Below are 55,731 nucleotides of genomic sequence, written 5' to 3'. Positions count from 1 at the left end.
ACTGGCTGCGGGAGCAACGTATCGAGCTGCCCGGCGAGCGCACCCTCACCGACCTGGTGCGATCGGTACGGGCGGAAGCCGATCAGGGAATGTGGCAGGCGCTCTTGACCCCGTACGCTGACCAGCTGTCCGAACTCGATCGGCTGGCGGCAGTCCCGGATGATGAACGAAAGTCGCCGCTGGCCGAGATGCAGCGAGGGCCCGGCAAGCCCTCCTGGACGAACCTCGCGCGCGCCATCGAGCGGAACAACGAGGTCCTCTCTCTAGAACTGCAGCCCGTCGACACCCGGGCCTTCTCCCCGCGACGCCTTTCGCATCTCGCCCGGTTCGCCGCAGACCACGAGACGCAGAGGATGAAGCGGCGCGCCGCGACCATCGCAGCAGTGGGCCGCCTTACCGAGACTGCTGCGGACGACGCGGTCGACATGCTGGTGCACCTGATCGCCAACGACCTCATCGGACGAGCGCGACGCAAGACCGAAAAGGAGCGTTCCGCGATCTTCCCCGACCTGGCCCATGCTGCCGCCGTCATGAGGGATGTAGGCAAAGACCTTCTCGACGCGAGGCACGAACAGGTTGACACTGCGACGGGAGAGATCATCCCCCCTGCGGCAGACACCTTGACGGTGCGCGATTTCCTCGACCAACTCGAGGATCTGCCCGAGTTCGAGGCAGCCGTCATGGTGGCCGGCGAGCTGGCCCCCGCGGCGGGATCGGACTCAGAGGAGGCGCGCCGCGCCAAAATGATCAAACGGATCGATCTCCTGAAGACCTACCTGCCACACATCGTCGGAGGGCTGCCGTACCGGTCCGGCACACAGGAAGCCAGACATGTGCTGGACGCCCTGTGGTCTTTGACCGACCTGATCGACCGACCCGCGATCAGCCGCGCCGAGGCCGATGAGCGCTTGTTGACCGGGTCCTGGAAAGAGCTGGCGCTCTACGCGCCGCACCTGGCGCCCGATACGGTCGACACCGCCGCCTACGCGTTTTGCGTGGTGGAGAGGTTCTACTCTCGCCTCCTGCGGCGCGAAATCTTCGTCGAGGGGGCATCGAAGTGGGGTAACCCGGAAGCGGGCCTGCCGTCGTCGGCGGAGTGGACGGCGTTGCGGGTCTCAGTGGCCAAGAGCTTGGGGCTTCCCTTGGATGCGGTCGCCCACTTGAAGCGACTGGGCCAAGAGCTCCACACCAAGACCCATGCGATCGCAGAGCGCCTGCCGAAAGACCGACAGGTCGAAGTCGGTGACGGCGGTCGGCTCGTTCTGTCCACGGCACCTCTTTCCCCAGACCCCAGGCTGCGCAAGGTGACCGCGGAACTCGCGGGCTGGTTGCCCAAGGGTGACCTTCCCCAACTCATCCTGGAAGTCCTCACGTGGACCAAGGGCACCGAGGTGTTCACGACACCAGGCGGATCGACCCCACGCCAACGCGACTTTGACATCACCCTGTCTGCCGCACTGGTCGCGCTCGGCTGCAACGTCGGTGTCGAGGCCGTCGCCGGCAACTTCCCCGCCCTGGACCGAAGGCACATTGCCTACGTCATCGACAACTTCCTGCGACCGGACCGTCTGGAAGCACTGAACCACCGCCTGCTGGCGCGGCAGTCACAGCTTTCTGTTGCCGCATCATGGAACGGCGGCCACATGGCATCCGTAGAGGGCCAGCGTATGGTCGCACCCCCGACCGCCATCAAGGCGCGCCTGTCTGCCCACGGCACCGCCCACGTCACCCACCTCACCCTTCTGTCGGACCAGGCCATGGGACTCACGGACAAGGTCGTCGCCGGATCCGTCCACACCTGCCTGCACGTGCTCGACGTCCTCAACGACCGACGCACCAGCGCCCTCAAAGCCACCAGCACCCAGAATGAGAACCGCCAACAGAAGATCATCGCCGAGGCCGGGCCACACCAAGAGATCATCTTCGGCCTGCTCGCGCTCTCCGGCTACTCCTACACCCCCACAGCCGCCGACGTCACCGACATGACCCTCGCTCGCATGGACACCTCATCTGGCGAGGACTATGGCCCCCTGCAGCATGCCACCCGCAACAAGATCGACTCCGCTCTCATCGAACGAAACTGGGACGACATGCTCCGTCTCGTCGGAGCTGTCCACCTCGGCCGTGTGCGATCCGCGGACGCGATCCGCATGGTGGTCCGCAACGGCAGCCTCACGCCCTTGGGTAAGGCGCTCGCCCACTACGGGAAGATCTTCAAGACCGCACACATCCTGGATCTCATGGACAACCCTGACTACCGCCGTCAGATCGAAACACAGAGCCTCCGCCACGCCCAACGCCACGAGCTGGCCGCGAAGATCTATCACGGCACCGAAGACCGCATCCACCGCTACCAGACCGGCATGGAGGAACAACTCAGCGCACTCGGACTGATCGTCAACATGGTGGTGCTCTTCAACACCGCCTACATCGACCTGTTCCTCCAGAAGAAGGCCAGCCACCTGCGGCCCGTTCCCGACGAAGTCGTCCGGAGCCTGTCCCCCTTCCTCTATCGGCACATCCACATGAAGGGCCGATACGCCTTCGAGATGCCCGAACTCTCCGACAGCTCCATGCGGGCCGTCGAAGACCTGGACGAAGGCCCTTACGACGTGACGTACGACAACCTTGGCGCCAACTGACCTGCGGCGGGTCCGCATGTCTCCCGCAACACGGCGTCACCACTCCACGAACGACACGGCGGAGGAGCGGCGAATGCGTCACCTTTCGTCCGCTCCGCACTATCTCTTCTTTGCGCGTTCGACCACGGCAACCAGGGATCCCCTCTGATCTGCACCGATGGGGGCTATCACACGGTTCAGCAATCTTCGGCGTCGCAGGGCTGCACCAGACCATCGTGCCCGGAACTCGCGGTCAACGCAGCCGGAGGCGTCGCAGGACCCGGGAGTATCCGGCAGGTCGACCGCGAAGACATCAACACTGCTGCAAGTCTGCCTACGGCGCTTCATACTCCGTGGGCATGCGGATTACCTGAATGGTCGCCGGGTCCCGCGGTACCGGAACGGCCTGGGTGCTGATGACCTGGGTGCCTGTGGCCTGAGCTGCGTTTCCCAGATCTCGCAGGACGTCGTCGACCACGGTGTTGCCGATGCCCTGCTGGTATGGGTTGTCCAGGAGGAGCAGGCCGGGGAAAGCGGCTTCTTCGTCGAGGTCAGATGCCAGGAAGAGAGTGGCGTAGCTGTAGGCCAAGAAGAAGAGCACCTTTGTCTCTGCCCCAAGGGCTTGATCCCAGGGGCGGGTGCCGACGTAAAAGGTGAGGTCACTGTCATTGATGGTGATGGCGCCCTTGACCCAGCCACGTTCACGGTAGCGATGAAGAAATTCGTTCATGCGCTCGGCGAACACGGCGCATCGTTCGACAGAGGTGAGCGAAGCCGTGGCAACGGCGGCTGGCTCTTGGTCGAGCGCGTCGACGGCTTGTTGTGCAGCGGTGACGGCCTGACTGGCTACCAAGCGGCGTTGGAGGATTTCTTCGATAGCGGGAAAGGCTGTCATCTTCTGTTCGAGCTGGGCGATCTGGCCGGCCAGGTTCTCGAGAGTGGCCATGAAAGGAGCCAGCTGCGCGGCGCGTTGTTCATTGATGCGGTGCGCGAGCCGTGTCTGTTCCTCTTGAAGCTCCGTTCGGCGGGTGCGGGCTGTGTGCAGATCGACGGCGGTGCGGGCGGTGACGTCTTCGAGGTCGGCGAGTTCCGACTTGAGCGACCGGATTTCCACTTGTGCCCGCCGGCGACGCTGGTCGTCGTTGACCGGTTGGAAGCACAGGTAGCAGGCGCTCTCGTCGTGTTCTCGGTGTGGGTCGACCCGTTGCTCGCACGCCGGGCAGAGCCGTACGGGGAGGGCGTCGAAGATCTCCACGGAGGCGATGAGGCGTTCCATGCGGGTTACCTCGGAGGTGACCGTCTGGGCGGAGTAGGCGTGTTCGCTGCCGAGTTGTTCGAGCGCGACGACTTCGTCCACCGCGAGTTGCAGCCGCCTGGATATGTCTTCGTACAAGCTCGTCAGGGACGAGTCGTATCCGGCTGCCGTCTCGGTAGTAGAAGTTCCCTGCAAGAGGCTGTTGATCTCCTGCGTCAGTTCGTGACGTCGTTGGCAAACCCCGTCGAGTTGGGAAGTGACCTTTTCCCGTGCGGCCGCTACTTGGTCGAGGGTGCGGGCGATGGGGATGCCGAGCCGTTCAGAGATGGCGGTGACGGCCTGCAAGGTGCTGTCCTGCACGTCGCGCTCCACTGCCTGGGCTACGGCAAGGCGCCGCTTGGCCTGGGCGACGGCGAAGTCCTTGGTGTCGTAGCGGGAGGGGGCGAAGCCGAGGAGCATGCTGACGACGCCGCGCCGGATGAATTCCTGTTCCTTGTTGGCGAAGGTCGTCCAGGATTCCTCGTTGCGGTAGAAGTGGCGCAGCAGGTTCCGGAAGGACAGGGGCGTCAGTTCACTGGCTGTGGCCGGGTGGAGGCCCTTGGGTATGCGCAGGTTGGGCCAGCCCAGTTCGCGCAGGATCCAGTCGGAGAAGTCGGCGTCGGTCAGCTCGTCTCCGTCGACGTACACCTTGTTCATGCGCCCGTGCTGGAGGAGACGGGTCAGGACGCGAGGGTGGCCGTTGAGCCGTATCGCGGTGGAGACCTCGATGTACTCGTCGGATACGGCGGCACCGAGAGCATCGATCATCCCGCCACGGTCGCCGAAGCAGTAGTCGATGACCTTCAGCGTGGTGGTCTTGGAGCTGTTGCGTGGCCCGCTGAGGATGTTCAGCCCGCCGGTTCCGAAGGCGTACTCGTCGATCTCTGCGGTGTTGTGGACGAGCTTGACGGAGTCGATCCTGATCCCGCGGTCGGGGTGGGCGGTCACGGGCTTTGTCATGGCCGGATCTCCTGCCGGAAGGGCGCGTTGCCGACCTCGTCTGGGAACAGCTCGTATATCAGGTCTTTCAGGTCAGTACCCGACATCGCAGCCAGATTTCCTCGCATGGCCTGACAGCGCCGCACCAGCGGCTGGAACTGGGCGGCCTCGGTGAGGCGTTGTGCGGTCCTCTTGCCGGCGGCTTTGAGTTTCACTCGTTCAACCCGGTGGCTTGTGATGGTCACGAGGTCCCTGGCAACGAGGAAGGCGAGGAACTGCCGGTAGCGCTGGTCCCAGGGCCCGTAGCGGTAGCGGATCATCGGTGCCTCGACCTCGGACGAGTCGGGGGCGAGAAACGCGGTTTCAGTATCGACGGCTTCCGGCATCGCGGTGTGGGCCCGCTGCAGGAATCCTGGGTAGCGCACGAAGAAATCAAGCTTGGCGAACTTCGTCCGTCCCTCGATGTAGGGACCGGGCTCCTCACCACAGAGGTAGATGAGCAGCAGGAGCCGTGTTGCGTGAAAGTCGGGGGAGTCGTCCGGGTCCCAGGCGCGATACAGCGGGGGCACCACGCTGCTGCCGATCTTATGAGGCATCGGCGTACCTGTTCTGGCAGCGTGCCGTGATGTCGGAAAGCACTGCGTGGGCCTCAGCGAGGGTGAACTGCCGGCTGGTCACCTCGGGCAGCTCGCTCACCGCCACGAGCGTCTCGAAGTGCGCCGCCGAGCCGGCGTCGAGACGTCCGGCGCGTCGTTTCGCCATCGTGAGCGTGCAGATGGCGTTGATCTGATCGGCCAAATCGTCGTACGCGCGGCGACGGGTACCGACACTGGCGCGGTAGGTCCGGCGGTAGGCGAGCATGGCATCGTGCTGGGCTTCCGCCTCGGGCTCAGGTATTTCGGCAGCCCGCAGCTTGAACTTGAGTTTCATCAACAGTTCGGTGGAACCGTCTCGCCGTCGCCCAGTTGCTCTGCGCACGCTGTCGTCCAGGGCGCGGCCGAAGTCGTCCGCAGTGAAGGTTCTCGGTCGCAGCTCAAGTGCGCTGCGGGCTATGTACCGGGAGATCAGCCAGATCATGACCTCCTCGACTTCCTCGTACAGCGGTTTCTCGCCCAGGCGTGCTTCCACCAGTGGCGCCAGTCTCGTCATGGCCTCGGCCTCGACCTGGTCGATGGTGCGCGCCTCCACCAAAACGTCCAGACGGTCGACACACCATCCGATGTCCCTGCTGTCCGGCAGTTGTACCGCTCCGAGTCTCCTGACGATGTCCGCGCGGGCGTCCGCGCTTACAGGGCCGCGAGGACGATCACGTTCCGCGACAAACTCATAAAGGTCCCGCTGAGGCGTCTCGTTGACGATGAAGGTGAACCGAGTGCCGTCCGGCAGCGGTTTGCCCAGAAACAGCTTGCCCAGGTAGCTGCTGTCTGCGGCCTTCTTCTCCTCCGGTCGGCAAACGTTGGCGATACTGTGGCGCGTCCCGGCTTCCTCGATCGTCTTGACCTGCCGGTATACAGGTGCGCCGTCTCGATGACACAGGATGTCCTCCAGGTCCTCCCACGAGACCGCCGTCCACTGCCCTTCAAGCATGTCCAGGCAGTCCAGCAACGTGACGGCATCCTGATATGCGAACCCCCGCCTGCTCCGGCGACCGCCGTCAGCAGGCGCGAGAGTCACGGCCGCCTCGTGTGCACTGACGCACGGCACTGGACCTTCGATTCACGGCAAAATGGCCTGCACGCACAGTTCCCCCAAAAGCCACTTCGGAGCATGCAGTAGATCACCGCGTCACCCAGAACAGCAACGGTCGTGCAGAACATCAGCCTCGCTCCGCGCCGTGCCGCTACAGACGCAGCTCGGCAGGAGAAGTGAAGGTGGCTGGCTCAGTCGCGGCCATGGACGCTGCAACGGAGCTGTCGGAGACGCGCGCTGGACTTCAGCTCGGAGGCATGCCGATTCCCTCGACGGCGAGGCGTTTGACTGCTGAGGCAGGGCTAAGGCGTAGTTCCGCTCAGGGTGATAAAGCAGGTGTTTAGAAGGCACGTGCTCTATCCACTGAGCTACGGGGGCTGACCTGCGTAAACGCAGCTTCCGGGCGCTGTCCCCCAGGTCGCGGGGGACGCATGGGGGAATCGCGGATTCCCGGTGCCGGGGGACGCGAGCGCTCCCTGATCGGGCCGTACGTAGGGTCTCACATTATCTTCACGCCCCCGAAGTCTCTCGCGGAAACAATCCCGCACCTCATCGGCGTTGGTGGTCTTCGAGCCGAGGAGGGGAAGGTGTTGGGCCTGAAGCTGTTCCGCACGGACACGACGAATAGCGGCATGACGGAGGTCATGCCGCGTCTTGCTGAGATCGAGGCCGATGTGCAGAGTCTCGTCGAGGCGCACATGGAGACGCTGCTGGGCGTCCGGTTCCTGGTGAGCGAGTACAGCACTGGGCCCGTCCACGGGGGCCGGATCGATTCGCTCGGGCTGGACGAGAACGGATCGCCGGTCATCGTGGAGTACAAGCACGGCACGGACGCCGGCGTCATCAACCAGGGTCTGTTCTATCTCTCGTGGCTGATGGACCACCGGGCGGAGTTCGAGCACCTGGTCCGCGACCGGCTCGGGGTGACGGCCGCGTCCCAGGTCCTGTGGAGCGGACCGCGCCTGATCTGCATCGCCGGCGACTTCACCCGCTACGACGTGCATGCCGTGCGCGAGCACCGGAGGTCGATCGACCTGGTCCGCTACCGACTCTTCGGCAGCGACCTGCTCGGGCTTGAGACCGTGGCCTCCGTGAGCGGCGGCATGCAGGTGGCCCGCCGGGCACGGCGCGGGGCGGTTGCCCGGGCGGCGGCTGATGTCCAGGGCGCGTCGATGCGCGAGTTGGCGGGTGCGGTCGACGAGGTCCTGCTTGGGCTCGGGGACGGCGTGAACCGGGTGGAGCGCAAGACCTACCGGGCGTATCAGCGGCTGCGGAACTTCGCCTGCCTGTGCCCGCCGCAGCGCAGCAAGCTGCTGGTGTACCTGAAGGTCGACCCGAGGGACGTCGACCTTGTTCCGGGCTTCACCCGGGACGTGTCCGGTCTCGGTCACCACGGGACGGGTGATCTGGAGGTGCAGCTGCGTACGCCGAGGGACGTGGAACGGGCGCAGGAACTGTTCCGGGCAAGCTACGCGGCGGCGTGATCGCCTGCCGCTGCCGGCCTTGTGGCGGGCTGCGCTACGTGTCGTGTCTGCGGTCGTGGGAGGAGCCTCTCGACGTGCGGGCAGGGCGTGGCGGTGGACTATCTATGGTGCGCGGGATCGCCGGTTTGGCCAACCGGCGATCCCGCGCTATGTTGCCCCGCTCGTGCGGGCCGATGATCAGCGTGAACGACTGGCGGGCCGGCCGGCCGTGACCGCCGGAGCCGCCGACACGCTGGTGGCTAGGCGGGTCCTGTGTTCACGGCCCGGCTGCGTCTGGCGCGTGCCGGTCTCGTGGGCGAGAGTTTCGGAGAGGTCGGCCAGCAGCGGACTCGGGGTGTGGGGGGACGCGGTGATGGCCCAGGTGGGGCGGTCCGGGTCGGGCCCGGCCCAGATGGTCCAGGTGGCCAGGTTCTGACTCGCGTGTTGTGCGGCGAAGGCGTCGAACTGGACGCCCGCGTCCCCGCCGGGGGAGGTCCAGCGGATCCATCGCCCGTCCACGGTGTGCTTCCATCCGGCGTCGAAGAGCGGCTGGGTGGCCGCGGTGACCATCTTCTCGTCCACCGGGGCGCCAATGGCCGTGTCCCAGCCGTCGCCGTCGGCCAGGTGGATCAGCAGACTCTGCAGCACCGGGGCGGGAGTGGCGCCGGTCGCGGTGAGGACCCACATGCGGTCGGAGACCGGTGTCTCGTAGGCGGCCACGGTCCAGGCCGTCTCATGGGCGGGGGTTTCGTGGACGCGCTCGATACGCATGGTCTGCGACTCGTGGATGGCGTGCGTCGTGTCATCCGACCAGGTCCGCCACTTCTCGAACTCGCCGTGCGCGTCGAGGAAGGTGTCGAGGAGCGCGTCGTGGTCGCCGGCATCGGCCAGGTAGACGGGGACGGTCTCCGGCTCCGGACGGGGTTCGGGCTTGGCCGTGGTGACGTCGAAGACGGAGCGTGCTTCGATGGCGGCGCGTTCGGTATCGGTCAGGGGCGCCGGCCCAGGGCGCATCCCGTCCGCGTGAGCCTTCTCGAAGGCGAGCAGGGCGCTTGCGGGTGAGTCGAAGGTGTCGGCGACCTGGCGCAGGTGGTCCTCGCCGTGCAGGTAGACGGACTTGCCGCCCGGGTGGAGGTATGTGCCGACCGCGACGGTGGTGTGGCCGTCGTGGGCGTGGGCGTGGATGAGGAGTTGGCCGTGGCGGATGTCGTCGTGGATCTTCTGCGCCTGGTTGGAGACCTCGCGGATTTCGCTGCGGGTGCACCAGGGCATCGGGTAGTTCGCCCAGGTCCATTCCTCGTCGATGGCCTCCTGGAGCCGAGGGGTGATCTCGACGGTGATGCCTTCGGCGATCAGGTGCTTGGCGGCGTCGGCGGCCCAGTAGGGCTCCTCGTGATCGATGCGGGCCAGGACCAGGACGTTGGTGGCGGCAACGCTCCAGTCGGCAGCCTCCAGAGCCGTGAGAGCGACGTGGGCCTGGCTGCCGGTGAGGTGGGCCTGCACGGCGCTCGGGTGGGTGGGGTGGGTGTCGAGGCGGACATGGGCGTCGATGGCGGGAGTCACAGGGGGTCTCGTCTCTTGCACCGGTGGCCGGGCCTTGGGCGCCGGCCACCGGTGTACGTGCGGGGTTATCGGGTTGCTCGTGTGGACCGGGCGGCGTGTGCGGCCGTGGTGGTCGGCGGCCCGGCGCGGGTGGCGGGCGCCGGTCGCCGCTGCTGTGGCGGGGTGGTTCCGGTGGCGTGCTGCCAGCGGGTGCGGACGGCGGCGATGTCGGCGAGGGCTCTGCGGGCGCCGACGACGAGCTGGAAGGGGGTGTTCGCCGGGTCGTCGGCGTATGCCTCGATGCGTCGGCCGGTGTGCTCGGCCGTGGCCAGGAGGGAGCGCTGCAGGGCGCGTTCGCCCCAGTGCTCGACGGATCCGGCCGGTTCGGCCAGCATGCGCAGGACCTCGCCTGGTTCACTGCCGTTGTCCAGCAGGCCGCGCTGCTGGGCTTCCCACAGGACGGTGACGGGGTCGACGGGCTCGTTGCGGTGGGCGAGGGTGGTCAGGCACTGCCACAGGCCGGCGTGCAGCGGCAGGGTGAGGTCGTCGGGGACCAGCCACCGGACCGCTTCGATGTCGTCAGGGCGGGCGGTGGCGGTGGCGAGCAGGAGTTGCTCCTCCTCGACCGCCTCGGTGTGGTCGGGGGCGAGAGCGGGGGGCGGTGCCGAGGTGCGGGGGAGGACGCCGGAGCGCGGGGGGAAGCAGTTCGCGATGTCGTCCACGACCGCGGCGAGCGCGTCGGCCTCGGCGAGCACCGTCTGGACGGGGTGCGGGAGGGAGGCGTCGTGGGCGGTGTGGACGAGGCGTTCGGCGGCCGTCAGCAGGCGGCGGCGGGCGTGCTCGGCCTCGACCATCCGGGCGTAGGCGGGGGCGTGGCTGGGCCAGGGGCAGACTTGGGCGAGGGCGTGCAGGTAGGGGGCGGTCAGCCCGCGCGCCTGCTCCCGGCTGGTGGCGAGCACGCGGTCGAGCCACTTGGTGTTCTTCGCGTGCTCGGCGGGGTCGGGCCGCGGCAGGGTGGTGATCGCGGTGTACAGGGCGGCGTGCGCGGCGGTGGAGAACGAGTCGGCGGCGATGCCGCTCACGTCGTCCAGGCGGTGCGGTTCGAGGAGGAGGGCCCCCAGGAGGGCCTGCTCGACGTGGAACACCGGCTGGGGCGGTGGGACGGCGTCGAGGTCATCTTCGTCGGGGGCGGGAGCGGGGGTGTGGGGCATCAGGCGGCGAGGGTGAAGTCGTCGGGGTTGAGGGGGACGCCGAGGTGTGGAGCGAGGAGGTGGCCGGCGAGCAGCGGGGGAACGGCGTTGCCGATCTGGGAGAACTGCTGGCCTTTGTTGCCGGCCCAGGGGTAGTCGGCGGGGAAGGTCTGCAGGAGGCCGGCCTCGCGGGCGGTGATCCGGATCGGCTCGGGGACGGCCGGTGCACCGGCTTCTTCGGCTGGCGGTGTGGCGGGTTCGGCGACCCAGGTGCACTCGTTGGCGCGGTGCCCGAAGAACAGCGTGCCGGCCGGCTCGGACAGCGGACGGACGGTGGCGTTGGCCTGGTTGTTGCTGCGCAGGGACCAGGACCAGCGGTGGGTCTCGGCGGTGAACGTGGGCGCCGGAGCGTCGGCGGCACGGGTGTCTCGGGTGCCGTGCCGGGCCGCCCACCCCGTGCCTTCGCGGCGGGACTGCAGGACCACTCCGTCCGGCCGGGGCATCCAGGTGCCGCGCTCCCGGGCGTCGGACAGCGTCTTGCGGGAGCCCGACGGGAACGGTTCGGGGCCGCCTCCGGGCCCGCCGCCTGCGCAGACGGTGGGGACGGGCCGGTCGGTCGCGCCCCACCCCAGAGCTTCGGCCATGCTGACCCAGCGGGCACGGCCCGGACCGAACAGCGATTCCGGCTCGTCGAGTTGAGCATGTGTGGGCGTGGGCGGCTGTGCCGTACGGACGCGGGAGGCCAGGAGGATCGCTCGCTTCCTGGTCTGCGGGACGCCGAAGTCAGCGGCGTTGAGGATCCCGCACCAGACGGAAAACCCCCACCCGCGCAGGACGGCCGCGTACTGCTTCCACAAGGGCAGCACGTCCGGTACTTCTTCCATGGCGACCCAGTCGGGCTCGCCGACTGTATTCAGGGCGTACAGGTAGCGCATCGGCTCGGCGGCGAGCAGGGAGCGCTCGTCGCGGCAGGCGGCGAGGAGGCGTTCGCGGGTGTCGCGCCCGGCGGCCAGATCCTCGACGGCCGCGTGCACCAGCGGCTGGTCGACCAGGCCGAGGCGCTTGCCGGCCATGCTCCACGCCTGACACGGCGGCGAGGCGATCACACCGCGGGTGCGGCCGATGAACGGCCAGGTCGGATACATCGCCACGTCGCACCGGATGGTCAACTGCCCAGCCGCAGCACGGGTCTTGCACGCCCACTGATCCCATTCCAGCCCGACGTCGCGCACGCCCAGGACGTGCAGTGCCCTGCTCCAGCCGCCCGGCCCCGCGAAGAGGTCGAGGATCACGTGGCCAGCCCGAAGTCGTCCTGCGTCAGCGCGTCGGCGTCGCCGCGGCACGCCCAGGGCGAGCAGCCGTCCTCGACACCGTTCTCCAGCACGTCGGCGTCGCCCAGCTCGGGCTGCAGGGCGGCCCGCTCGGCGGCGGTGACGTGGTCGATGGGGGCTTCGCTGAGCGGGACGCGGGAGCGGTGCAGGAACGCCTCGCCGAGCAGTCTGTTGCCGGTGGCGTTGGCGCGGGCATTGCCCTGCCGGATGGCCGCGTCGAATTCGACGACGTCCGCCCACTCGGACGGAGAGGTGTCCCTGATATTCCGCCACTGCGCATTTCCGTGGAACGGGCATCCCAGGCAGCTCGACTTCGGGGTATCGGCGAGACCGAGCGAGGTCAGGTAGCGCATGCAGTCGGCCCTGCTCCAGGACATGTCCAGAAGGGGATGCCGGTTACGCATGTACTTGACGTCCGCGTCCTTTGCGCGGTGGAATTCGTCCGTGGAGATTCCTACCCACTGCTCGACGAAAACGCCCTTCGGGATGCGGGCCGGGTAGGGGCAGCCGAGTAGTTCGCGAACCTTCTGCTTGATCGGCTTTACCTTATATTCGCCGGTGCACTGCCGCCGGGTCATTCCAGGTCGCCCGTCCTGATTGAGGATGTGGAGCGGCATGGATGCGAACCGGTGATCCGGGTTCAGCGCGTCGTCGCGGATATTTCCGGCCGACACGCGGAGTACGGGTATCCCGGCGGGCGCGGCTATCTCTTCTTCCAGGCGGTCAAGGTGTGCATAAACTGCTTCGGGTTCCCATCCGGTGTCGGCGAAAATCGCGTAGTCGACCCTGGGGAGAATGCCATCGGCTGACAGGGCGAGAAGCGTGCTGGATTGAACTCCCGCGCCGAGGGAGAGGGCGCGGAATCGGGGCTTATCTGAAATGGTCTGTCCTGGGTGTAGGGAAAGGGGAGGTCGCGCTCGCATCGCGGCTGTCGCGTTACTGGCAGGGGGATTCCGGCCGGTCGCGGGATATGGCGTCGCAGAGGGCGGGGATGCGGTCGAGGAGGTCGGCGGCCGACTCGATGAACTGCGGCGGTGTAGGCCCGATCAGGACGACCCGCCGTGATGTGGCGGCGGCCTGGCGGCGCTGGTTCTCCACGGCGCGGGCAAGAGCAGCCGTCAGTTCGGCGGCGGCGTCCTGGGCGGCCTTGGCGATCTGCGCGACTTGGTGAAGGAGCAACAGGTCCGTAGGGGAGGGCCGCGACGCCTGGCGGCTGAGGGTGAGAAACAGCCGCAAGGCGGTGCCGGCGAGGTCCTGGGCGTCAGTGATGCGCGCGGCCAGTGTGGATGCGCCACGTTCGGCGGGCAGGGCACGCAGAGCCTGGTGCAGACAGGACGCGTCGGACGAGATGCGGGCCAGGACCGGGGCCGGGTTGGTGGGATCAGGCACGGGTCTCCGTGGTGGCGTACGGGTTCAGGGCTTGGGCGAACGCGGCGGTCGAAGCGGGGACGCGCTCGGGGGCGGTCATCAGGGCGCGGACAACGGGGGTGCCGATGACGACGGCGTCCACCAGTGGCGCGACGCGTTCCGCGAGGGCCGGGGTGGAGATCCCCACGCCCGATACGACGGGCAGGGGGCTCGCGGCGCGAAGGCGTGTCGTGAAGTCGGCGAGTGCGGGCACGTCGAGCGGGCCGCGGTAGCCGGTGAGGGCGGTGCTGGCGGGGGCGTAGAGCCATCCCGACGCGCCGGCGGCCACGGCGGCGAGGCCGGTGTCAGCGACGTGGCGCTGGACGAGGCGTGGGGTGGAGAGGTTCGCGTCCTGCGCTGCGGCCTGCCAGCGCTCTGCCTGGTCGTCGGGCAGGTCGACGACCATGGCGCCGACGGCACCCGCGTCAGCGAGCAGCCGGGCCAGGTGTTCGGGGCCGTGCCGGCTGACGGGATCCCAGTAGGTCATGACGACGGTCGGCCGAAGGCCAGCGGCGTGCTCGACCGCGCGCAGGGCGCGGGCGAGGACGTTTCCGCGGCTCAGGGCGCGGCGGTAGGCCGCTTGGATGACGGGGCGTCGAGGCCGGCGTCATGGTGGGCGAGGCCGATCTCGAACAGATCGGCGCCGGCCCGTGCGATCTGGTCGAGCTGATGGCGCTCGGCGCGGGCCGGATGCAGTCCGGCGGGAACGAACACGCCGAGCGCGCATCGGGGTCGGGCGAGGAGGGCCTGGAGGGAGTCGGTGGTGGCCAGGAGATGCCTTTCTCGGAGGGGTGGGCTGTCGCGGCAGGTCAGCGGTGGCGTGGGGCCGGTGAAGGCGGGGAGGCCACGGGGGTGGTGGCGCTCCGGCCGTGGACGGCCTGGGCACGGGGCGTGGTGTCCGTGGTGGGCTGGTGGCTGAAGGCGGGGGCCACGCGGTCGAGGGCCTGGGCGATCTGCTGGGCCTGGTCGTGAGCGTCAGCGAGCTGCTCGGCGACATCGGCGGGGAACCGGTCCCACTGGGCTCGGTACTGGTAGCGCTGGATGATCTCGGCGGCGTTGCGTAGCTGCTCGGCGACCTGCCGCAGGACGGCGGTCTTCTGTTCCGGGGCGGTCGCGGTGTGCGTGGCCTGCAGAAGCGCGTCCAGCGCGGTAGGCAGCGACTCGTCGTGCGTGGGAAGGCCGTAGAGGGCGGCGTGCAGCGCCTGGGCGTAGACCGTCACGGGTCCGCCCCGACCGCGGCTGCGGTACTCGATGGGGGCTTGCCGGCGGGCGCCGAAGCTGACGGTCACGTCCCGCGGAGCGGCCCCGGGGTGGAGCTGGTCGGCGAGGGCCCGGGCGAGATCATGCACGGTGGGGGTGTCGGAGGACGTGGAAGCTCCTCGGATGACGGTGCCGGATGCGGCGGGCGCGGTCAGCGGGTGCGGCGACGGGCCGAGGGCGTGATCTGCGGACCGGGGGCGGCAGCTGAGCGGCGGCGGGCACTGGCGGGAATGTCGGCTGGTGTAGGGATGCCCAGGCGGACACGTGCGCTGAGACCGTGGGTGTACGCGTGTGCCTCGGCAGCGGTGACGGCGCCGAGCAGTCCGCGCTCGTCCAGCCCGTCCCGCGGGCGGTAGGACGCGCCGTCTGCTGTGGGGACGAAGCCGTGTTGCTCCAGCAGCAACCGGGCGGTGGTGGTCGAGGCGGTCACGGCAACCGTGCCGTCACCGAACTGGAAGCGCAGGTCTGGTCCGCATGCCGGTTGGTCGGGACTCCAGCGGGTGGTCCAGGAAAGGTCGACGAGGTCGTGGGTGTGGGCCAAGAGCCCGTACATCGCGACGCCGGCGCGCTCGTGTACGTCCTGCGCGGTACCCGGCGGCAGCAGGTAGAGCCTGCGGCCGTGGTGTTCACGTGGGCGGAAGCCGGCCTCGGTGAGCAGCCGGTTGGCGTTGCGGATGCGGCGGTTGAGGATGACGAAGGTGTGCCCGTCGTCGGTGGACCCGATGAATACGTCGGGGATGTCCAGAAGTGACACGGTGGTGGTCCAGGGAGTTCGGCGGTCTGCAGGCCGGCAGGAACGGCAGGGTGTGCTGCACGGCTGAAGTGAGCGGCATGGTCAACGGTGCGCTGTGCGTGCCGTCTTGGTATTCAGGTTGGTGACGGGCCGGGCAGAGGTGAGGGCGGGGGCCCGTGGCCGGCCGAAGGCGGCGGCCAGGCCGTGGCAGCCGTCGGCGGTGAGGTGCACGCGCTCGTCCTGGAGCCAGAGCAGGCAGGGTTCGCGTGCCACCAGGCCGCGGGACTCCAGGGACCGGATGGTGCTGACGGAGACGCGCAGGTCGTCGCGGCGGAGGTACGGCTTGTCGTCGCTGATCGTCACCTCGCCCTGGGCGACGGCGCGCAGCGCGGCGTCCTGCGTGGGAGACAGCGCGGGCGGCTGATGCACTGGGTGGACACCCCGGCGTCGTCGTTCGGTGACGAACAGCTCGGCGGTGGCTACGGCATCGGGGGCGCCGAGTGCCGTCAGGTCCCGTACGACGGTGAGGCGGCTGCCGGCCTCTCCCAGGGCTTGCTAGAGGTCAGGAGCGGCCCCGAGCCCTGGACGGGGATCCCGGCGCGGGTGTCGTCGAGGATGTCCACGGCGTCCAGGAGGTGGTCGGCCGCGTCGGTGGCCAGGTGGACGAGCTGCCGCACCCGGGCGTACACGGTGCGGATGGCGGGGCTGTGGTACATCCGCTGGGCGTTGAGGATGTCCACGATGTGCAGCGCCGCATTGGCGAGGTGCTGGGTGACTGCGGCCTGGTGGGTGAGTGCGGTGGCGGGGCTGGACCCGGTGAGTTGGAGCCGGGTCAGGGCGTCGGTGTGCCGGGTGAAGTCGCAGGCGAGGAGCAGGAGGTGCTCGGCTGGCGCGGTTGGGTTGTTCATCGGGGGTGACGGGTTTCGGTGGGGCTTGAGTCAGCGGCGGTGTACCGCGCGGCCGATCTGGGCGCCGGCGTGGTGGACGTGTGGATTCACGGCGGCTCGGTGCACGGGGGTGATGAGCGCGTCGTCCAGGTTCTGCACGAAATACGGGACATCGCGGAAGACACGCTCCACCGCGGTGCTCGTCGCGAGGTGGGTGAAGAACTGGGCCACCAGACGCTCGGGGACCTCCGGTGTGAACGTGGCGGTCCAGTGCGTGTCGAAGCCGTCGTACACCGAGTGCTCGAATCGCCACGGGTGCACGGGGTCCGTGCTGTGCTCCACGGTGCAGTGGCCGTCGGGAGAGGCCCACGCCATCCCCGATGCAGTCGATGACGCCTCCCAGCCGCTGGCCTTGGCGAGATGAGCGACGGACTCGGCCGCCAGGGGAATGCGGTCGGCGTGCCGGTGGTCACCGAGCAGCTGGGGCAGGGCCTGGGTCACGGATGCGATGGCCTCGCTCGGCGTCTGTCGGCTGAACTCGATCTGCCAGTAAGGCTCGTGGTGGGCGATGGTCCACCACACGCCGTCCGGGCGGTCGGGGGAGAAGTCGAGGAAGACGCTGCCGCAGGGGCTGTCGATGTCGATGCGTCCGGTACGCGGATTGTGCTCGTAGGGCCACGCGAACAGGTGGACCAGGGGACCGATGACGTCGTTGACCTTGTTCATTCCGCCGCCGGCCAGGTACCGCGGCGAGACGAGGACCAGATCGTTCGGGGCGAGAGTGCTCGCCGTGTTCACCGCTTCCTGCCGCCCGTGTGGCGGGGTGCCGGCGGCTTGGCCGGTGATGTCGCCTGGGCGCGGTGTGGCTGTTGGAAGTCCAGGGCGAGCTGGCCGGCGGCCGTGACCACGACGTCCTGGCTCACGGACCGGGAGGTCCGCGCCACACGGATCAGGCGCTCCTTCTCCAGCACACCGAAGGGCTTTGCGTGGATGGCCCGGCCGTCCCCGTCGGTGACGCGGACGGGCCGGTTGTGCGGAGCGTATCGACGGGTGCCGCCCTGGGCGATCCGTTCGAGCACCGCGTACTGGACGGGCGAAAGCTCGGGCAGGTCAGGCCGGTGTTCGGGGTGCTCTGTCAGGTCGCGGATGATGGCGGAAGCGGTGTACTGGCAGCAGGTCGCGCTCAGTTCGAGGTGCTGGGCAGCGGTGGCCAGGCTTTCCGCCAGGACCGGTGCGGCCTCGGCGTGCCGCGCCTGGCGCACGGACTCCTCGTCGACTGGCGGACCGCTGGCGAAGACCGCACCGTCGAGCGGGTTGTCGCCCACGGCTCGTGCCAGCTGCGAGGCGGCGATCGAAGCGGACGCGGTGACGCCGCTGAGCGTGTCCAGGGAGAACCGGCTGCCGGGCACGGCGGTGTACTGACTGCCGTCAAGGACGGACAGCCGGACCAGGGACCGGCTCACGAGGTCGTGGATGGCGAGGATCTGCGGGCCGACCTGGCGCAGCAGGTCACTGCCCGGCTCGGGGTCGAGCGCGGTGACCTTGGCGTGCAGGGCGGTGAAGTCGGCTCCCAGTTCGCGGAGAAGGTCGATCTGGAGCGGCAGGTCGATGTGGCGCAGGGTGATGATGGGCTCCGGTGAGTTGCGGATCAGCGCGACCTTGGAAGGGGCGGCGCTGGAGGATCGGTCAGCGGCTTCGGGCGGCCGTCTGCGCACTGGTAACGGAGGGCGGCGGTGTTGTTGCCAGCGGGCTCCTGGCGGCTGGAGGCAGGCAGATGGTGGAGGCCAGGGCGGTGGTTCCAGCCGAGGTGAGACGGACTCGGTCCTGCAGCGGCCCCCGACATAGGCGGAGGGTGCGGACTGCGGGACGCGTTCGACGAGGTCGTTGGCCTCCAGCGACCGCAGCGTGCCGATCAGCACGCGGGCGTCCCGGTAGTGGACGTACTGCCGTCCCAGAGAACTGGTGGCCACGACGTTCCCGCAGGTGATCTCCCACAGGGCGGTGCGCTGTGTGGAGTTCAGCTGGTGGACTGGAGCGTCGGTGGTACTCCAGCGTCGGCGTCGGATCTCGCCAGTGAGGCTGTCGGCGCAGCCCATGGTGGCTTCGGGAGCCAGGGCCGTCAGCATGCGGGCCGTGGGGAGCCGGTGCACCGTGGAAGCGTCGCTCAGGAAGGCGAGCTGCTGGAGGCGGATCACCGCGTCCGACAGCTCGTGACTCTCGAAGAGCCGCTCGTCAGCGATCGCCTTGATGGCGGTGTTCGTCGCGAAAGCCAGCCGCTGGGCGGAGGCGACGTGGGTGTCGGGCCCGGCCTGTGAACCGGACCGCAGGAGACGGTCGAGCATGTCGTTGTGCTGCACGTACTGGTTTGCGAGCAGCAGCAGGCGCTCAACCGGCGTCGGCGGGGCGGCCACGTCGAACAGGAGGCCCTCGGGCGGTGTCGTCATACGCGGCGCCGGGCAGCGGGCGCGGGCGACGTGGAGGGCGCCTTTTGTGGGCTGGGCCCTTGGGCCGCGGCGATGAGCTGCCGGTCCTCAGCGCGCGCCGAGAATGAGGCGAGGCGGCGGGAGAGCCCTCGCGCCACGGCGCGATAGGTGGTGGCCGCTCGCTGCATCTCGACACCGGCGCGGCGGAGTTGATCACGGCTGGTCGCGGGGGTGGAGTCGGCGTCCTCGTACAGCAGGATCTCGGTGCGGTGATGGATGGCGAGGTTGCACAGTGTGGCGGCGAGTGAGATCTGTGCGCAGGCGCCGGCGAGGTGCGCCAGGTTTTCGGCCCCGTCTTTCATCGCGGGGTACTGGCTGACCGACAGGTCGTGCACCTGCCGCGTGCACTTCATCGCCAGCTCGTGCACCCGCAGGCTGAGGGGTGCGATCTCTCGGACGGGCTTGGCGATCTCGCCGTCCCGGATTCGTGCCGCCGCCGCGGACAGTTCCTCCAGGGCGGGGGCCACCTCGCCGAGTAGGCGGGTGTGTTCGGTCAGGTCGACGGTGTGCAGGACAGCTCCGGGAGGATGTGGGCGGTACGGGGCAAGGTGAAGGTGGTTGGTCCGTTGCTGCGTAGGAACGGGCTCGGTCAGAGGGCTTCCCACAGCAGGCGGGTGACGTGGTCGTTGCCGTGGCCGGCTCGTGGGCGGGACGGGGTGTGCCATCCGGCCCGGGGTGGCCGGCTGGCGATGATGCGCCACCCGGCGCCGCGCAGTGATGCGCCGCTCTCGCCGTCTTGCGTGTAGGTGACCAGCCGTCGGTAGCCGAGGGCCTTCGCCGCCCGCCACGCGGCTCCATAGAGCAGTGAGTTGGCGTTGGGCGCGCCGTCGCTGGCGGTCCGGGTGACTTCGAGGGTGGAGCCGTCGTCCAGGTGGCGGGCCACCGGCCGGCCGACGATGGCCACGGCGCGCAGCGAGCCGGTCTCGTCGGCGGCGCCGACCGCGAAGATCTGTCCCGCGGGCGGCGGGTGGTGACGGTGCCCGGCGCGCACGAAGTCCTTCGCCTCATGGGAGCGGACCGGCACCAGGTGCAGCGGGGCGTCGCTCACGTGGCCTTCCCGAAGTCGGACTGTGTCGGCGCGTGCTTCGCCACGGCGCGGGCGGTGATTGCCTGCGACGCGCGGGCGGACGCCGCGGACAACTCCTCCGCTCCTGGCTCCCGATACCACGGCCGCAGGTCGAGCATCGCGGCCCGCATACCGGTGGCGAAGCACAGCGCGGTGCCCTTGGGCAGGGCGCGGATCGCGTCGGCAGGCAGGATCCGCTCCTGGCGCATGCTGACCGAGGTCGACTTCCCGGACTCCGAGTGCGAGGTGGACGTGGTCTCCACGTCGTGGTCGCCGATCAAGCGGCTGAGCTTGTCCGCGAAGTCGGGGTCGTCGATGCCGGAGCCGATGACCTTGACGGTCGAGGCGGACCACATGGCGTCCATGCCCGCGTCTCCCCAGACCTTCTGGCCCTGGCGGTAGGACTGCAGGATGGTGATCGGGATGATTCCGCGGCTGCCGAGGTGTGAGTACAGGTCCGGCAGGTCGCTGATCTTGCACACGTTGGCGGCCTCGTCGAGGATCGCCAGCATGGGCGGGTCCAGGCGTCCGCCGGCGCGTTCGGCTTGGGCGGTCGCCGCGCGCATCACGGAGTCCGCGCACGCGGCGATCAGCGCCGAGGCCCCGCCTCCGCCGTCCTTGCTCAGCAGGAACAGCGTGTCGGTGGAGGTGACGAACTCCGACGGGCGGAACTCGGGAACGTCCTTCTGCGGGGTGACCCAGGCGGCGATCTCGCTGTTCAGCAGTGCGGCGGCGTACTGGCGGGCGGTCTCGTAGATGCCGTCGCGGGTCTCCGGGGGGCCCTCGACGGTGCCCTTGAGCTGTGCTGCGACAGCGGCGAAGTCATGGTCGCGGAGAATGTCGAGCGGGGTGCGGTCGGCGGGGAAGGCGAGCCACTGCATGATGTCGGTGATCGGCCGCTCGTCGAGCGCTGCGGCCAGCAGCAGTTGGGACAGGATGTTACTGCCGGCCTTGGACCAGAAGTCGCCCTGCTGGGAGGCGTCCACCGAGGCAGCGAGGAAGTGTCCGGCGAGCCGGTTCGCCCCGTCCAGGGTTTTCGCGCTGGCGAGGGGGTTCCACCACATCTCGCGTGCGGCGTGCGCGATCTGCTGCGGGTCCATCGACCACACCTGCCCGACGCGGGAGCGGGCCTCGTATGTGGCGGTGAATGCGTCGCCTGCGGCCTTGTTCGAGGTCAGCAGGACGGGGCCGGGCGCGGCAAGCATCGAGGGGATGGCGAGCGAGGTGGTCTTGCCCGAGCGGGGCGCCATGATGGCGACGGCCACATCTTCGTAGCCCATGCGCACCTCGTGCCGGGTGTTCTGCAGGTTGCCCAGGAGTATGCCGGTGTCGCGGGCTTCGATGTGCTTGGCGTCTTTCAGGCTCGGGCGCAGCGAGCGGGCCTTGTCGGTGATCGCCTTGGCCATCAAGGGCTCGATGTCCCGGGCCTTGGCCATGCCGGTGATCTTCTTCCGGCCGCCGCCGCGGTTCTTGTGCCGGATCCACAGGGCAACCGCCGTCACCCCGAGAGCCAGGAGGAGCAGAACGGGAACGATGCGTGCCCCGATGAGCAGGGCGTTCTCCCCGGCCTCGGGCCAGACCTGCTCGGGGCGAAGCAAGGCGTTGGTCGGCTGGTAGGGGGCCCAGCTGCCTCCGGTGAGGTAGGCGGTGACGTTGCCGCACAGCCAGGCCAGGTGGGACAGGGGGACGACGACAGAGAGCACGCCGAGCAGGAGACGCAGGACGAGGTCGTATCCATCGGTGTTGCTGCTGGAGGAGGAAGAGGGCAAGGGCTAGGTGCTTCCAGGCGGAGACGGAGGGATCAGCGCAGGCGGTGGCGCTCGGCCTGCGGCCGTTGCGGAGGATGCGTACTCGTCGCCAGCGGGCCGGATCGGCGTGCGGCGAGGGAGCGGATGCGTTCTTCCATGGCGCCGGCGACCTGCGTGGCGGGTACTTCCCGGTGCGAGAGGGTGATGAGGTCCGGGTCGCGAGTCGGGAGGCTGGAGGGGCCTGCGGTGCGCGGCACCGGTCGGGGGTCGGTGAGCGCGGCGGTGAACGCGGTGATCAGGTGCGGTGGGGTGTGCTTGCTGAAGTGGGCTTGCCACAGGAGAGCCCGGAAGTCGCGGAGGGCAGTGTCGACCCACCAGGCCCCGGTTGTCTCGTCGGCCTCGACGCGGACGGTGCCGTCGGGTGAGGCCAGCCGGTGGTGGCTGTAGGCCGGAGACCAGCCCGCTTTCAGAAGCGGCTCCTGCGGATCCCAGTTGTCTGCTTGACCGGCAGTGGGATCGGTCAGCACATCGGTGAACGCAGCGATCATTTCGACGGGGGTGCGGGCATCGAAGCAGGCGAACCAGGCGGGCCGGTCCGGCGCGGGGGCGTGCTGCAGAGTCCACCACCGTCCGTCGGGGTCGGGCTCCAGCCGCAGGAGGGCCTTCTGGTCGGGGCTGGAAAGCAGGACGCGGGGCATCAGGGGGTCGTGACCGTAGCTCCAGCCGCAGGCACGGTGGAGGGGGACGGTGATCCAGGCGGGATCGCCGCCGCCGGCCAGGTGGCGCGGGGCGATGTAGTCGATGTCGACGTTGGCGGGGCCGTCGGGCATGGTCACCGTCCCCTCGCGCCGTGTCCGCTGCGCCGGGACGTCAGGGCGGGAAGCTGCGGGCGCTTCGGCCGGGACGGTGCTCGGCGTGCGGCGGCCTGGATGTCGAGGATGGCGCGGCCGTGGCAGGCCCAGTCGTCCAGATAGCTCCAGCACTCTGCGTGGTGCTCGTCCAGCGCGTCGACATACGCTTCGCTCCCCGGTCCGGAGCCCTCGGGGAGCTGGGCCCGGGTCTGGTGCCACTGCGCGTCCAGGGTGTCGAGGTGGCTCAGTGCCTCCTCCAGGATGGTCAGTTGCCCGGGCCAGCTGTCCCGCGTGAGGTGTGCGGGCAGGTGCTGGAGCTGGAGCCGGGCGGTGGCCAGCAATTGGCGGGCGCCAGGGCGGATGCTGGCGAACGCTGCGGCGGTGTCTGCGTCACGGACGGCGGCCCGGCGGCCGTAGGCGTCCTCGTCGAAGGGCCAGCCGTCCAGGTCAGTGTTGAACTCGGTGAAGGCGTCCCAGGACGCCAGGATCCGTTCACTGTGGCGCAGGTAGCGGTTGAGGCGCCGCAGTGAGGTGCGGCGGCCGTGGTTCGTGGTGCGGGAGATGAGAGCATCCTTTTAGGTCAGCGGCGGGCGGCCGGCTGGACGGCGGTGGCGGGCGCCGGGGGTGTCGCGGGGGCGGTCTGCTGACGGCGCACGGCGCGAGCCTGTGCTCGGATCGTCTTCACCCGGGCGGTGTGCGCGTCGACTACCTGCTGTGGGCGCAGCGAACTGGGCTCCCGAACGGCACGGTGGTGAGCGGTGCGGTCGAACATGCCGCGCTGCAGGGGGCGAAGGTCGGCCAGGGCACCGAGGAAGGCGCCGGCCAGGTGATCGGGAACGTGCTCGTCGAGGAAGGCATGCCAGATCCGCGGGCCCGGGAATGATTCGTCGCTGCTTGTCCTGACCTCGATGTGCCAGGACGGCCGTTCATGGAACTCACTCATGGGGCGGTGTTCGATGCGGCACAGTGAGTCCGGAGAGAGCGCTGTCCCGGCATCGTCGTGCTGCCAGCCTGCGCTGGTCACCGGCTGCCAGGGGTCCGGCTGGAGTGAGGGCGGTGTGATGAGGGCGCCGGTGAGGCCGGCGAGGACCTCGGCCGGCACGAGTTCACCGAACTCGGCGTACCAGCCATGTTCGTTGTCGCCGGGGGCGGCCCGCAGCCGCCACCAGGCGGAGGTGGCGGACTGCGGGTCGAACTGCAGGCGGTAGCGGTGATCGGGGCTGGCCATCACGATCTCGGCGCTGAGCGGGTCGGAGACCGTGGCCCATCCGGCCGCGGCCAGGCCGTGGGTGACGTGGCGGGCGTCGCCCGGACCGGCGAGGTGGCGAGGGCTGGTGTCGAAGGGGATCTGCCCGGCGTGCTTGTCGGCGAAGGCGTCGAGCTGGCGCTCCCTCAACGGCACCGGCTGCACCCCTGCTCGCTCTCGGCGTCGTCGTGCAGCGCGCGCAGCTCGTCCAGGACGTAGTGGAGGGTGTGCTGGTCGGTCTGCTCCCAGGCGGCGGAGCGCAGCTCGGCGATCAGGAGGTTGACGTGCGCTGTGCGTGGGATGGCCTGGTGTTCCTGGATGGTGCGGGCGAGGGCCCGCAGGGTGTCGGCGAGCTGGACGGGCAGGCCCGTGTACTCGTCGAGGAGCGGCTCGACGAGGGCGAGGGCTTCGGCGGGGTCGGGATTCTCGCGCAGGTACTCGGTGACGTCCGACAGCGTTTCGGTCAGGGTGCGCAGGGTTTCCGGGGTGGGGGCGGGCATCGGGCTCCTTGAGACGGGGATGGAGGTCAGCGGCGGGTCCGGGCACCGCCGGCCGGGTTGTAGGGGCGGGTGGTGGTGCGTGGCTGGGCGCTTCGGGCGCTGTTGCGGGCCCAGGTGGCGGCGCGGGCAGCGGTTATCCGGGCCTGTTGCCACGCACTGAGCTGCGAGGGCTTGACGGAGACCGACCAGGTACGGATCTGGGCGCTGTGCGGGACACGTCCGCGTGGGCGCATCACGGGGTCCGGGGCGGCGAGTTCGGCTGAGAAGGCTTGGACCAGGTGCATCGGCGTGTTCGGCGTGAAGTTGGCTGTCCAGCCGTTGCCCTGTTTGTCCTGCGCTCCGGTCCACCACATCGCCGAGCCATCGACGCCCTGGCGGTACTGCATCCACGCGGTGCCGTCGGGGCTGGTGGCCGTGTAGTCCTGGCCCTCGAACCGCGTGTGCCAGTTCTGCTCCTGCAGAGGTGCCCAGACGTTGGGGGCGTGTGCGGAGCGGGGGCGGGTGAGGGCGTCGGTCAGACCGGCGACGATCTCCACCGGAGTCTGCCGGCCCAAGTGCGCAGACCACTCGGCGTTCGCCCCGTCTGCCCGGCCGTGGATGGTCCATCCACCGGGCAGGACGTAGGGGTCGTAGGCGACACGGACGGTGCGGTCCGGGCTCTCCATGAGCAGCGGGCCGTCCTTCTTGGACTTGTCCCGCCAGCCCGAGGCGCGCAGGAACTCCGAGACGTGCCGGACGTCACCGCCGCCGGCCAGGGCACGGGGCTGGACGAGGTAGTGCTGCTCGGCTTGCTCGCCCGGCCCCCAGCCCTGCCACTGCTTCTTCTTCACCGGCGCCGCCGTACGACGAGCGGGGCAGGAGCCGGAGGCTTCGCGGCGCTGGTGGCCGGTCGAGTGCCGAGGTGCTGGAGGAGGTCTTGGTGCTCGTCCAGGTCCAGGCTGATGTCGTGCAGTTCGTTGGCGGCACGGCCCAAGGCGAGCCATACCTCCGCTGGCAGGGCGCCTCGTTCCGCCTCGCTCTTGGCGAAGTGGCTGCCGGTGATGACGAGGTGAGTGACGCCGCCGAGGACTCCGTTGTCCGGGTCGAGGACGCGGGCGATGACCTGCGCTGCCTGGGGCGGGGGAAGCTGAGAGAGGTGGTCGGAGAGCTGGCCGAGCTGGCGGGTGATCTCGTCGGCCAGTCTCACCGGGTAGGGGGCGGGGTGGGACATGCTCCTCCGGGTGCGTGGACGGTCAGTGGTGGTGGCGCTGCCCGACGCGTTGCGCCTCGGTGGGGACGGCTTCCGGGCGGGCGCCGGCCAGTGGGGAGGCGCGGTCGGGGCCGGCCGTGATGCAGGCGCGTAGATAGCGGCGGAACAGGGCGGTTGCGAGCCGGGGTTTGAGCCGATGGCTGATCGGTGCGGGTGTGCGTTCTGCTACGGGTTTCTCCGTGGAATCGGGCGGCGGGGAGGTGGGCGGCCCCGGCGTGGTGCCGGGGCCGCCCGGGTGTTTTACGGGGTGCGGCGGGCCGGTGCGGAGTGCGAGGGGGGACTGGCGGGCACCGGTTGCTGCGGGGCGGGGCGGGCCGCGCGCGCCCGGAGGCGGTGCACGGCCTGCTGGTAGAGGGCCTCGTCGAAGACCTCGGGGTCGCAGTTGACCGTGTATCCGGCCAGGAGCAGGGCGGGGATGGCGCGGTTCGCTAGGCGTTTCTGCTCCTCGGCACCGAGGTGATCGGGCACGGTGTGCCAGATGTAGAGCGGCTCGCCTGTGGGGTATTCGTGGCGTTCGAGGCCGAGCTGTTCCAGCAGGTCGTGGAGTCCAGCGGGGGCGCCGGTGGGGGTGTCGGCGTGGATGGTGGTCGTCAGGGCCTTGATGTAGATCTCGACGTCTGTGCCGTACTCGTCGGCCAGATTGGCCATACGCTTCTTCTCCGGGGTCAGCGGCGGCGGGAAACCGGGGACTGTGCACGGCCCGCTGCCGGTGCCGGTGCCGGGGCCGGTGCGGTCGCCGGCGGCTGCGTCCGGCGGGCGGCGTGGTTGCGGGCGTGCAGGACGACGCGGGCGGCTTCGCTCAGGGAGTTGGCCGTGCTACCGAGCCGTGCGATGGGCTCGGGTTCCTCGCCGGGCGCGGCGCCTTGGAGATCACTGGCGGTGATCCAGGCGCGGACGATCACTTCTCTGGTCAGGGGCAGCAGCCCGTGCACGGGCGCAGCGACCTCGGTCAGGACCTCGGCCACCGCGCTGCTGGTCTCGGCGGCCGAGACCCGCTCGGCGAGTTGGGTGAGGTAGCGCAGGGCTGCGTCACGGTCGCCGTCGGGTGTGGCCAGCATGTTCAGGGCGGGGTCGAGGTGGACGCTGTGGCCGGCGGCGAGCAGGGCGTGCGAGGCGCCGGTCGCCTTCAGGCGCTGCTGCTCGATGGGCAGGCCGTGCGGAAGACGGTGGTAGTCCCCGCGGGGCCCGGGAGCGGAGAGGAAGCCACCGGTCCGCTGGAGGATGTCCGCTGCCTGCTCGGTGCCCCCGATGGCCACGACCAGGCCGGTGCGGGCGTCCTTGGTGATGGTGACGTACTCCAGGACCCAGAAGTCGGGCTCCGTCTGGTTCATCGCGTCCTGGCGGTGGGTGTGCGGGCGCCGGTGGGGGCCGGCGGCATGGATGCCGAGGCTGCGGTGGGTGCGATCCGGGCTGCGGGGTGTTGGAGGGCGGTGCCGATACCGAGCGCGTCGAGCTGCGGGCCGATCTCGCGCAGGGCGCGGGCCTGGGCCTGGGTGTCGTTGCTTTCCAGGCGGTAGATGCCGCTATGCGGGTCCTGGACGAAGCCGTGGGCGGCGAGGATGGTGCCGGCCCGGTCGTCGGCGGGGGCGGTGGCGACACTGCCGTCCGGCTGCCAGGTCAGGACGACCCGGTCCGGCTGGGAGGGCTGGATGCCGTCCAGGGCGTTGTGCCGGACCTGGGCGAGCGCACGGTCGTAGCGGACGAGCAGATCATTTGCGACCTGCTCGGCGCCGAGGAACGGGTCGTCGGTCAGGGCGATGCCGTTGGGCTCGGGGACGGCGCGGTACGCCTCGTCCGGCAGGGCGTGCGGGGCGACGGCGGCGAGGAGGAAGCCGTCGCGTTCGTCGTGCCGGTCGATCAGGACGAGCTGGGCGCCGTCAGAGCGGCTGAGGACGGCTGCCTGCTGCAGGGGGTGTTCGGCCAGGGAGGCGGCGACCAGGTCCAGGTCCCAGATGCGGTCGGTGAGTTCGGCGAGGTCGTCCTTGTCGTCGGCCGTCAGGTGCGTGCTGGTCCAGGTGTCGGGGAGTTCGCCGGCGAGGACGTCGGCGTAGGAGGCGAGGCGCTCGGAGGCGCTGTGGTCGTGCATGGTGTCCTTGGGCAGTTGCAGGGGCTCAGCGGCGCAAGCGGGTGGCACCGACGGGTGGCGGTGCCGGGGCCGGCATGGCACGGGGCGGGGGCGGGCAGGCGCACACCGCGGAGCGTTCGGGCTCGTGGTCGGGAACCTGCTCGGTGCAGGAGCGGCGGCCGGGGTGAGGGGCGTGCCGGTCGGCCAGCTGTTCGCGGGTGTGCGCGAGGTCGGAGTGGATGACGCGGACGTATTCGTCGGCGAGGTAGCGCAGGCGCCGGGCGGTGTACGGATCGCTCGCGTCGCCGAGGCCGTCGAAGAACTCCGCCAGGGCGCCGAGGGTTTCCTCGAACCCGGCGAGGATGCCGTCGTGGGGCGCGGTGAGTTCGGTGAGTATGTCGGCTGCCTCAGTGGTGTCGGTGGCCTTGCGGAGGCGTTCGGCGAGGTGGGAGACCGAGGCGCCGAGCGTGGGATAGGCCGCGGGGCGGGCTTCGGTGTCGAAGCGCTCGTCGCAGTCGACGTGGTACCCGACGGCCCGCAGGCGCCCTACGGCATCGGTGGCGAGACGGGACTCGTCGTCCTCGGTCAGGCCGGCGGGGGCGCGGTGGTAGCTCTCGTGGAGGCGGACGACAGCGACGAATCCCGCGCGCTGGAGAATGCTGTGTGCCTCAACGTCGCCTCCGCAGGCGAGGAGTTCGCCGGAGTGCGGGTCACGGCGGATGTCCAGGAAGCGGCCGGTGGTGCGGGGCAAAGAGACGTTTCTCCTACGGAGATCGGTGGGCGGTGCGCTGGGCCGCGGCCGGTGCGGCGGCGACCCGGGGCTGGACCAGATGGGCCGCAGTGGCGTCCAGGTCCTGCTGAATCGCGTGGAGGCGGCGGGCGATCAGCTCCAGACGGTGCGCCGTGTCCGTGCCGGCAGCCCCCGGCTGGCGGGCGATCCGGTAAGCGGTGTGCTCGACCAGTCCGCGGACCGTGGCCAGCGGGCCAGCCTGTTCGTCGGCGAGCTGCGTGAGGACGCCGGCGAGCTGCGCCGATGCGGTCGGGACCGTACGGGCAGCGGACCACTGCGTGGTGCCGGCGCGGACGGGGATCAGGTTCAGGTCCTGCTCGATGCGGCGCGCTTCGTCCGCAAGCCGTCGCAGGATGTCGGCGGGAGGGGTGCGCCAGGTGCCGTCGAGGTGGATCAGGTTGGCGATCAGATCCAGACGTCCGGGCTGGCCCTGGACAGCGATCCACCGCCAACCGTGCTCTGCGGCGCCGGGCACCTCGATACCAGCGGCCCGCGCGAACCGGTGGGCAGTTTCGGACCACTCGGGACCTGTCAGCTCCCGGTCGTCCGGGTGGAGCCGGACGTCGAGATGGAGGATCGCGTGCCGGTCGTCGTCCGGGCTGGCAGCGAACGGATGCTCCAAGTAAGGATCTTCGAGGTGCTCGGCCCACTCAACGGACGTCCAGGTCCTCTGCTCGTCGTCCGGGGTGTAGTAGTCCAGGCCCGGCCAGTGGGCGACCACGGTGTACTCCGTCAGGCCCTCGTTCGGGGAAAGGGGCCGCCCGAGCGCCTCGGCCAGCGGTTCGCGCGGCGAGTGGGCCCTTGCGTGCAGGCGGGGGATCATGACGGCACCCCGCTCGACGTGCGGGTGGGTGACCGGTGCTGATGAAGGTCGCGGGCTGCACAGAGCAGCGAGCGCTCGCGGACCAGGTCGGCGTGAACCGAGATGTCTCCCGGCGGAAGACAGTCGATCGCCCTGTCGATGGCGCTCAGCCCCTCGTCGTACCGGCCCAGCCGGCGCAGGGCACCCGCCACGCGGAAGAGGACGATCGGGTCGGTGCCGGTGGCGAGGGCGGGCCGGGAGCTGAGGGCCAGGAGACGCTCCGCACCCTCGTCCAGGTCCTGGCCGAGCCACAGCCCGTGCAGCAGGACGTGCAGGGTCTTGGGGTGCTCCTCGGCCTCGGTGAGGACCTCGTCCATGACCGTCAGGCCCTCGGGGCGGGACTGGCCAAGCAGCGCGAAGGCGTACAGGGCGCGGGTGTAGCAGTCCAGCGGCTGACGCGCGGTCTCCGCGAGGTGCTCGACGAGACGTTGGAGGGTGGGACAGCGGAAGTCGAACCGAAGGGCGCTCAGGTACAGATGCGCCAAGGTGCGGGCGGTGATCGGATTACGGTCCGTTGCGAGGACATCCTCCGGGGACAGCAGGCCCAGGACGCTGCGGCCGACTGACCGTGCCGCCCAGGCAGCGTCCGCGCACACCTCGGCTGAGGTTTTCCAGTCGGCCCGGATGTCGCGGAGGTCTTCGGCCAGGTGCAGCGGCCAGGAAGGGTCGTCCGGAGTTGCGGTGGCTCGGGCCCTGGCCTTGTGGAGCGCAGCGGCACGGTCGGGGCGGTTCGTGGGAAGAGTCACCGGCCGCCCCTGGTGTCTGCGGTGTGCACGAGCTGGCCCAGGGCGGTGGTGGTGTACCAGCCGCAGTCGATCAGCTCGTCGCGGTCGGCGAACCGCGTAAGGAGGGCGTCTTCCATGGCCCGCAGGTAGATCAGGCAGTCCGGGCAGCGGCGCGAGAGGTGCACGAGGTAGCGGGGGTGAGCGGTGACGTAGGACTGGGCACCGCCGGTGGGATCACGCAGTCGCCATCCGTCCTCGTCGGTGGGGGTGTGCCAGGAGGGGGCGACGATGCGCATGGAGTCTCCCCACAGTTCCCCGCCGGCCACCCCCTTGAGGACGACGACGGTGTCCCCGGCCTGAAAGTGGGCGTGGGTGATATCGCGGGTGGGAGTGAGCGGGTCGGGGGTGAGGGCGGTGACGGGGGTGGGTTGATGGTCCCAGGACGGAGGGAGCACGCGGTTCCTTCCACGCGATTGCTGTCGAGGTGGGAGCATCAATAGTCCGGAGGAACGCCGGTTTGGCTAACCGGCGTTTCCCGGCTATGTTGCCCCGTCGTCAGCGGAACGGGTTCTCCGTCCCGCGGTCCGCCTCGGTGGCTGCGTCGAGGAGTTCGAGCAGGTCAGTGCCTTCGGAGTCGCGCTGGTCGATCCACCATCCAGCGCGGGTGATGGAGCGGGCCTTCTCCTCCAGTTCCGCCCAGTCCGCGTCGTCCCAACTGCCCTCCACAACCAGGGCGGTGTGCGCGGACGTCATCAGCTGATGGCGGGAGCGCTCGCCCCAGTCCAGGGCCTTCTCCGGGCCCTCCAGCTGCGGCATGTCGAACTGCTTGGCCCAGGTGGCGGCTGCCTCCTGCTCGACGGCGCGCTTCGCCGCGAGCCACTCTTCCTTGGACTCGGAGTCAGCGTCGCGCGTCGCCTTCCAGCAGTCGGTGCAGTCCTTCGACGCGAGCCAACGGGCGAAGCCCGCCCGCTTGTCGGCGGGGCGGTTGGACAGGTCATGATTTACACGGTGGGAGCAGGCGTGCTCCACGGTCCAGTGCGTACGCACGGCCATAGTTGGGTCTCCTTGAAGGGGTAGGAAGTGGTGGGGGCTAGCGGTGGCGGGCGGTCGCGCTGGCGCGGGGCGGCGGTGCGGGCGGTGTGGTGTCCACGGCCGGGCGCGGGCGGGTGCGCAGCACGGGGGTGCGGTGCGGGGGCAGGACGGCGACGGTCGCCCCGAGGTCTTCGGCTGCCTCTTCGACTTCGCGGGTGAGGAACTCGATCTGCCGGCCCAGCGCTGAGAGGCGGGCGGCGATCTGGCGGCCCTGCACGGTCTCCAGGGCGCTGGCGAACTGGCTGCTCGTCTTCAGAAGTTCCTGCAGGCGGACCATCGGGCCGGCGGCGTAGCCGCGCTGGACGGCTCCCAGGAGAGCGTTCGAGGCGTCACCGGCACTGTGGCCTTCGACGACGTCGCGGATGAGGTCTTGCAGGGACAGCTCCGGGGCTGGTGCCGGGCGGTTGAATCGGGAGATGTCCGAGCGCAGCACGCCGGGCGGGGCCGGAGCGGGCAGGGCCTTGCCCGCCTCGTACTCGTGGGCGAAGTGCCCGATCACCTGCCAGCCCGGTACGCCCGGGTCGCCGCGCAGCGCGACCACTGTTGAGTCGTCGTCCTCGACGAGGTAAGCGAGGGTGATCGGCTGTCCGTCGGCGGCGTACCACGACTCGGTCAGTTCCAGCTCGCCACGCGTCTGTGCGGCCTGGGCCCTGTCGGTCCACAGCTGCTGTTCCTCGTCGGTCAGCGGAGCCTTGTGGTGCTGGCCGTCGCGCTGGTCGGCGAGGTTGCTGGCGATCGGGCTGTGGTCCGCCCAGGCGGTGAGGTGCGGCCACAGGGCCGCGTGCTGAGCGCGCTCGGCGGGGGACCCGGGCGCGGCCGGCCGGTCGAGGGCCCGGCGGATTTCGGCGGCGGAGGATGCCAGGCCGTCCAGGACGGCCCGCCACCCGGTCAGGTGCCGGGCGGGCGGCAACTCGTCGAGCGCGAGTCGGGCGGCATCGAGGAGAGCCTCGGCGTGGGGGGCGAGGTGGGTGGTGTACGCCTCCACCGCCGCCTTGTCACGGTGGGCTCGTGCGGCTGCAGCGGCGTCTGCGTGGACGGTGCGGCCGTAGCGGTCGCGTGTCATGTCGAGGGCGGCATCGGTCTCGCAGTCGATGACTGCCATCCGCAGCCGGAAGTCGCGTGCCTTGCTGGCCAGTGCGGGTGCTGTCGGCAAGGGGCTGTCGGGGGCCGGACTGCTCGTGTGGGTCATCGGGACCGCCCGCCGACCGCGGCCGTCAGGTGGACGGTGGGAGCGTAGGTGGGCTTCGGCGGGATCGGCCGGGCCGACGAAGGGGAGGTGGTGGGCGGCGTGGAGCGCTGCGTCGTTCGGCCGGCGGCGGCCTGGGCGAGCCGGCTGCGGCGCTCCTGGAGTCCGTTGGGCCGGACGGGGCGCGGCGGGCCGGTGGAGAGGGCCGGGTTGAGGCGGATGTCGGCCTGCACGGTGTAGCCGTGGCGGCGAAGGTCGTGGACGGCCTGGCGGGTGCGTCGGACTCCGTCGCGCTCGGGCTCGCTGAGGCGGTACAGCCCCGGTTCACCGGGGACGGGCTCGAACTGTTCGCGCTCCAGGAACCAGTGGGCGAGGTGCTGGGGAATCGAGGAGGTGAAGGAGGCGACGAAGCCGTGTTCCTTGTGGTCGCCGAAGGAGAAGTGGGTGCCGGGTTGCAAAGGGGCGGGAGTCTCCAGACGTTGTCGGGGTGGAACGGTCAGTGGCTGCGGTACGCGGGCCGGGCCGCGGCGAGGGGGCGGGATGGCGCTGTGACGGGGAGCGCCGGGCGGCGGTGGGGTGCGCTCATGCGGGCCTGGCGCAAGAACGCTTCGCCGTCGGTGAGCCACGTCTCGATCGCCGGCCACGCGCGTGCTCGACGCTCCTGCTCCGGCACGGCACCACCGTGGACGATCTCGTCGACCAGGGCTTCGGCATTGTTCACGGCCTCGGCCAGACGGGAGAGGGCTGCGGCGTCGTCGGGCCACGGGCTGTTCGCGGGTCGGCACCGGTCGAGCAGCGTCGGGGCGTGGTCGACGACGGTCAGGAAACGGTGCCAGGCGTGGTCGAGGAACAGCTCCGTCGAGGCGCCGAGGGCGGCGGCGCTCAGAGGGGTGGCGTCGCTGTAGCGGCCGGAGGCGTTCATGGCCTGCCAGGTGTCGTGCTCGGAGCGGATGTCCCCGAGCACGGCGGCGATGGCCGCCGTCTGGCGGGCATGGACGGCCTGCTCGTAGGAGGGAAGGTACCGGTCGGTGAGGGCCTGGGCAGCCCGCCCGGGGAACTGCGGCAGGACGATGCTGCGCGGGGCGTGGGGATCGCCGTAGCCCCCTTCGAGCCCCTCCGGCGAGAAGGCGCCCACCAGGTAGTCGAGTTGACGGCCGGGCCGCTCGATGAACAACAGCGTGGTGCCCTGCCCCGCGTCGGTGAGGACCGCGGCGTAGGGGATCCGCTCGCTCTGGACGGCGCGGCCGAGTTCGCCGCTGTCCCAGATCCAGGGGACCAGGTCTTCCTGCCAGGCAGGGTGCGCATAGATCTCGACCGAGGCGTGCCACTGGCCGGGCAGCAGGCGCGCGAGGTCACGGGCGGTGTCGCCGATGAACCGGCGGCTGCTCGTGTGCACGCTGGCGCGATGCCGCTTCGCGCACGTGACCAGATCGACCACGGTGGTATGGGTGCCGTCCGCGGGCAGGTGCCAGACGCCGTCGTCGTCCCGCTGGAAGCCACTCTCCGCGAGGGCGGTGTGCGCCCACGGGTACTGCTCGCCAGAGGCGATGGCGACGATCCCGGACTCCCGGCTGTGCGACAGGACGATCTGCGCCTCAGACACGGACCAGGTCCTCGCCACCGCGCAGGACGGCACGCAGGCTGCGGCCGTACGCCCAGGCGTGCTCCCGGGCCGCCGCCTCCAGCTGGTCGTATCCGACCTGGGCCGTCATCTGCCCGGGGTGCTTGCGGTATCTGTACACGGGGACCGGCAGCAGGATTCCGGGCGCGAGCGTGGTGACGCCGAGGGCCGCGCAGTAGTCCTCGCCCTGGACGAGACCGCCCATCGGAGCGGCGCGCACGAGGTCGGTGCGGGCGAGGATCGTGGTCGGCCCGATGGGGATGGTGTCCGTCGGCGACTTCCAATAGGTCCACACGTCGCCGGCCTCGTGCCGGCCGGGCGGGGTGGGGCAGCGCCACAGGGTGGTCGAGCCGTCGGGGTGTTGGTCCTCGCTCCAGCCCGCGCACCAGCCGACCCCGGTGGATTTCAGGGTGTTCAGCCGTACGGACATGGCGTCATCGGTGAACTGGTCGTCATCGTCGGCCCAGTTGACGTAGGGGGTGCGCACGTGGGTGAGGGCCAGGTTCCTGGCGCAGGCTGCGCCGACCGGCCGGGGCAGCGTCAGTGTGCGGATGCGGGAGTCCTGCGCGAGCGGGGCCGGCAGGTGTTCGGGTGTGGTGCCGTCGAGCGCGATCACGGCCTCCCATGGCACGGACTGCCGGGTGAGGCTGGCATGCATGGCGGTCAGGTAGTCGAGGCGGTCGTCGCGCAGACGGGTGGCGATGACGACCGTAATCAGGGGAGCGGGCAGGGAAGTCTCCGGCAATGAGGGGCGGTGCGGGTCAGCGGCGGGCAGCCGTGCGGGGCCCGGTCGGCGCTGCACCGGCAGCGGGCAGCGGCGGGCGCGTGGCGCGCGAGGTGGTGGGCGCCCGGCGTGTGGTGATGGCGGGCCAGTGCGCCGGGTGGTCGCTGAAGGGGGTGCTGGGGTCGGTGTCCCAGGCCACGAGGGGGCCCGTGCCTGTGTGAGCCATGCTGATCACTTCGATGCCCTGCGGATGCAGGATGTAGCCCCACTGCATGCCCAGTTCACCGACGGTGGTGTCGGTGACCGTCATGCGCACCGGGGGCGAGCCGTCCGGAGTGATCAGGTGATCGAGGGTCCGGCTGGGCCAGTGTTCGCCGCCGGTCAGCGCGGCCACGAGCGTGGGCGGGGCGTCGTCGAGGAGATCGGTGCCGAGTTCGTCCCAGCCGACGGCGATGTCGTCGATGAGGTGCTGGGACATGGCCTCGACGTCGCGTCCGAACTTGTACTGGTAGGCGGCTAGGAGGAGTGGGAGGTGGTGGCTGGGCACGCCGTCGAGCTGGACGTGGATGCCGCTGTACCCCGTGCCGGCGGTGGGGCGGGCGATGAAGGAGTGTGTGGACAGGGAGTTCTCCGAAGCGAGCAGGGGGCGGGGATGTCCGGCGGCCGTCGAAGTGGCGGGCGGGTGCGGCTACGCGCGGTGCGACCAGGAGGCGACCGGGGGGCCGGATGCGTCGGTGCGGGCGCAGGTGTAGCCGATCAGGCGGGAGGGCTCGGCTTTCGCGGGGACGGTGGCGGCGTCGTTGCACACGAACGTGTACCGGATGGACATGCGGGGCACGTCGTGCAACCAGGCCCGGTCACCCTTGCCGGGGTTGATCTGCAGGCCGGAGTGCGCGACGGCGTCGGTCTGGGCGTGCGTGTGGGAGAAGAGGACCAGCGCGCCGCCGTCTGCCGTCTTGAGGGCGTAGGCGTCCGTGAAGCGGTTGTCGGCTCCGTCGAAGACGCTGGTTCCCTTGTCACCGAAACGGGTTGCGGCATCGCTGTGGACCTTGACCTGCCGCTTGCTGGCCTCGGTCGGCGCGAACACCTTGCTTCCGGTGTTCGTGCCTCCGGTGGCGAAGTTGTCCAGCACGGCAGTACGCAGAACGTCGGCGTCGGCGGCCAGGTGCTTGTTGTCGTTGGCGGCGACGGCCGTCGCGTATCCCTCACGGTCCAGGGCGACGTCGGGCAGCTTCTGGCTGTCCAGGTCGACGACGGAGACCATCTCCCAGCGCTCGTGCTGGGGCTGTTCGGCGAACACGGCCAGCCGTGAGGGGGCCTTGCCCTTCTCGCTGGAGAGGGCGGCAGCGAACCAGCCTTCCTGCCCAGCAGCCAGGCGGGGGATGTACAGCTTGGCGCCGGCGACGTCGTAGGACCACGCCTTGTAGGGCTTGCGGTCCTTGGCGGGAAGCCCTTCGGTCTCGGTGTAGTCCGAGACGGACATCGCGTACAGCGGTCCGTCCTCGACCGTGTCGAGCAGGCGCCGGTCGCGGTCGGCGTTGGCCTCGTTGTTGATCTTGGAATAGCGGGTGATGACGTCGCGGGCCTGGGCGGCGCTGAGAGCGGGCGCGAGCTTCGGGGCGGTGCTGGCGCTGGGCGTCTGCCGGGCCTGGGCGGGGCCGTCTTCGCCGGAGCAGCCGGTGAGGGCCAGGGTGAGACAGGCGGCGCCGATGATCAGCGGCAGGGTACGGCGGGCGGTGCGGATGGAGGCTCCAAGGGTTCACAGGGGAAGGAATCAGGGCGTGCGCCTGGCCGGTGGGGCGGCTTTCGGCGATGAAGGCGGGAGGACCCGTGGCGGAAGGGGCGACCCGTTGGCCGGGATAGAGGGCAGTCGCGGTGCCGGCGCGAGCGGAGTGAGGGCCCGCATGCGGTCCTCGGCCACGTGCAGGACCTCGGAGAGGTTGCGGATCTCGGCGGCTGCGTCGGCGAGGTCGTAGGACAAGTCGAAGCCGTCGTCCTCCTCGGCTTCCTTGGCCTTCTCCCCGGCTGCTTCGAAGAACTCGCCCAGCTGCGCCAGCAGGCCCTCGGTGGGTTCCAGGATCTGGTGCAGCAGGGCAGCGGCATCCGCAGGTGACTCGACTCCGTTGAGCCGGTCGGTCAGATCGCGTAGCGCGTCGCCGTAGACGTAGCGGGGGCCAGGATGCGGTGTGCCGGGGACAGCCCGGACCTCGTGCGGGGCTGACGGCTGGGCTGGGGGCACGTGTGAGCTTTCGTGGGGCAAGGCGGGGTGCAGTAGCAGCCCGAGCTGGGCGAGGCGGTGGTCGATCGCCTCGATCAGGGGTTGGGCGCTGCCGCCGTGGAGGGCTTCGGGCCGCTGGGGAGCACTGGGGTCGTCGGAGGGAGCCGAGTCGTAGATGACCTCGAACAGCGTCTGGTCGTCGGGGTGCTCGCGAGTGGTGATCCAGCCCTCCGGGTCTCCGGGTGGTCGCTCGGAGGGCGGGTCGTGCGGCGGACTGATGACCAGGTAGCTGTCGTCGGGGAGCCAGACGCGCACGATGTAGGTGCTGAGGCCGAATTCGATGTCGCACTGCAGTCCGCGTGCCCGCAGTGGAGTGATGACGTGTGCGTAGCGACGCCACAGCTCCTGCCACCACGGCGTGTGCACGTTGCGGTGGTCGGGAATCGGCGCGAGCGGTACCGGGCGGGGTTCCGGGGTGGTCGTCTCGTCAGCGGCCATGGCTCCTCCTGCGGCTGCCGCCGCTTGCGGCCCGGAGGTAGGCGTGCGGGTCGTCGGGGCGCGGGGGAGAGGTCAAAGGGTGTGATCCTTCCTGCCGGCAGGCAGAGCTGCGACGGCTGTGGCGTCGAGGTGATCCGGAGTGCAGTGGATCAGGGCGCGCACGGGCACGGCCGATGGAGAGCTAACGGCGAGGCGCGGGGCCGGTGGAGGGGGGAGCGGGCGGCAGGCCCGCGGTAGCTCCACGCGAGGCGTCGGCCGGCGTGGCGGGGGCGGGGGCCGGGTCATAGGCGGCGCGCAGCCTGTTCAGACCGGCTTCGTCGGCGAGAGCGAGGACGGACAGCGCCCGGCTGGCCGCTGTCATCAGCAGGTGTGAGGGGGATCCCTCAGCAGCGTCGCGGTTCTCGCGCCGCCACCGGGCGGCGGCGGCGAGGTAGGCGCTCAGGGCGCGCAGCGCAGGTTCGGCGGCGTCCAGGACGTGGTCGGTGACCGCATCGATCTCCGCCGGGGTCCGGGCCGCGGTGAGGGCGTCCAGGTACGGGCCGAGGTGGGGAGCGTCCCAGGGCTGGTCGGGCAGCGGGTGCGCGTCACGGAAGGCCCGTGCGTCCCGTCGTGCCCACCGCTTCAGGTCGTTGTCGGTGGCGAGGTTGTACCGGGCGGCATGGATCTGGTCGGCGTCGCGGCCGACGTTGTCGTAGAGATCGAAGTCTGGGTCGCGGGGGATGATGCGGAAGCCCTTCGGGCTGGTGCGGGCTGCAGGTCGTTGCGGTCGAACTCCGCCGGGGTGGCGATCTGTTGCACGAACAGTCCACGGCTCCGGCGCGGTCAGCGGTGGAGACCGCCAGGCCGGGACGGCGGAGGCTCCGGCGGTCCCTCCCGGCGGGTCAGCGGCGCAAGGAAGCGCTGGACGCCGAGGTGGCCGTCGAGTTCCTTGGCTGCGTCGCGAAGGGACTCCGAGGCACGCCGCAGAAAAGCGCGCGCTGAGGCGTGGTCGATGACCATGCGATTCGTGAGGTAGTGCCGGTCGGTGGGGTTGGCGGTCCGGGGCAGGGCCAGGGCGTTCTCCGCGGTCTCGGTGAAGTGCGGGGCTGCGTGGCTGGAGATGGTCGCCGCCGAGGCGAGGTGCTTCAGGACGGCCCGGCCGGTCCGGGTGGTGTGGTGGGGGCTCCGGACGAAGTCAGCGGCCAGCCGGAGGACATCGCGGGAGAGGTCCTGCGCGTCGGTGGCGTGCTGGAGCAGCGCAGTGTAGGACGGCGCGGCCGGAACGTGCCCGTTCTCGTCGAGCAGCTCCCACCGCTGGGCGGCGTCGTGCAGTTTGTCCTTCACGGCGTGGAGTGCGTGGATGAGGTGCAAGGCGTCGTCGCGCGGGATCAGGTCGCGCGGGAAGTCGGGGTTCACGGTCCTCTTGGTCAGTGCATCCGGGCGTCGGTGTCGAAGAGCGCCAGTTCGTGGCTGTGCAGGAGGTGCTGCACGATGAAGGATCGGCCGGCGACTTTCCACAGGCCGCGCCCTCGGTTGAGGTGCGCGATGGCGTCCATCTCGACGGAGGTCAGGCCGAGCAGGGAGGCCGCGGCGTGGAGCTGGTCGGTCTCCTGGCGGTAGATGATCCGGGTGCTGCAGTCGGCGAGGAGTCCCTCGGCTAGGGCGCGGCCTTGTGATCCGGCGTCGCCGGCGGTGAGCAGGTCGGACAGCCGGTGGATCACCATGAGGTTGGCGATGCCGAGGCCGCGGCTGAGCTTCCACTGGGCCTGCATCCGTTGGAGCAGGCCGACGTGCCGCATCAGGCGCCATGCCTCGTCGTACACGACCCAGCGCCGGCCGCCGCTGGGATCGGAGAGGGCGGATTCCATCCAGGCACTGGCGCAGGTCATCGCGAGGACGAGGGCGGTGTCGTCCCCGGAGCCGCCGAGGCGGGACAGGTCGATGGTGAGCATCGGCGCGTTCGGATCGAAGGCGACGGTGGAGGGGGCGTCGAACATGCCGGCCAGGTCGCCGTGGACCAGGCGCCGCATGGCGTGGGCCAGGTCTCGCGCTGCGTCGCCGAGTTGGCCCGACATCATCCCGGCGGCCTCGTCGAGCGCGTGCGGGTTGTTGAGGGCGGCGGCGACGTCGCCGAGGAGCGGGGTGCGGTGCGTGTCGGCGGCGCGGGTGACGACGGCGTCGAGGGCGACGTCCAGGGCGGTGTGCTCCATGGGCATCAGGTCCCGGCCTAGGACGGTGCGGGCAAGGGAGCCGAGCAGGAGCAGACGTCGTTTGCGGATCTCGCCGACCCAGTCGGCCTCGGCCACGCTCTCCGGTCGCGGGGCCGCGTCCAGGGGGTTCAGGCGACCCGGCAGTCCGGGACCGAGGGCGACGGACCGGCCGCCGAGGGCTTCCGCCACCGGAGTCCACTCGCCCTTCGGGTCGCACGGGACGTAGACGCGGTATCCGAAGGCGACTGACCGCAGCGCGAAGGACTTGGCCAGCGCGCTCTTGCCCTGGCCGATCACGCCGGCGAGGAGCAGGTTCGGGTTGGTGAACCCCTCGACCTTGCCGTACAGAGCGAACGGGTCGAAGACGAATGACGCCTCAGCGTGGACGTCGCGGCCGATGTAGATGCCCTCGGCGCCGAGTCCGCCTTCGGCGAGGAAGGGATAGGCGCCGGCCGCGACGGCGGTGGTCATGCGGTGGGCGGGGAGTTTCAGCCGGTTCCCGCGGGCGGAGGCGGGCCCGGGGCGTCCGCTCGGTGGGTAGAGCGGAGCGGGCATCTGCTGCTCGGGGCGGGTGCTTTCGCTCTGGTGGGCGCTGGCTTCCGCGCGGGCTTTCGCGGCGGCCTCGGCGAGCTGGCGGCGGGCGGCCTTGCGGCTGGCGCGGTCGGTGCCGTGGGGGGTGAACAGCGGGCTGGCGGACGCGCGGCGGGCGCGACGGGCGGGCCGGTGGCTCATCGGGGGCCCTCGATTCTGCGGGTGGTGCTCATCGCACGCAGGCCGTGGTGTGCGGGCGGAGGTCGGTGGGGGTGGTCTTGCGGCGGACTACGTGTCCGGCGGCGAGGTGGCGTTGGCAGATCGTCAGCACGGGCGGGCCATCGGGGAGCCGTTCTGGATGGCAGGCGCTTGTCTCGGCGTCGGCCTGGGGTGTGCCGGGCAGCAGGTGGAAGGCGGCGTGGACTTCGCTCGTGGCCTGCCAGAGCCTGGTGTGGGCGGTGGCCAGGTGACGTCCGGCGGCCGGGTGAGCGGGCCGGGTGTTGTCGGCGAGCCGGTCCAGAAGCTGGAGCAGAGCGGTGAGGTGGGCGTGCAGCACGTCAAGGTGCAGACGATCTCCGGGCTTGGGCGGGTCCGCGTCCGACGGCGCTAGGGTCCGTGCGTGGTGGCGGATGCCGGCGCTCGCGGCGCGGAGGTAGGGGTGCGCGTCGTCGGGGCGCGTAGGAGAGGTCAAAGGTGGTGGTCCTTCCTGCCGGTAGGCAGGGCGGCGACGGGCGTCCCGTCGCGGGTGATCCGGAGTGCAGTGGGCCAGGGCGCGCACGGGCGCGGCTGGTTCACAGGGCGGTGCGGGCGAGCGGGAGCGCGGAGAGGGCGAAGGCGTCCGGCTGCTGGTAGTTGAGTCTGCGGAGGTCGACGCCGGAGGTGACGGCGTGGGTCTCGATCTGTGCGCAGGCGGCGTCCAGGAGGGCGTCGGTCTCGGCGGTGACGGTGACCAGGCCGGTCAGGGCCACGTCCGCGTGCCCGGCGATGAGCTGGCGTTCGCGGGTCTTGACGTCGGCGTACTCGACGGAATCCTCTTCGGAGTCGACTTGCCCGCGGCGGGCGCGCTCGTTGGCGTCGGCGATGATCGCGGCCTTCTTGCGCTGGACGTCCCGCAGTGCGGACTCGAGCCCCTGCGGCACGTAGATAAGGGAGAGGCTGCGACGCACGCCGGCCGTGAACATCAGACCGTGCAGGAACCCCGCCCCCATCTCGGTCCTCGGCCAGTTCTCCACCCAGTACGTCGCGTGCCGCGCGCTGTCGGTGGCGAGGCGGTCGTACTCCTCGAACTGCACGACGGGACCGGCGGCTGCAGGGTCGGCCTCGGCACGGCCGGTCTCGGACCACTGCTGGAGCGCGGCGAGCGCCTTTGGGTCATAGGCGGTGCGAATGACGGCGGCGATCTCCCGCGCGCTCAGCCACCCGGTGACCATCAGGCCGGCGTTGCGGGCGGCCTGGGCGATGGACGCGGTGGTCTGCTCCATGACGGTGAACGCCCCGGGCAGCCCTCCGCCGGCCTGGTTGATCAGGCGCCGGGCAGCCTTGAGGTCGAGGGAGATGGCGAGGTACGTCTCGTGCGGAGCGGCGGCCGGGCCGGCCGAGGCGACCAGTTCGGAGTAGACCTGTCCGGCGACGGGGGCCTGGGGCTGCCCGTTCTGGGTCCAGTGGCGGGTGAGCGTGTCACCGCTGTCGGGCACGGTGCGCTCCAGCACCTGCACGGTGGCGACGTGCCCGGTGCGGGCGATACCCGCCAGCGCGCGCCCCCAGCTGCTCACGTTGTGGTTCTGGGTCGCGGGGTCGAGGAGGGCGAAAGCACGGCTGCTGACGCGGGCGATGGCGGTCAGGGTCTGCTGGTGCGGGTCGTGCACGGCCGCAGCTCCGTTGGCGGAATCGCCGGGGGTGACGACCTTGAGGGAAGCGGCGGTGCCGGGCAGATGGAGGACGCCGTCCTGCCGGGGACGGGTGACGGGCCGGGCGAGCCAGAGGGTCTGGCCGGTACGGCGGCGGTGCGCGTACCGGGTGACGATCGGTGCCCAGTCGATGAGGGAGCGGCCGTGCCGGCGGATCGCGACCAGTGCACCGGATGCCGCCCACAGCGGGGCCAGGGCGAGGGCGCCGAGCAGTCCGGTGGAGATCACCGTCATCAGCAGCAGGGCCAGCGTGCAGAAGACGAGTACGAGTTGGGGCAGGGAGAGGCCGAGGAGGATGCCGCGGCGGCTGCGGTGGGGGAACTTCACCGTGACCGGGGCGACGGAGAGATCAGTCATGGGGGCGGGTCCTGGAGGCGCGGGTGGAGTCCGGGGGCGGGAGGTGGTGTGCACGTCCCGCCCCCGGGAGTCGGGCAGGGGTCAGAGACCGGTCGGAGGCGGCGGCGGAGCCGACCCGCTCGACGCGGCGTCCTGTGAGCCGGAGGATGGGGGTGCGCCCTGCGGAGGCGGTGTCGTCGTCGGCGGAGTGGTCTGCCATCCGCCGCCCTGGCCGGACGCGGCATTCGCGCCGGATCCGCCGGGTCCGGGGCTGCCTCCCACCTGGCCGCTGGTGTCGTCGGACACGCTCGTCGGCGCGGGCTGGACGGCCTTCTCCAAGCCGGACTTGACCGCGTCGCCGCCGGGCGAGGAACCCGTTCCGCCGCTCTGCGATCCCTCCTTGCCCTCTCCGCCTCCGCCGGTCGGGTTGGCGGCGATGTCGCCAGGGAAACCGCCTCCGGCAGCAGCCTCACTGCCCAGCGCTGCGGCGCCTGCTCCGGCGGCAGCACCACCGGTTCCGGCGGTGGCCGCAGCGGCGGCGGTCTTACGGGCGGCCTTCTCGGCGTGAGCCTTGGCCATCTGGGCCCCAGCGCCACCGGCCCGGTGGATGGACTCGCCGTCGGTGCCTTCGGCTGCCCAGTGCACGAACTTGAAGACGGCGTACGGGCACAGCAACACCAGAATCATGATCACGATGCCGGACATCACGTCGGCCAGAGCGGCGATACCATCGCCGGCCTCGGTCTTGCCCATGGCGGCGATACCGAGCACGAAGATCACGGTCATCAGCAGCTTGGAGACGACGAGGGTGGCGGTGGCTTCGATCCAGCCCCTGCGCCAGCGGCGCGCGACCTCCCAGCCACCGCCGGCGGAGGCGAAGACGGCCAGGGTGACCATGACGAGGATGCCGACCTTGCGGACCATCATCACGCACCAGTAGAGGAACGCGCCGATGGCGGCGCCGAGACCGGCGACTGCCGACACGAGCCAGCCCAGTGCGGACAGGCCCGGGATCTGGCCGACCTTCACGATGCGGCGCACAGCCGACTCGATGTTCAGGTTCGCTGTCTTGAGCAGGCCGGCGGACAGGGCGTCGACCACTTCGACGGCGACCGTGGTCAGGGCGATGGCGCAGAAGGCGAACAGGACGCCCGACATGGTGCCGGTGAACGCTTGTGTCAGGGCTTGTCCGTCGCGCCTGACGGCGGCTCGGACCAGCTGCGCGCAGAACGTCGCGACCAGCAGAACCAGGCCCAGCGGCAGCAACATTTCGTAGTTGTCCCGGAACCACCCGGCATTCAGGTCCACCTTGGTGGTGGTGTTGACTGCCTCGGCCGCCAGGTCGGCTGCGGCGGCTGCCAGTTCACCGGCGGACTTCGCCATCCAGTCGCCCATGGCCTTGGCGGGGTCCGAGGCGAAGTCGACCGCGTCACCGACGGCGCACAGCTTGTCGGCCAGGGGGAAATCACAGAAACCCACGGGGAGTTACTCCTCCATTCTTGTGTCAGGCGCGGGTCACTGCGTGACGCTCGGTGCGATGGCGGCCAGGGTGCAGTCGTGGTTCGGGCGGCACTGGACGGCGAGGGTCACGGCCCGTTCCTCGGCCCCTCCGCCGCCCTTCTTCCAGCGGAGCGTCTGCTTGCCGTTGACGGTGACGACGTAGATGTACGCCTCGGTGATCGCGGACGGGTCGTCGGCCAGGGCCGCCTTGAAGGCGGACGGGTAGTGGCCCTCGGTGACGCTGGCGGTGGCGTGCTGGTCCTGGTCGGCCATCCGCGACCACAGCACTGGATCGGGAACCTGGCCGGAGACCGAGGCCCAGTCGGCGTACTTGGTCTCCGTGGTCATCCAGGCGCGCATGCCGGCGAGCTGCTGGTCGCGGCTGGTGTCGCGGGTGTCGTAGGACCACAGCATCTGGGCCGCCGCCTTGGCGTAGGCGACCGGTTCGGAGATCTGCGGAGGCTTGGGCACCGATCCGGATCCGGAGGAAGGCTTCGGGGCGGCCTCGGAGGAGGACGGGCTGCCAGTCGGGGCGGGCGCGGCACTGTCCGGGGCTTGGTGACCGTTGCCGCCGCCGGTCAGCAGGGCGACGATCGCGGCGAGGGCGAGCAGGACGGCGACGGCGGAGGCGACGATCGCGATGCGCCGGTTGGCCGACCAGCCCGAGCCGTACGAGGACAGCGAAAGGGAAGGGAAACGGTTTCGCATCAGTGGACCTGAGACCCCAGGCCGGAGAAGAAGGCCACGATGCCGTTCGCGGCACCCAGACCGAGGGCGGCGCCGGCGGCGACGACCGCGCCCTTCTTTCCGTTGGCCTCGGCCTGGTGGCCGCCGGTGTGGTGGCCCCAGGCCCATACGCCGAGCGAGACGGCGAGGGCGCCGACGACGGCGATGATCCCGAACATGTTGATGCTGTTGACCACGTTCTTCAGCACGGCGAGGCCAGGCAACCCGCCGCCCTTGGGCGAGATTCCTGGGTCGTAGGCGAGCTGTATGACGCGGTCTGCGAGAGGGACGGACATAGGTGTGGCGGGCTCCTTGCATACGCGGGCCAGGTGAGGGCCGGCGGGAAAAGCGAAGCGGAGGGGGACGTGCGCTCGGGGCGCGAAAGTGGCCGCGGCGGCGGCTTGCCCGGACCTGCGTCGGGCAGAGGCGGGGAGAGTCCACTCCTCGGGCCGGGGCGCGGCTTCGAAGCCGCCTTTTCTGCTCGGGGCCAGGGAGGGCTGCCGGGGCGCGCTACTTCGGAATCGGCGGCTTCGGTGCCGGGTTCGACTCGTACGGGTTGGCGCAGTCGTAGATCATGTATCCGCGGATCTTCTTGCCGTCGGACTTCCGGGTCACCGCGCCGCGGGTGTACCAGGTCTTCTCTGCGCGCTTGTACGCGAACTGGTTATAGGCGACCTTGTCGTGCCGGTAGGCGATGCCCACGACGGCGGACTTCTTCGAAGGATCCTTGCGGACCTTGACCGCCTTGCACGAGATCGTCGTGTGGCCGGTGTCGTACGCCTGGGCTGTGGAGGCGCTGGCCAGGCCGCCGGCGGCAACTGTGAGGCCGATCGAGCTGGCCGCGAGGGCGCGCCGGACGCGGGAGGGGATTGTCACGTGGATGCTCCGGGGGGTTGGGAGATAGAGAGTGGGCCGTTCGACTCGTCCTGCTGGGCGGTTCGTCGGGCGAGACGGCGAGCGCGGAGGGGGTTGGCCTCCGAGCCCGGCTATCGGGCAGACCACTGGCGAGGTCCTGGCGACGGCGGCTCGCGGGCCTGCGGGCTGACCGGGGTCAGAGGACGCGGCGGGCGGCGAGAATGTCCCAGTCCTTGATCGGGGTGATCCGGACCGGCTTGGTGGTGCGCGGCGCCTCGATCACGAGGCCCTCGCCCATGTACATGCCGACATGCTCGGGCCGTGCGGCGCTGCCGCGGCTGAAGATCAGGTCACCGGGCTTGAGGTGAGCGGGCGAGACCGCCTTGCCCTCGTTGACCTGCGTGTACGTGGTGCGGGTGAGCGTGATGCCGGCATGGGCGTACGCCTGCTGCATCAGGGAGCTGCAATCGCAGCGGCCCATGGGGTCGGGGCCGTGCGCGTCCGTGCAGGATCCGCCCCACTGGTAGAGCGTGCCGAGTTGGTGCATCGCCCACTCGATGGCCTTTCGGGCCTTCGGGTCGGCGTCCTTGGGGATCGAGTAGCCCTTGGGGACGCTCCCTTCGGGGATGCGGCCGAAGCCGGAACCGTCCTGGCCCGGCGCGCAGCCGGTCGTGCTGGTCGACGGCTTCTCGCCCTGGTTCGTGTCCTTGCCGTCCGCGTCGCCGGCGCCGGGGAAGGTCTTGGCGATGGCGCTCTGCAGCGCGGTGGCCAGGTTCTCCCACTGCGCATACGCGTCCGGGAGACCGGACTTCTGCACGGCCTGGGCAGCCTGGGTGACGGTCATCTGCTGCCAGCCGTCCACCTTGAACAAGTGCTTGTAGAACTGCTCGGAGGCGTAGACCGGATCGCGGATCTGCTGGGCGCTGCCCCAGCCCTGGGAGGGACGCTGCTGGAAGAGACCGAGGGAGTCGCGGTCGCCGTAGTTGAGGTTGCGCAGCCGACTCTCCTGCATCGCCGTGGCGAGCGCGATGATCTGTCCCTTCTTGGGGACGTCGAGGGAGAGGCCGGCGGCCACGATCGTCTGGGCATTTGGGACCTGCTCGGCGGGCAGGTCCAAGCCCTCGACGTGCACGTTTTTGCCGGAGGCGCCGTCGAGGATCTTGGTTACCTGCTCGGCGACCTTGTCGCTGTCGATGTCGGTCAGGCAGCCGCTGAAGGAGCCGCTGCTCTGCACGGCATCGGCGGAGGAGGCCAGCATCATGCCGGTGCCAGCGATCAGGATCGGGGAGAGGAAGACGACGCCGATGCCGGCGGCGAGCCCCTTCAATCTGAGCGGACCGCTCGCCGGTCAGCGGTTTCGGGCATGGGTGGGTAGCGAGACGTCATGAACGGCTCCTTGAGGGGTGCGGTGTCCGGCGTGCCGCGTGCGCGAGGCGTGGTGGAAGGGCGCGGCGGCCGGGGTGGGCGATCGGAGGCGGGCCGGTGTGGGCGAGTTGCCGCTCGCTCCGTGTGTGGCCGTGCCGTGAGCTAGGTGTGCCGGGGCAGGGGGGTACCTCCGTGAGGTGTGGCAGGGGAGTAGCCAGCGGCGGTGTGCGCCGGGCGGTTCAAAAACAGTAGGCGCGGATCGGCGGTTGACCAAAAAGTTCGGCGTGAGGTGCCGGAAACCGGCACCTCAGCACGGCACTTCTTGGTCGTCGGCGGATTCGGCTCTACAGTTTTTGGACTCCCCCTCGCCTTCCTCCGCCTGTGGCCATGGGCTTCTGCATGCCCATTTCCGGCCCGCGAGGACTCCCGTACGAGGCAGGGTTTCCCTCCGCGTTTCCGCACCTGAATTGGGGTTCCTCTTTGCCTTTTTCCCTGCACCAGGGCGACGCTCTGGCCGTTCTCTCCGGTCTCCCGGACGGCTGCGTCGACTCCGTCATCACCGACCCGCCGTACAACAGCGGCGGCCGGACCGCGAAGGAGCGCACCACCCGCTCCGCGAAGCAGAAGTACACCTCCGCCGATGCCAAGAACGACCTTGCCGACTTCACTGGCGAGAACATGGACCAGCGGTCCTACTCGTTCTGGCTGACGCAGATCATGACTGAGGCCCACCGGCTGACGAAGACCGGCGGGACCGCGCTGCTGTTCACCGACTGGCGCCAACTCCCCACGACGACGGACGCCATTCAGGCCGCCGGATGGCTGTGGCGCGGTGTGCTGGCCTGGCACAAGCCGCAGGCCAGGCCCCAGAAGGGCCGGTTCACCCAGAACTGCGAATTCATCGTCTGGGCGTCCAAGGGGCCGATCGACGGCTCCCGGAACCCGGTCTACCTGCCGGGTATGTACTCGGCTTCGCAGCCCTCGGGGGCGAAGCGCCAGCACATCACGCAGAAGCCGGTCGAGGTGATGCGCGAGCTGGTCAAGATCAGCCCCGAAGGCGGCACGGTCCTCGACTTCTGCGCCGGCTCCGGCTCCACGGGCGTCGCCGCCCTGCTGGAAGGCCGGGACTTCATCGGCGTGGAGAAGACCGAGCACTACGCGTCGATCGCGGCCGACCGGCTCACCGAGACGATCCGCGCAACCCTCACGCAGGACGACCTGGTTCTCGCCGTCTGATCCGGGTCCTCTCCTGCCGCCAACGCAACCGGCTCCCTGCTTAGCCGCTGGCGGAGCACCGCCGGAGCGGACGTGCGATTTCGCTGTCCGGTCCGTGCAACGACGCTTTCGCCCTTCTCTTATCCCGTGTCTCGTAGGAGGCCGAACTTTCAATGTCCGAAACCGCAAAGCCCTCTGGCGATGCCGAGTTGGAGCCGGTTCGCATTCCGGATCCGCAGTTGGAGGGAATCGAGGCGAGCGTGCGGCGGCTCATGGAGCAGTCGGCGCAACAGGCTCAGCAGCTGGACCACCTCGCTTCCGCGCCGGCGCCGAGCGGGTCACCGTTCGCCGCGTTCGGCATGCCGGGACTCGGCGGGCCTCCAGCCGCCGCTCCACCGGAGCCCCGCCCGATCCTGGAACTCGACGGGGAGGAACGGGAAGACGAACTCGACGCCCTCTCGGACTGGGTCGACGACTTCTTCCTCCCGGTCTACGGGGCGGAGGTCACCACCGCGGCACCCTGGTGCCTGCAGTGGCAGGAACACGACGACGTCGTGGCCTGGCTCCACGCCCTGTGGCTCGCCTACCAGCAGCACAAGGACCCCGAAGCCGGGCTCTCCGGGCTGTTCGTGTGGCACCGCGACTTCCTCACCCACGCCGTCGCCGCGATCCGCGCGCCGGGCGGACCGCTGTCAGCCTGCATGACCTCCCCCGACCGGCCCGCGCACCGTCTCCTGCCCGGCCCGCCGCCGTCCGTGCGCACCGAGACGACGGCCACGGAGGAAGCCACCGAGCCGGACGAGCCGACGTCGTGACCGCGGGAGCGGGACAGCCCGCCTTCGGACTGAGCTTCGACCCTCGCGCGCTGACTGATCTCCTCCAGGCCCCCAGCGATATCCGCGACCTCACCCTCGCCTACCTGCAGGAAGTCGTGAACGCGCAGCGCTTCGGACAGCGCCTCGACGGCGACCTGGAGGGATTCCGGAAGCTGTTCGTGGACCGCCGCAAGGACTGGCGCGTCGTCTACCACGTCCGCCCGGCGCCTGCGGAATCCGCCCACCCCAAGGAGATCCACGTCGTCGCGGTCCGGCCGCGTGCGGGCAACGACGTCTACGACGAGGTCGGCCGCCGCCTGGGGATGACTCGCCGGCCGCTGAGCGCTCGGACGCACGCGGCCCGCTCGCGTTCCCCGCAGTTGACCACCCGTGCTCCCGTGCCCCGGCCCGGTCCGCCGCCTGCTGCACTGCCGGGTCTGCCCCGTCCCGCACTCAATCCCGCGCACCATCCCACCCGCTGAACGCACGGAGCGTCGCCTATGCCCCCTCAACCCGCGCCGTCCGCCCGGCGTGCGGTCACGCAGCTCGATCACCGCCTCGAAGCGGTCACCGGCCACGACATCGACACCCTGTGGGCCTACCGCGACCGCGGTGTCCTCGACGACCCGCACGCCCAGCTGGTCGACCGGCACCGCACGCTGGCCGACGCCCAGATCGGCGTCACCTTCTACCTCAAGCTGCTCAACCGGCTCACGAGCGGTGAGTTCCCTGTCGACGGCGCTCTCTTCGTACGTATCGACCGCACCGTGGACCAGCTGGAGGAAGCCGTCGGCGCGCGCGATACCGCCGCCCAAAAGGTGCTCGACGCCCTGGAGCCCATTGAGGCTGCCGCCGCAGCATCGACGCCCGATGTTGGACGGCTCTCGACTGACGACCGGGCGGCACTGCTCGCCATCGCCGGCGGTGCCAAGCTCCACGAACACCTGCTGACAGGCCGACTGTCCGTGACCGCCTCCTCCGGCACCCGCATCCCCTACCCCCAGGTGCAGCAGCTGGAACGCGCCGGCCTGATCGTCCGGGACACCAGCCATCCGGTGCACGCCGGCCAGCCCGTCTCCCTCACCGACGCCGGAAGAGCCGCACTGCTCGATGCCCGCCGGACGCCCACGATCCATGCACCGAAGAGCCCGGCTCGCCCGGGCGCATCGCCGTCCACTCCCGCGAAGCGGCGCTGAACTCCACCGATCCACCGAAAGGCTCTTGTTGTCCCCCACCGAACCGGCGCCGGCCCGGAAGTCCATCCCCCACGTCGACTTCGCATTGGACGACCTCGACTCCGACGAGGAGAGGTACCTCGACTTCTACCGCAAGGTCGCCGTCCGCGAGGACATGCTCGTCCCTCTCGCACAACACCACGACGGGACGCACAGCTACTACGTCTTGTTCGACCGCACAGCCACCTGGGGACACCCCGGCACACCCCAGCTGGTCGCCGTGCATCTGCAACGGGACTACGAAGAACAGACCTTCAGCTTCGAGCACGCACCGCTGCCGCTGCCCGCGATGGCGCAGTCCTGGCTCATCCACCGCGGCTGCCCGCCCGACGCCATCGGCCTCGACCCCGAGCTGGGACCACCACCGGCGGACGAGGCCACGCGAGCGCTGGAGCGACGCCTTGCCGAAGACGGCGACCACTACGCCATGGGCTACTCCTACACCCGTGACGACCCGGAAGACATGGTCGTCGTCGTGGTCCTGCGTGCCATGGACGAGCGAGCCCCGTCACCGTTTCGCGTTGTGGTCGAAGAGGTCGACACCGACGCCTGGACACACACCCTGCGCGAGAGCGGCTTCGACACGGTGGGCGAAGCCCTGCAGTGGTGCGAGGACCGACTCACCGGCAAGGCCGGGCCGCTCCCACCGTCCCGCTCAGCCGCCGCCGCCAGCCGCCCGGCAGGTGTAGTGAAGGCCCCTGCCCCGCGCCCGCCCGGTCGTTCTCGCTGAGCGCTATTCCAATCGCGGGCGGCGCAACATAGCCGACGATCGCCGGTTAGCCAAACCGGCGATTCTCCGGACTCTTATACAGCCGCCGGAACAACTCCCGCGACGCCTTTCCCGCATTCCCTGTGCCTTCACGGAGGTTCCTTCCGCATGCGCTCCACCCGAATTGCCATATCCGCAGCGATGCTCGGCGCGCTCGCGCTGCCGGCACTGTCCGCCACCCCCGCCAGCGCCGCGACCGTACCCACCACAGCAACCGCCATCCCCGCCGTGAGCTGCCACAACCTCCCGCCGCTCCCGTACGCGGTGCACACCAAGGCGGTGACCATCCGGTCCAAGGCCAGCTCGAAGTCCACCGCGCTCGGCGTGCTCTACAAGAGCCACAAGTTCAGCGTGTCCAAGAAGAGCGGCAACTGGCTCTACATCACGGACAAGACGACCGGCGTCAAGGGCTGGGTCTCCGGCACGTACGTCTACCGCGACGTCCGCATGTGCCTGGACTGACCGGATCCAGCACGTCCCGCTCAGCGGCGGGGGCGCCGAGTAAAGCCGCCCCTCGCATTCCCCAGGCACCGGCCTTTCCAGAACAGGAGACCCCCTTTTGACCGACGGCATATCCGATGAGTCTGCGGATGTCGTGGGCGTGCTCACCGAACAGATCGAGGCCCGCTTCGGCATGGGCATGGACCGGCTGAAGGCCGCGGTCGCCGCCGCTCCGACCGCGAACCCCGACGCCACCGACGTCGTCAAGTGGCACAGCCTTCTCGCCGAGGCCCAGTCCGTACTGGAGCGCGCGGAGGACGATCTCCTCGCGGCCCTGCAGACCCAGCCCAGCGAGGTCGACGACCCGACGATGGGCCTCGCCCACCGGGTGAACGCCGCCGTCACCACCCGCGACGGCCGGGCCATGGTCGTGCGTTGGCTCCTCGACCCGGACGCTCCGGGAAAGAAGGACCTCGCCGCACAGCGCCTGGCCCGCCTCCGGGCCCGAAGCGGCCCGGCGGTGCAGACCAGCGCCCCCAACCGGCCGGCAGGGACACCCACGCCGGCGTCGGCATGGCGGCCGGCAAGGTCCGCCCGATGAGCCGGGACAAGGCCAGCACCATGGACACCGACCTGCAGAAGGTCTTCGGGAACCCGGTACCCGAGCTGTACGAGGCGGCGTCCGGCCACGATGCCTCGCCCGCGCTCGCGCGTGCACTGGAGCTGCGCTCGTTCCTGGCGCTCACCGAGGAGCAGGTCGCCCGCGTCCGCGACCGCGTCCACGCCGACATGGATCCCGCCCGCGACATGGGCGAACTGTCGGCGGACACGCTCCGCTTCGACGCGCAGTGGCTGGAAGCAGCACTGGAGGCCCGCAACGGCTACCGCGCAGCCCTCGGCGAGCTGCTGCGCACCATGCCCCCGCCCGGCCAGCAGGCCCGGCCCACACGAACGGCTCAGCTCAGGGCCACCGCCACCCTGCCCCCGTCTGCCGCCCCGGCACCTCAGCGTGCCGGGGCGGCCCGGGCCCGCCGACCGTGAAAGCCCCCGATTGCCCCACCTCACGTCCACCGACATAGCCGGACGGATCGAGGACCTGTACGGCGCACCGCTCGCCGACCTCGAAGCCCATGCACAGGACCAGCCACCCGGCATGCTCTCCGCCCTGCTCGGCATGCACGACACCCTCGCCCAGGCCGAACGCAGCATCGACTTCCACCGCGACCACCTCGCCCGCCTCATCCACCCCGAGCGGCCAATCGGCCCGCACGAGGTCTCCCACCTCCTCGACGGCATCCGCCGGCTCACCGAAGCCGTCGCCATCCGCGAGACCCAGACCAAGTCGGCCGCCGCCGTCCTGCAGAGCCTGGCCCGCATCCCGGCCCCGACCTCTGCCTCTCCGGCTCCCACGCCGCCTGCCCCGGCCGCGCCCCTTGCGGCGCAGAGCGCGGCACACAGCCGCTGACCCCCAGGCAACCCCCTTTCCTTTCACCCAGGAGTTCCTCCCTTGGCCATCACCGCTCTGCCCCCCGATGCCGACGCCGACATCGCCCGGGTCACCGAGGCCCTCGCCATGATCACCCCGCGCTGGAACGTGAGGATCCTGCTGGCCCTCTCCGGCCCGCCGCTGCGCTACAGCGAGCTGGCAGCCAAGGTGTCCTGGCTGCAGAACGGCCAGCTCCACCCCAAGCTCAAGGCGCTGTGCGACGCCGGACTCATCGAGCGCACCGAACACACCGCACGGCACGTGACCTATGGCCACACCGAGCGAGCCACTGCCCTGCTGCCGGTCCTGCCGATGATCGTCACCTGGGCCGAGGAACACCTGGAAAAGGCCGACCGCCCGCTGCCCGCGATCGAGCAGATCGAGGACAGCCTCACCCTGCTCACCCGGCGCCACGCCGCCGCCATCCTGTGGGTGCTCAAGTCGCGCAACGAGGTCAGCGGCCGGGTGCTGGCCCGGATCGTGATGCCCAGCAGCGACTGGACCAACATCTATCCACCGCTGCGCCAGCTCGTTGCCGACGGTCTGGCCGACACCGAGGGCAACGGCCAGCCCTACCGGCTGTCCGCCGCCGGCGACGCCCTTGGCCCCGTGCTCGGCACACTGTCCGCCTGGTCCGCCGGACAGCCCCTCGACCAGGCGGCCCACCACCCCGTCTGGGGGCAGCCGCAGGCCAAGAGCGCGCCGAGGCCGTGGGTCAGTAGCCAGTCACGGCCGGCGCCTGCGGCGCTGCCACCCGCTCGGGCGATTGGGTCGTCCCCGGCGTGGCACCACCGCGACCTCTTCTCGCACGCCGCCGCCGGTCGCCCGACGGCGGCCATCCCGGCGGGAGGCCCGCGCCGATGAGCACCTCCTTCACCCCTGCCGAAGCACGTCACGCAGTCGAACTGCTGGCTTCGCGCTCCTTGATCCGTCTGGTCACCGAGATCGACGACAACGGCGCCATACCGCCGCGACGGCTCGCCGGCACCCTGCCCGACCTCTCCGCGCACCAACTGCGCAGTGCATCCCACACGGCCCGCGCCCACGGCATCGCCCGGGTCGCGCCCGGCGCCGGTCTGGAGCTCACGGAATCCGGAACGGAGCTGGCCGACCTGTACGACGCGCTAGCCCGGTGGGCGCGGCGTCACTCGCTCCCCGCCGCCGTCTGCGAGTTCAGCAGCCGCATCCAGCATGTCCTCGGCCTGCTGGCACCATCGCTCACCCCCGGGAACGCCGACCGCCCCGCACCCCTGCCCGACGCGCGCCCCATCAGTGTGGAGGCTGGGGCGGACCTGGCCTGTGCCCGCACCCTCCTGATCCAGTGGCTGGTTGGCAACCCCCAGGTGGCCAGGGCCGAGCCGGTGCGGGCCGCGTGAGCGCAGCGGTCACACCCCGGCACGCACGCCACACTGCCGGGCTGATGAGCAGCATCTACCTGCCGCGTACGGCGGACGCCTTGGCGTTCGCGATGTCCACCTACGGCATCCCGTTGCTCGTTCTGGCCACGACTGGCTCCGCCGCGCTGACAGGGGCGGCCTTCGCGCTGGAGTGGATCCCGCGCCTAGCTGCGTTCGGGTGGGCCGGATCGATCGTCGACCGGCGCGGCGCCTCGGTGGTCTTCCATCTCGCTTCCCTGGGGCGGGCGCTGGTTCTCGCCGCCGGCGCAGTCCTGCTGTACCTCTACCCGTCCGGTGCCATGGCGAGCGTGACGGTGATGTTGCTGGCGGCGGCGACCGGCGTGCTCACCGAGTTCAGCTACATCGCGACCGAGACCGCCGGAGCCGCCGCCGGCCGCCGAGCCGGATCCCAGGCCCACCGTGTCCAGGCCGTCCTGCTCGGCATCGACCAGACCGCGACCTTGGCCGGACCGGCGCTCGCCGGCGTGCTGCTGCTCGCCGGGCCGCCGTCGATGCTCGCAGTGGTCACCGTGCTCTCGCTGCTCGCCGCGATGCTCGCCCTGCGCACACCGCCCTCGCCCGTCGCCCCGGCCCGCGCACCCAAGGGGCGGCCCGGCGCCGGGCTCGTCACCGGCTGGCGCACCATCCGCGCGCTCCCCACGCTCGGCTGGCTGGTGACAGGGCTGACCCTGTCCAACCTGTCTATCGGCCTTCTCCAAGCAGCCGGTCCCGTGATCGTCGTACAGCACTTCGGGCAGTCCACCACGGCCGTCGGCCTGGTGTGGTCCGCCGCAGCGGCGGCCACCCTGGCGGCCGTCACCATCTGCCGGTTCGCGTTGGACCGCCTGGGCCTGTGGCCCGTGGGAGCCGCCTGCTCCGTCATCGCTTCGCTCGCCTGCCTCGCTGCCGCCCTGGCCCCCGACTACCTGTCCTACCTGGTCATGGTCGCGGTCCTGATGGCAGCCGATGGCGGCCTGGCGGTCGTCCTGCGAACCCTGCGCTCCCGCCTGATCCCCCCAGAGGCATTCGGCAGCACCCTGTCGGCCACCATCCTTATCCTCCTGCTGCCCTTCCCCGTCGCCGGCGTGCTCACCGCGCTCACCCCGCCCGACACGCTGGGCCACGTCATCACCGCCTGCGCCGCCCTGCAAACCCTCGGCCTGTTCTGCGCCTTCGCCCGCCTGCGCACCGACCCCGCCCTGCGCACCTGACCCAACTGTCCCCAGCCCGTGGAGAACCCTCATGACCATCGCCGCCCTCGGGGCGCACCGAGCGACCGGCCGCACCATCACCGAGCAGTTCCACGCCTTCGACGTCCGCCACCCGCACGTGTACCGCGCCCTGGAACGCATGGCCGCCCGCCGCCTGGCCGCCGGAGCCACCCGGATCAGCCTCAAGGACCTCTTCGAAGACCTACGCCGTCAACTCCCGTACGGCGTCGCCGGACTGAACAACAACTTCACCGCTCTCTACGCCCGCCGTCTGATCGACGACCACCCCCACTGGGCCGACGCGTTCGAGCTGCGCCGCCGCCGCGCCGCCTGAGACACCCCCTTTCCTGCCCTGCCGTCCCTCAATACGGAGAATCCCCTCTTGCCCGCTCGTGTTGGTACACCCGGCTATCAGTGGGCGGTTCGTGAGTTGATGTCCGTTCCGGACTTGGTTACTGCTTCTTGCTGAAGGT

65 protein-coding genes (1 of these 65 only partly in view) are annotated in these 55,731 nt (G+C 70.3%); 15 read left to right on the top strand and 50 right to left on the bottom strand.

Annotation, left to right across the window (positions count from 1 at the left end):
- Positions 1-2,642 carry the 3' portion of a Tn3 family transposase gene (locus QNO09_RS35600; RefSeq protein WP_283974376.1) on the top strand. Its footprint begins 451 nt before the window's first position, so the window shows 2,642 of its 3,093 coding nt (coding positions 452-3,093); its start codon lies off the left edge, out of view; its stop codon occupies positions 2,640-2,642.
- Between the two features lie 313 nt (positions 2,643-2,955).
- Here the strand turns inward: QNO09_RS35600 and QNO09_RS35595 are convergent, their stop codons facing one another.
- Genes QNO09_RS35595 through QNO09_RS35585 form a run of 3 tightly spaced genes read right to left on the bottom strand, consistent with a single transcriptional unit; the run spans position 2,956 to position 6,528 of the window.
- Entirely contained in the window at positions 2,956-4,875 is a 1,920-nt protein-coding gene (locus QNO09_RS35595; RefSeq protein WP_283974375.1) for a hypothetical protein, read from the bottom strand.
- Positions 4,872-5,450, bottom strand: a complete 579-nt coding sequence (locus QNO09_RS35590) for a hypothetical protein (RefSeq protein WP_283974374.1) — start codon at positions 5,448-5,450, stop codon at positions 4,872-4,874. Before QNO09_RS35590 ends, QNO09_RS35595 begins: the two co-directional genes overlap by 4 nt.
- The gene (locus tag QNO09_RS35585; protein WP_283974373.1) at positions 5,440-6,528 is read right to left on the bottom strand and encodes a dsDNA nuclease domain-containing protein; all 1,089 of its coding nucleotides are present in this window, start codon (positions 6,526-6,528) and stop codon (positions 5,440-5,442) included. The genes QNO09_RS35590 and QNO09_RS35585 overlap by 11 nt, the downstream gene beginning before the upstream one ends.
- A 602-nt stretch (positions 6,529-7,130) precedes the next feature.
- On the opposite strand from QNO09_RS35585, the gene QNO09_RS35580 reads away from it, so the two are divergent.
- Positions 7,131-8,027, top strand: coding sequence for a DUF5655 domain-containing protein (locus QNO09_RS35580; protein ID WP_283974372.1), 897 nt, complete (start codon positions 7,131-7,133; stop codon positions 8,025-8,027).
- Between the two features lie 177 nt (positions 8,028-8,204).
- On the opposite strand, the gene QNO09_RS35575 is transcribed toward QNO09_RS35580, so the two are convergent.
- The 47 genes from QNO09_RS35575 to QNO09_RS35345 all read right to left on the bottom strand — a co-directional run bounded on the left by QNO09_RS35575 (position 8,205) and on the right by QNO09_RS35345 (position 46,651).
- Complete coding sequence (locus QNO09_RS35575; protein ID WP_283974371.1) at positions 8,205-9,569, bottom strand: SPDY domain-containing protein; 1,365 nt, start codon at positions 9,567-9,569, stop codon at positions 8,205-8,207.
- A 65-nt stretch (positions 9,570-9,634) separates the two neighbouring features.
- Positions 9,635-10,759, bottom strand: coding sequence for a DnaB-like helicase N-terminal domain-containing protein (locus QNO09_RS35570; protein WP_283974370.1), 1,125 nt, complete (start codon positions 10,757-10,759; stop codon positions 9,635-9,637).
- The gene (locus QNO09_RS35565; RefSeq protein ID WP_283974369.1) at positions 10,759-12,030 is read right to left on the bottom strand and encodes a DNA cytosine methyltransferase; all 1,272 of its coding nucleotides are present in this window, start codon (positions 12,028-12,030) and stop codon (positions 10,759-10,761) included. Before QNO09_RS35565 ends, QNO09_RS35570 begins: the two co-directional genes overlap by 1 nt.
- Positions 12,027-12,992: an adenine nucleotide alpha hydrolase family protein gene (locus tag QNO09_RS35560; protein ID WP_283974368.1), complete on the bottom strand. Its 966-nt coding sequence runs from the start codon at positions 12,990-12,992 to the stop codon at positions 12,027-12,029. Before QNO09_RS35560 ends, QNO09_RS35565 begins: the two co-directional genes overlap by 4 nt.
- Positions 12,993-13,005: 13 nt before the next feature.
- Positions 13,006-13,458, bottom strand: a complete 453-nt coding sequence (locus tag QNO09_RS35555) for a hypothetical protein (protein WP_283974367.1) — start codon at positions 13,456-13,458, stop codon at positions 13,006-13,008.
- On the bottom strand, positions 13,451-14,008 hold the full coding sequence (locus QNO09_RS35550; protein WP_283974386.1) for a tryptophan synthase subunit alpha: 558 nt from the start codon (positions 14,006-14,008) through the stop codon (positions 13,451-13,453). The genes QNO09_RS35555 and QNO09_RS35550 overlap by 8 nt, the downstream gene beginning before the upstream one ends.
- Positions 14,009-14,034: 26 nt before the next feature.
- Positions 14,035-14,190 (bottom strand): hypothetical protein, encoded by a 156-nt coding sequence (locus tag QNO09_RS35545; RefSeq protein WP_283974366.1) that lies wholly within the window; start codon positions 14,188-14,190, stop codon positions 14,035-14,037.
- Between the two features lie 95 nt (positions 14,191-14,285).
- Positions 14,286-14,825: a hypothetical protein gene (locus QNO09_RS35540; RefSeq protein ID WP_283974365.1), complete on the bottom strand. Its 540-nt coding sequence runs from the start codon at positions 14,823-14,825 to the stop codon at positions 14,286-14,288.
- Between the two features lie 62 nt (positions 14,826-14,887).
- Entirely contained in the window at positions 14,888-15,490 is a 603-nt protein-coding gene (locus QNO09_RS35535) for a hypothetical protein (protein ID WP_283974364.1), read from the bottom strand.
- 81 nt (positions 15,491-15,571) lie between these two features.
- A complete protein-coding gene (locus QNO09_RS35530) occupies positions 15,572-15,898 on the bottom strand; it encodes a hypothetical protein (protein WP_283974363.1) in 327 nt (108 codons plus the stop codon).
- Positions 15,899-15,975: 77 nt separating this feature from the next.
- Positions 15,976-16,377, bottom strand: a complete 402-nt coding sequence (locus QNO09_RS35525; RefSeq protein ID WP_283974362.1) for a hypothetical protein — start codon at positions 16,375-16,377, stop codon at positions 15,976-15,978.
- Between the two features lie 30 nt (positions 16,378-16,407).
- Positions 16,408-17,154, bottom strand: coding sequence for an SPDY domain-containing protein (locus QNO09_RS35520; protein ID WP_283974361.1), 747 nt, complete (start codon positions 17,152-17,154; stop codon positions 16,408-16,410).
- Complete coding sequence (locus QNO09_RS35515) at positions 17,151-18,800, bottom strand: hypothetical protein (protein ID WP_283974360.1); 1,650 nt, start codon at positions 18,798-18,800, stop codon at positions 17,151-17,153. Before QNO09_RS35515 ends, QNO09_RS35520 begins: the two co-directional genes overlap by 4 nt.
- Positions 18,797-19,306 (bottom strand): hypothetical protein, encoded by a 510-nt coding sequence (locus tag QNO09_RS35510; RefSeq protein ID WP_283974359.1) that lies wholly within the window; start codon positions 19,304-19,306, stop codon positions 18,797-18,799. The genes QNO09_RS35515 and QNO09_RS35510 overlap by 4 nt, the downstream gene beginning before the upstream one ends.
- A 122-nt stretch (positions 19,307-19,428) precedes the next feature.
- On the bottom strand, positions 19,429-19,887 hold the full coding sequence (locus tag QNO09_RS35505) for an XF1762 family protein (RefSeq protein WP_283974358.1): 459 nt from the start codon (positions 19,885-19,887) through the stop codon (positions 19,429-19,431).
- Positions 19,884-21,674 carry a type IV secretory system conjugative DNA transfer family protein gene (locus tag QNO09_RS35500; RefSeq protein ID WP_283974357.1) on the bottom strand — a complete coding sequence of 597 codons (1,791 nt, stop codon included), beginning with the start codon at positions 21,672-21,674 and terminating at the stop codon, positions 19,884-19,886. Before QNO09_RS35500 ends, QNO09_RS35505 begins: the two co-directional genes overlap by 4 nt.
- Before the next feature lie 32 nt (positions 21,675-21,706).
- Positions 21,707-22,483, bottom strand: coding sequence for an SPDY domain-containing protein (locus QNO09_RS35495; RefSeq protein WP_283974356.1), 777 nt, complete (start codon positions 22,481-22,483; stop codon positions 21,707-21,709).
- Positions 22,484-22,485: 2 nt separating this feature from the next.
- Complete coding sequence (locus QNO09_RS35490) at positions 22,486-22,845, bottom strand: hypothetical protein (RefSeq protein WP_283974355.1); 360 nt, start codon at positions 22,843-22,845, stop codon at positions 22,486-22,488.
- A gap of 239 nt (positions 22,846-23,084) precedes the next feature.
- Positions 23,085-23,906, bottom strand: coding sequence for an SPDY domain-containing protein (locus tag QNO09_RS35485; RefSeq protein WP_283974354.1), 822 nt, complete (start codon positions 23,904-23,906; stop codon positions 23,085-23,087).
- Positions 23,897-24,250, bottom strand: a complete 354-nt coding sequence (locus QNO09_RS35480) for a hypothetical protein (RefSeq protein ID WP_283974353.1) — start codon at positions 24,248-24,250, stop codon at positions 23,897-23,899. The genes QNO09_RS35485 and QNO09_RS35480 overlap by 10 nt, the downstream gene beginning before the upstream one ends.
- 26 nt (positions 24,251-24,276) lie before the next feature.
- Positions 24,277-25,080: an SPDY domain-containing protein gene (locus QNO09_RS35475; protein WP_283974352.1), complete on the bottom strand. Its 804-nt coding sequence runs from the start codon at positions 25,078-25,080 to the stop codon at positions 24,277-24,279.
- Positions 25,077-25,460 carry a hypothetical protein gene (locus QNO09_RS35470; protein WP_052836952.1) on the bottom strand — a complete coding sequence of 128 codons (384 nt, stop codon included), beginning with the start codon at positions 25,458-25,460 and terminating at the stop codon, positions 25,077-25,079. Before QNO09_RS35470 ends, QNO09_RS35475 begins: the two co-directional genes overlap by 4 nt.
- A 279-nt stretch (positions 25,461-25,739) precedes the next feature.
- Entirely contained in the window at positions 25,740-26,147 is a 408-nt protein-coding gene (locus QNO09_RS35465; protein ID WP_283974351.1) for a hypothetical protein, read from the bottom strand.
- Between the two features lie 17 nt (positions 26,148-26,164).
- On the bottom strand, positions 26,165-26,830 hold the full coding sequence (locus QNO09_RS35460; RefSeq protein WP_283974350.1) for a hypothetical protein: 666 nt from the start codon (positions 26,828-26,830) through the stop codon (positions 26,165-26,167).
- Positions 26,827-27,585, bottom strand: a complete 759-nt coding sequence (locus QNO09_RS35455; protein WP_283974349.1) for a hypothetical protein — start codon at positions 27,583-27,585, stop codon at positions 26,827-26,829. The genes QNO09_RS35460 and QNO09_RS35455 overlap by 4 nt, the downstream gene beginning before the upstream one ends.
- Positions 27,586-27,610: 25 nt before the next feature.
- The gene (locus QNO09_RS35450; RefSeq protein WP_283974348.1) at positions 27,611-28,315 is read right to left on the bottom strand and encodes a hypothetical protein; all 705 of its coding nucleotides are present in this window, start codon (positions 28,313-28,315) and stop codon (positions 27,611-27,613) included.
- Between the two features lie 13 nt (positions 28,316-28,328).
- Positions 28,329-29,177 (bottom strand): relaxase/mobilization nuclease, encoded by an 849-nt coding sequence (locus QNO09_RS35445; protein ID WP_283974347.1) that lies wholly within the window; start codon positions 29,175-29,177, stop codon positions 28,329-28,331.
- Entirely contained in the window at positions 29,174-29,962 is a 789-nt protein-coding gene (locus tag QNO09_RS35440) for a tetratricopeptide repeat protein (protein WP_283974346.1), read from the bottom strand. The genes QNO09_RS35445 and QNO09_RS35440 overlap by 4 nt, the downstream gene beginning before the upstream one ends.
- On the bottom strand, positions 29,959-30,396 hold the full coding sequence (locus QNO09_RS35435) for a hypothetical protein (protein WP_283974345.1): 438 nt from the start codon (positions 30,394-30,396) through the stop codon (positions 29,959-29,961). The genes QNO09_RS35440 and QNO09_RS35435 overlap by 4 nt, the downstream gene beginning before the upstream one ends.
- Positions 30,397-30,496: 100 nt before the next feature.
- The gene (locus QNO09_RS35430; RefSeq protein ID WP_283974344.1) at positions 30,497-30,994 is read right to left on the bottom strand and encodes a hypothetical protein; all 498 of its coding nucleotides are present in this window, start codon (positions 30,992-30,994) and stop codon (positions 30,497-30,499) included.
- 37 nt (positions 30,995-31,031) lie between these two features.
- Complete coding sequence (locus QNO09_RS35425) at positions 31,032-32,222, bottom strand: hypothetical protein (RefSeq protein ID WP_283974343.1); 1,191 nt, start codon at positions 32,220-32,222, stop codon at positions 31,032-31,034.
- Entirely contained in the window at positions 32,219-32,677 is a 459-nt protein-coding gene (locus QNO09_RS35420) for a hypothetical protein (protein ID WP_283974342.1), read from the bottom strand. Before QNO09_RS35420 ends, QNO09_RS35425 begins: the two co-directional genes overlap by 4 nt.
- A 38-nt stretch (positions 32,678-32,715) precedes the next feature.
- On the bottom strand, positions 32,716-33,822 hold the full coding sequence (locus QNO09_RS35415; protein ID WP_283974341.1) for a hypothetical protein: 1,107 nt from the start codon (positions 33,820-33,822) through the stop codon (positions 32,716-32,718).
- Entirely contained in the window at positions 33,815-34,558 is a 744-nt protein-coding gene (locus QNO09_RS35410) for a glycosyltransferase family 2 protein (protein ID WP_283974385.1), read from the bottom strand. Before QNO09_RS35410 ends, QNO09_RS35415 begins: the two co-directional genes overlap by 8 nt.
- A 43-nt stretch (positions 34,559-34,601) precedes the next feature.
- On the bottom strand, positions 34,602-35,111 hold the full coding sequence (locus QNO09_RS35405) for a hypothetical protein (protein WP_283974340.1): 510 nt from the start codon (positions 35,109-35,111) through the stop codon (positions 34,602-34,604).
- Positions 35,112-35,252: 141 nt separating this feature from the next.
- Positions 35,253-36,254, bottom strand: coding sequence for a DUF8094 domain-containing protein (locus QNO09_RS35400; protein ID WP_502962387.1), 1,002 nt, complete (start codon positions 36,252-36,254; stop codon positions 35,253-35,255).
- Between the two features lie 84 nt (positions 36,255-36,338).
- On the bottom strand, positions 36,339-37,280 hold the full coding sequence (locus QNO09_RS35395) for a hypothetical protein (protein WP_283974338.1): 942 nt from the start codon (positions 37,278-37,280) through the stop codon (positions 36,339-36,341).
- A 181-nt stretch (positions 37,281-37,461) separates the two neighbouring features.
- Positions 37,462-37,641 carry a hypothetical protein gene (locus QNO09_RS35390; RefSeq protein WP_283974337.1) on the bottom strand — a complete coding sequence of 60 codons (180 nt, stop codon included), beginning with the start codon at positions 37,639-37,641 and terminating at the stop codon, positions 37,462-37,464.
- 461 nt (positions 37,642-38,102) lie between these two features.
- Positions 38,103-38,675 carry a hypothetical protein gene (locus QNO09_RS35385; RefSeq protein ID WP_283974336.1) on the bottom strand — a complete coding sequence of 191 codons (573 nt, stop codon included), beginning with the start codon at positions 38,673-38,675 and terminating at the stop codon, positions 38,103-38,105.
- An 11-nt stretch (positions 38,676-38,686) separates the two neighbouring features.
- Positions 38,687-40,201: a VirB4 family type IV secretion system protein gene (locus QNO09_RS35380; RefSeq protein WP_283974335.1), complete on the bottom strand. Its 1,515-nt coding sequence runs from the start codon at positions 40,199-40,201 to the stop codon at positions 38,687-38,689.
- Positions 40,202-40,229: 28 nt separating this feature from the next.
- Entirely contained in the window at positions 40,230-40,691 is a 462-nt protein-coding gene (locus QNO09_RS35375) for a DUF6238 family protein (RefSeq protein WP_283974334.1), read from the bottom strand.
- Between the two features lie 100 nt (positions 40,692-40,791).
- On the bottom strand, positions 40,792-42,264 hold the full coding sequence (locus QNO09_RS35370) for an SCO6880 family protein (protein ID WP_283974333.1): 1,473 nt from the start codon (positions 42,262-42,264) through the stop codon (positions 40,792-40,794).
- Positions 42,265-42,345: 81 nt separating this feature from the next.
- Positions 42,346-43,722, bottom strand: a complete 1,377-nt coding sequence (locus QNO09_RS35365; RefSeq protein WP_283974332.1) for an SCO6881 family protein — start codon at positions 43,720-43,722, stop codon at positions 42,346-42,348.
- 36 nt (positions 43,723-43,758) lie between these two features.
- On the bottom strand, positions 43,759-44,451 hold the full coding sequence (locus QNO09_RS35360; RefSeq protein WP_283974331.1) for a hypothetical protein: 693 nt from the start codon (positions 44,449-44,451) through the stop codon (positions 43,759-43,761).
- Entirely contained in the window at positions 44,451-44,765 is a 315-nt protein-coding gene (locus QNO09_RS35355) for a DUF6112 family protein (protein ID WP_052836973.1), read from the bottom strand. Before QNO09_RS35355 ends, QNO09_RS35360 begins: the two co-directional genes overlap by 1 nt.
- Positions 44,766-44,979: 214 nt before the next feature.
- Complete coding sequence (locus tag QNO09_RS35350) at positions 44,980-45,345, bottom strand: hypothetical protein (protein WP_283974330.1); 366 nt, start codon at positions 45,343-45,345, stop codon at positions 44,980-44,982.
- A 175-nt stretch (positions 45,346-45,520) separates the two neighbouring features.
- On the bottom strand, positions 45,521-46,651 hold the full coding sequence (locus QNO09_RS35345) for a C40 family peptidase (RefSeq protein WP_283974329.1): 1,131 nt from the start codon (positions 46,649-46,651) through the stop codon (positions 45,521-45,523).
- Positions 46,652-47,169: 518 nt separating this feature from the next.
- Between QNO09_RS35345 and QNO09_RS35340 the strand changes: the two genes are divergently transcribed.
- The 13 genes from QNO09_RS35340 to QNO09_RS35280 all read left to right on the top strand — a co-directional run bounded on the left by QNO09_RS35340 (position 47,170) and on the right by QNO09_RS35280 (position 55,592).
- Positions 47,170-47,925 (top strand): DNA-methyltransferase, encoded by a 756-nt coding sequence (locus QNO09_RS35340; RefSeq protein ID WP_283974328.1) that lies wholly within the window; start codon positions 47,170-47,172, stop codon positions 47,923-47,925.
- 251 nt (positions 47,926-48,176) lie between these two features.
- Complete coding sequence (locus QNO09_RS35335; protein ID WP_076688693.1) at positions 48,177-48,719, top strand: DUF4913 domain-containing protein; 543 nt, start codon at positions 48,177-48,179, stop codon at positions 48,717-48,719.
- Complete coding sequence (locus QNO09_RS35330) at positions 48,716-49,201, top strand: type II toxin-antitoxin system RelE family toxin (RefSeq protein ID WP_283974327.1); 486 nt, start codon at positions 48,716-48,718, stop codon at positions 49,199-49,201. The genes QNO09_RS35335 and QNO09_RS35330 overlap by 4 nt, the downstream gene beginning before the upstream one ends.
- An 18-nt stretch (positions 49,202-49,219) precedes the next feature.
- Positions 49,220-49,915 (top strand): hypothetical protein, encoded by a 696-nt coding sequence (locus tag QNO09_RS35325; RefSeq protein WP_283974326.1) that lies wholly within the window; start codon positions 49,220-49,222, stop codon positions 49,913-49,915.
- Between the two features lie 25 nt (positions 49,916-49,940).
- Entirely contained in the window at positions 49,941-50,684 is a 744-nt protein-coding gene (locus QNO09_RS35320; RefSeq protein WP_283974325.1) for a hypothetical protein, read from the top strand.
- A 180-nt stretch (positions 50,685-50,864) separates the two neighbouring features.
- Positions 50,865-51,185 carry an SH3 domain-containing protein gene (locus QNO09_RS35315; RefSeq protein WP_502962386.1) on the top strand — a complete coding sequence of 107 codons (321 nt, stop codon included), beginning with the start codon at positions 50,865-50,867 and terminating at the stop codon, positions 51,183-51,185.
- A gap of 97 nt (positions 51,186-51,282) precedes the next feature.
- On the top strand, positions 51,283-51,765 hold the full coding sequence (locus tag QNO09_RS35310) for a hypothetical protein (protein ID WP_283974323.1): 483 nt from the start codon (positions 51,283-51,285) through the stop codon (positions 51,763-51,765).
- The gene (locus QNO09_RS35305) at positions 51,762-52,205 is read left to right on the top strand and encodes a hypothetical protein (RefSeq protein ID WP_283974322.1); all 444 of its coding nucleotides are present in this window, start codon (positions 51,762-51,764) and stop codon (positions 52,203-52,205) included. Before QNO09_RS35310 ends, QNO09_RS35305 begins: the two co-directional genes overlap by 4 nt.
- A gap of 10 nt (positions 52,206-52,215) precedes the next feature.
- Positions 52,216-52,629 (top strand): hypothetical protein, encoded by a 414-nt coding sequence (locus QNO09_RS35300; protein WP_283974321.1) that lies wholly within the window; start codon positions 52,216-52,218, stop codon positions 52,627-52,629.
- A 42-nt stretch (positions 52,630-52,671) separates the two neighbouring features.
- On the top strand, positions 52,672-53,514 hold the full coding sequence (locus QNO09_RS35295) for a winged helix-turn-helix transcriptional regulator (RefSeq protein ID WP_283974320.1): 843 nt from the start codon (positions 52,672-52,674) through the stop codon (positions 53,512-53,514).
- Entirely contained in the window at positions 53,511-54,026 is a 516-nt protein-coding gene (locus tag QNO09_RS35290; RefSeq protein ID WP_283974319.1) for a regulator, read from the top strand. Before QNO09_RS35295 ends, QNO09_RS35290 begins: the two co-directional genes overlap by 4 nt.
- Before the next feature lie 44 nt (positions 54,027-54,070).
- Entirely contained in the window at positions 54,071-55,258 is a 1,188-nt protein-coding gene (locus QNO09_RS35285) for an MFS transporter (protein ID WP_502962385.1), read from the top strand.
- Positions 55,259-55,289: 31 nt separating this feature from the next.
- Positions 55,290-55,592: a hypothetical protein gene (locus QNO09_RS35280; RefSeq protein ID WP_283974317.1), complete on the top strand. Its 303-nt coding sequence runs from the start codon at positions 55,290-55,292 to the stop codon at positions 55,590-55,592.
- Positions 55,593-55,731: the final 139 nt, after the last annotated feature.

It is taken from the genome of Streptomyces sp. 378 (genome assembly GCF_030124145.1).
In the GTDB taxonomy this organism is placed as follows: Bacteria; Actinomycetota; Actinomycetes; order Streptomycetales; family Streptomycetaceae; genus Streptomyces.
This window is presented reverse-complemented; position numbering and strand designations above follow the sequence as displayed.

Excerpts from the sequence above, each read along its gene's own strand:
- QNO09_RS35595 (WP_283974375.1), bottom strand. The coding sequence starts at position 4,875 with ATGACAAAGCCCGTGACCGCCCACCCCGACCGCGGGATCAGGATCGAC.
- QNO09_RS35590 (WP_283974374.1), bottom strand. The coding sequence starts at position 5,450 with ATGCCTCATAAGATCGGCAGCAGCGTGGTGCCCCCGCTGTATCGCGCC.
- QNO09_RS35570 (WP_283974370.1), bottom strand. The coding sequence starts at position 10,759 with ATGCCCCACACCCCCGCTCCCGCCCCCGACGAAGATGACCTCGACGCC.
- QNO09_RS35560 (WP_283974368.1), bottom strand. The coding sequence starts at position 12,992 with ATGCGAGCGCGACCTCCCCTTTCCCTACACCCAGGACAGACCATTTCA.
- QNO09_RS35525 (WP_283974362.1), bottom strand. The coding sequence starts at position 16,377 with ATGAACAACCCAACCGCGCCAGCCGAGCACCTCCTGCTCCTCGCCTGC.
- QNO09_RS35515 (WP_283974360.1), bottom strand. The coding sequence starts at position 18,800 with ATGACGACACCGCCCGAGGGCCTCCTGTTCGACGTGGCCGCCCCGCCG.
- QNO09_RS35495 (WP_283974356.1), bottom strand. The coding sequence starts at position 22,483 with ATGCCCGACGGCCCCGCCAACGTCGACATCGACTACATCGCCCCGCGC.
- QNO09_RS35480 (WP_283974353.1), bottom strand. The coding sequence starts at position 24,250 with ATGCCCGCCCCCACCCCGGAAACCCTGCGCACCCTGACCGAAACGCTG.
- QNO09_RS35470 (WP_052836952.1), bottom strand. The coding sequence starts at position 25,460 with ATGTCCCACCCCGCCCCCTACCCGGTGAGACTGGCCGACGAGATCACC.
- QNO09_RS35465 (WP_283974351.1), bottom strand. The coding sequence starts at position 26,147 with ATGGCCAATCTGGCCGACGAGTACGGCACAGACGTCGAGATCTACATC.
- QNO09_RS35460 (WP_283974350.1), bottom strand. The coding sequence starts at position 26,830 with ATGAACCAGACGGAGCCCGACTTCTGGGTCCTGGAGTACGTCACCATC.
- QNO09_RS35455 (WP_283974349.1), bottom strand. The coding sequence starts at position 27,585 with ATGCACGACCACAGCGCCTCCGAGCGCCTCGCCTCCTACGCCGACGTC.
- QNO09_RS35445 (WP_283974347.1), bottom strand. The coding sequence starts at position 29,177 with ATGATCCCCCGCCTGCACGCAAGGGCCCACTCGCCGCGCGAACCGCTG.
- QNO09_RS35430 (WP_283974344.1), bottom strand. The coding sequence starts at position 30,994 with ATGGCCGTGCGTACGCACTGGACCGTGGAGCACGCCTGCTCCCACCGT.
- QNO09_RS35425 (WP_283974343.1), bottom strand. The coding sequence starts at position 32,222 with ATGACCCACACGAGCAGTCCGGCCCCCGACAGCCCCTTGCCGACAGCA.
- QNO09_RS35395 (WP_283974338.1), bottom strand. The coding sequence starts at position 37,280 with ATGGCCGCTGACGAGACGACCACCCCGGAACCCCGCCCGGTACCGCTC.
- QNO09_RS35390 (WP_283974337.1), bottom strand. The coding sequence starts at position 37,641 with ATGACAGCGGCCAGCCGGGCGCTGTCCGTCCTCGCTCTCGCCGACGAA.
- QNO09_RS35380 (WP_283974335.1), bottom strand. The coding sequence starts at position 40,201 with ATGAGCCACCGGCCCGCCCGTCGCGCCCGCCGCGCGTCCGCCAGCCCG.
- QNO09_RS35370 (WP_283974333.1), bottom strand. The coding sequence starts at position 42,264 with ATGACTGATCTCTCCGTCGCCCCGGTCACGGTGAAGTTCCCCCACCGC.
- QNO09_RS35360 (WP_283974331.1), bottom strand. The coding sequence starts at position 44,451 with ATGCGAAACCGTTTCCCTTCCCTTTCGCTGTCCTCGTACGGCTCGGGC.
- QNO09_RS35355 (WP_052836973.1), bottom strand. The coding sequence starts at position 44,765 with ATGTCCGTCCCTCTCGCAGACCGCGTCATACAGCTCGCCTACGACCCA.
- QNO09_RS35335 (WP_076688693.1), top strand. The coding sequence starts at position 48,177 with ATGGAGCAGTCGGCGCAACAGGCTCAGCAGCTGGACCACCTCGCTTCC.
- QNO09_RS35325 (WP_283974326.1), top strand. The coding sequence starts at position 49,220 with ATGCCCCCTCAACCCGCGCCGTCCGCCCGGCGTGCGGTCACGCAGCTC.
- QNO09_RS35315 (WP_502962386.1), top strand. The coding sequence starts at position 50,865 with ATGCTCGGCGCGCTCGCGCTGCCGGCACTGTCCGCCACCCCCGCCAGC.
- QNO09_RS35305 (WP_283974322.1), top strand. The coding sequence starts at position 51,762 with ATGAGCCGGGACAAGGCCAGCACCATGGACACCGACCTGCAGAAGGTC.
- QNO09_RS35290 (WP_283974319.1), top strand. The coding sequence starts at position 53,511 with ATGAGCACCTCCTTCACCCCTGCCGAAGCACGTCACGCAGTCGAACTG.
- QNO09_RS35285 (WP_502962385.1), top strand. The coding sequence starts at position 54,071 with ATGAGCAGCATCTACCTGCCGCGTACGGCGGACGCCTTGGCGTTCGCG.
- QNO09_RS35280 (WP_283974317.1), top strand. The coding sequence starts at position 55,290 with ATGACCATCGCCGCCCTCGGGGCGCACCGAGCGACCGGCCGCACCATC.